Genomic DNA, 56,890 nt, shown 5'->3' on the forward strand with positions numbered 1-56,890 from the left:
GAGGGATTTTGGACTCAGTATCCAAAAGGAAAGAGCTAGGTCATGACGAAACTTCATGCACGTTCGGCGCTGCTTCACGATGGCTGGCGGGAAAATGTCCGCCTGACTCTGGAGGACGGCCGCATTGCCGGCATCGAGGCTGATGTTGCAGCAGAGGCCGGCGACGAGCGGCACGACATTCTGGTCCCTGCCATGCCCAATCTCCACAGCCATGCCTTTCAGCGCGCCATGGCCGGCCTTGCGGAAGTTCGTGGCCCGGCTAACGACAGCTTCTGGAGCTGGCGGACCGTCATGTACAAGTTCGCGCTCTCGATGACCCCCGATCATGTCGAGGCAGTGGCCGCGCAGCTCTATATGGAAATGCTGGAAGCGGGCTTCTCCCGTGTCGGCGAGTTCCACTATCTGCATCACGACAAGGACGGCAGCCCTTACGCCAATGTCGCCGAGTTGGCCGAGCGCATCGGCGCAGCAAGCGCCGAAACGGGCATTGGGTTGACACTGCTGCCGGTCTTCTACGCCCATTCCGGTTTTGGTGGCGCGGCTCCCATCGATGGCCAGCGGCGCTTCATCAATTCGCTCGATCGATTCGAAGCGCTGATGGCCGGCTGCCGGACGATCGTTGGCCGGTTGCCAGGCGCCGAACTCGGCCTCGCCCCGCACAGCCTGCGGGCGGTAACACCGGAAGAGCTGGAAAAACTCGTGCCGCTCGCCGGTAACGGGCCGATCCATATCCATGTCGCCGAACAGGTGAAGGAAGTGGAGGATTGCATCGCCTGGTCGGGTGCCCGCCCCGTGCAATGGCTGCTCGATCACGCCCCGGTCGACGGGCGCTGGTGCCTCATCCACGCAACCCATATGACCGATGACGAAACCCGGCGAATGGCGAAAAGCGGCGCGATCGCCGGCCTCTGCTCCGTGACGGAAGCCAATCTCGGCGACGGCACTTTTCCGGCGCCGCTCTTTCTGGAAGAAGGCGGCCGCTATGGCATCGGCTCGGATTCCAACATTCTGATCTCCGTTCCGGAAGAACTGCGGCAGCTCGAATATTCCCAGCGCCTGGCGCTGAGGGCCCGCAATGTCATCGCCTCGTCGGGCGGCTCGACGGCGCGCGCGCTGTTCGACCATGCCATTGCCGGTGGCGGCGCAGCCTTGAAGGCACAAGTCGGGCTCGCTGTCGGCCGTTACGCCGACGTTGTCTCGCTCGACGTCAACGCCGTTCCCTACCTCTCCGGCGATCAGATCCTCGATCAATGGATGTTCGCCGGCGGCGTTACAGTCGACAGCGTCTGGGCACAGGGCCGCAAGCAGGTCGAAGGTGGCCGACATAAGCAGCGGAAAACGATCGCTGCCCGATTCCGCGCCGCTATGACCGAACTAATCGGTTGAAAAAGCACTTTTCCTCGCGACAATGAAATCCTAAATGAACACAGTGGCGATCACCCAGGTCTCACGAGGAAACGGTCGGCGGCATGACCACAGCTAAAGAAGCGACCCTGCATCAGCGTATCCTGAGCGATATCGAGAGCCGGATCGTTTCCGGCGATTGGCCGCCCGGCCATCGGATACCCTTTGAGCTTGCTTTGGCGGAACAATATGACTGTTCGCGCATGACGGTGAACAAGGTGCTGACGCAGCTTGCCCGGGCAGGCTTGATCGAGCGGCGCAAGCGTTCGGGAAGCTTCGTCACGCAACCGCAGGCGCAATCGGCGGTGTTGGAAATCCACGACATCAAGTCCGAAATCCTGTCGCTGAACCTGCCCTACTCCCATAAGATCGTGAAGCGCGCCAAGCGCAAGGGCCGCCCCGACGATGCGCGGAGGCTGCAATTTGCCGGCGCAGTCTCGGTACTGGACATCACCTGCATTCACTATGCCGGCCGCAGGCCTTTCTGTCTGGAAGATCGGGTCATCAATCTCGATGCCGTCCCCGAGGCGGCTCAGGTCAATTTCGACGAATTGCCGCCGGGACCGTGGCTGATCAATCAGGTGCCTTGGAGCACGGCCGAACACCAGATCCGAGCCATCCCGGCCGAGGGCGAGGCTGCCGCAAGCCTGGATATCGCCAAGGGCACCGCCTGCCTCGTCATCGAACGACGCACCTGGAGCAACCTCGGACCGATCACGCACGTCCGCCTGACCTATCCCGGCGATCGTCATACATTGGTGGCGCGCTTCACGCCCTCGAGCTGAAACCGCGCGATCCTTTGTTTTTACGCATTCCGAACGGAAAACCGCTTCGCACTTTTCCTGGAATTGCTTAGCCGCTACTGGCGCTGCACGGGCTCGCTCTGCATCGGGATAAGCGTGTCGGATTGATGGATGGGCTTCACGGGATTGACCAACAAGATACTGAGCGCAATCAGCACGAGCGCCAGGATAAGGATAATGCCGATCAAAAATGGACGAATGGCGATCATTTCGGTTCTCCAATCTTCCGCGTTTGATGCCATAACGTGACAGGAAGGGGATTTTGAGGCAACCGGCTTTTTTGCGCTCAGACATTGCGTGAAACTATAAAGTTTCAACCCTATTCCCCTATTTGCTGAATTCTCGGCGACGAAACGGATAATCCGAGCGACTTGACAGGCACCCTACCAATAGGTAGGCAAAACGAATGAGCAATATTTCGACAAAAGCCGACGAGATCGTCCAATCCGCACGCGGCCTGATCATCGCCGGCGGCTACAACAGCTTCAGCTTTGCCGATATTTCGGCAGAGGTCGGCATTCGGAAAGCCAGCATCCATCACCATTTTCCGACCAAGGCCGATCTCGTCAGGATCGTCGTGGCGCGCTATCGGGAGGAGGCACGGCAAGGCCTCGCGAGGGCCGACGCCGATATTGCCGATCCCGTCGCGCGCCTTCGCGCCTATACGGGCTTCTGGGAAGCCTGCATCAAAGACGATACCGCCCCCTTCTGCCTCTGCGCCATGCTTGCCGCCGAACTGCCGGTGTTGCCGGCCGATGTTGCCGCCGAAGTGCGCGGACATTTCCGCGATCTCTCGGGGTGGCTTGCCACTGTCATGGAAAAAGGCGCGGCCGAAGGCCGTCTCGTTTTGCCCCGCCCGGCAGCCGAGGAGGCCCTGTCCTTCATGGCAAGCGTACATGGCGCCATACTCTCGGCGCGAGCCTTTGGCGACCCGGCGGTCTTTGCCACCATTGTCGAACCGCTGTTCGACCGACTGGCCTTTCCCCATTGAAATTATTCATCATTTCGTGATTTCGATGGGTAACGTGCCTCTCACGCTTGTTTGATTGGCGAAGCTACCGAGTGGTAGATAGGATCGCCCCCGTTGCAGATCGGGATGACGATCTTCCGATCCTCCCATGCAAAGAACTCTATTGGCCGATCCCGGCCGTCTGTCGAAAAACCTACCGATTAGTAGGTATATCAAGGAGACTAATCATGGATCGCAAGCTTCTGACCAAGGGCATGTTGGCCCTGGCCGCCGGCGCTGTCGTAACGCTGGCCGCACTGCAGGGGGCCAATGCCGCCGACCGTGTCCGTGTGCGCGGCACGATCGAAAGCCTCGATGGCGATACTCTCAAGGTCAAGTCCCGCGACGGCAAGGACATCAGCGTGATGCTGAAATCGGGCTGGGCCGTCACCGGCGTAACCAAGGCTTCGGCAACCGATATCAAGCCCGGCGATTTCGTTGGCATCGCTAATGAGCCGACGAACAGCGGTGTTGCAGGCGCCATCGAAGTCGTGATCTTCCCCGCCGCGATGAAGGGCACGGGCGAAGGCGACCGGCCCTGGGACTCGAAGCCAAACAGCTCCATGACCAACGCCACGGTGGCCAATGCCGTCAAGTCGGTCAACGGCCCGACGCTGACCCTGACCTACAAGGGCGGCGAGAAGAAGATCAACATTCCGGACGGCACTCCGGTCGTGACCCTCGTCTCGGCCACCAAGGACGATCTGAAGGCCGGCGCCGGTGTCTTCATCACCGGTGAAACCTCTGGCGACGGCATGGTTTCCAGCGATCGCGTCGCCGTCGGCGTCAACGGCACCATTCCACCCATGTGATCTTCCCGTCAAAAAGATCTTCCCGCCAAGGGAAGCTCGCAGGCCAATCGGCATCCGCCCGCCGTCGGCCTGCCACGCGGCGCTCCATGTTTAGCCCCTGGCGATGGAGCGCCGCCACATTCCCGGTCGATTTATGGTACTATGCGGCCGGGTTTCCAGAGGGTTCGTTAGATTTCGAGAGGAGCCTAGCCATGGCCGACATCGATGCGACCGGTGCGCCGCCTGCGCACCCCCGGACGATCTACATTCGCCGGCATTCGATCGTCACCCGCCTGACGCACTGGCTGAATGTGCTCTGTCTCTCCCTGCTGCTGATGAGCGGCATGCAGATTTTCAACGCCCATCCCGCCCTCTATTGGGGTCAGTACGGCGCCAATGCCGATCCGTCGTGGCTGCAGATATCGGCCACCGATGGCGACAACCAGCCCTACGGCACCTTCCGCATCGGCAACCTGACGATCCCGACGACCGGCATTCTCGGCGCTTCGAAAGAGGACGGTGAGTGGACCGAACGCGCCTTTCCCGCCTGGGCGACGATCCCAAGCTACCAGGATTTGGCCGACGGCCGACGCTGGCATTTCTTCTTCGCCTGGCTCTTTGTGTTCAACGGCCTGATTTATCTGCTCTACGGCTTCATTGCCGGCCATTTTCGACGTGATCTGGCGCCCTCGGGTGCCGAAGTTTCGCTGCATAATCTCTGGCACGAGATTGTCGAGCATGCCCGCCTTCGCTTTCCGAAAGGCGAGAAGGCCAAGCGCTACAATGCGCTGCAAAAGCTCACCTATCTCATCGTCATCTTCATTCTGCTGCCGCTGATGCTGGCGACCGGGCTTACCATGTCGCCCGGCATCGACGCCGGCTACCCATTCCTACTCGATATCTTCGGCGGGCGGCAGACGGCGCGCAGCATTCATTTCATCACCGCCTGGACGATCGTGCTCTTCGTCCTCGTACATGTGGCGATGGTCATCCTGTCCGGCCTCTGGAACAACATGCGCTCCATGGTGACCGGCCGCTACGCCATCCGCACGGAAGGAGAGGACGCATGAGCAAGATCGTCAGCCGCCGCCGCTTCCTCATCGGCTCCGCCGCCAGCCTCGGCGCCATCGGCCTTACCGGCTGCGACGACATCACCGAGAACCAGAACGTCCAGAAGGTTTTGGCATTGGCCGAAGGCCTGACCATGGGCACGCAACGCCTGCTCGTCTCGCCGCAGGCGCTTGCCCGTGAATATACCGACAAGGACATCTCGCCGACCTTCCGCCCGAACGGCACGGATAATCCCGGTAGCGAAGACTATGCCGCGATGGTGGAAAACGGCTTTTCCACCTGGAAGCTGAAAATCGACGGCATGGTCAACAAGCCGATGGAATTTTCGCTGGCCGATCTGAAGAAACTGCCGTCGCGCACGCAAATTACCCGCCATGACTGTGTCGAAGGCTGGAGCGCCATCGGCAAATGGACCGGCGTACCGCTCGGCCTCATCCTGCAGAGCGCGGGGCTGAAGCTGGGCGCGCGCTATGCAGTGTTCTACTGCGCCGACGAGTTGGAGCAGACGCTCGACGGCAGCGGCCGCTACTACGAGAGCATCGACCTGATCGATGCCTTCCACCCGCAGACGATCCTCGCCTATTCGATGAACGGCAAGGATCTCGAAGTCGCCCATGGCGCGCCGCTGCGTCTGCGGGTCGAGCGTCATCTCGGCTACAAGCATGCAAAATACGTGATGCGCATCGAAATCCGCGACAAATTCGACGATATCTGGGGCGGCAAAGGCGGCTTCTGGGAGGATCGCGGCTACGAATGGTATGCCGGAATCTGAAACAGCATCGCGTCGGCATGATCCAATTTGTCGCAGGCCGGCGCCGGAACACTCATGGCGGGTATGCGTTTGTTAAAAGGGCGATTATGCCCTTTCGGAGGAAATGCACATGCTGAGATCGATTTTGATCGCTGCCGTGCTTGCGGCTGCGGGCACTATGCCTGCCTATGCTGCATCTATGGCGAAATGTGACGATGCTTCCATTTCGGCCTTGCAGACCAAGGTGGATGCAATGACCGACCAGACGAAAAAGACAGCCGCCACCAAACAGGTGGCCATGGCGAAGGATGCCATGAAGGCCCACAAGATGAAAAATTGTGTGACCCACATGGAAAATGCCGAGAAGGGCATGAGCAAGATGTAATGGCTCGCCGCCACTTTGGTGGATCCGGAGGATGAGGCCCGGACTTCCGGGCCTTAAGTTTGTTAGGGCGCGAGAGGGCATATGTTTCGGTGGCAATAGGCTCTCCCTACAAACCGGCCCGTTTTGAAAATCGCAGCTATATCGCCCGGGGCATTCTGCCCAACTTCCTTATCGGCGCTCATGTGGCTATCGGCGGCTTCTCCGTGCTGAAGGGCGACAGGATGGATTTGCAATAGCGGCGCACCTAAACTTTCGCAAGAAAATGCTTGCGATAATGTTGTCATATATGACAACATGCGCCCCATGAGAGAGATTGCATGGGTTCGGGCAGCGCTGAGAGATTTTGAGGAGTTCCCTCAATCCGTTCAGGATAGAATGAAAGATGCCCTCGCTATCGCAAGCATGGGCCAAAAGGCTGATATCGCGAAGCCCATGAAAGGCTTGGGGTCGGGCGTGTTTGAAATCGCCCTGCCATACCGCACGGATGCTTACCGGGCTATCTATGCGGTTCAGTTGGGAGATGCCATTTGGGTGGTTCACGCCTTCCAAAAGAAATCCACCAAAGGGATAGCAACGCCTCAAAAAGAGATCGAGCTGATTCAAGCCCGTTTAAAACGAATAAAGGAGATGTTGTGATGAGCGACAATGACTTTGAAGTCGTCCGGGGCAGCGGCAACATTTACGCTGATCTAGGCGACCCCGACGCCGATGCAAAGCAAATGAAGACGCAGCTTGCGGCCGAGATCATTGCGGCGCTCGATCGGCGTAAGCTGACCGTGCGCGACGGAGAAAAGCTAACTGGCGTAACTGCCGCTGACCTTTCCCGCATTCGCAATGCAGACCTAAGCCGCTTCACCATTGATCGGCTTGTGCGAGTTCTTAATGCACTCGACCGCCATGTAACCGTCAAAGTCACGCGAATGCCTAAACGCTCCAAGGAACCGGCCGCCGCGTCAGCTTGATAAGCGAAAAGTAAGGCGGAGGAAAGCTTGTGGGGTTTCCCCCGCCTTTTCCGTTAGAGGTATTTCGACGCAAACCTACGCCACAGCGACGGCCACCTGGTCCGCGACCTGACTGCTTTATGCACCCAAACGCCGGCTAACGGCTACCCGCGGATATGCCGCGCCGCATCGGCAAACGAGATATCCGACTTGATCTCCCGCGTCGACATCGACGTCACCGTGTGCCGCACGCCGGGCAGCCGGTTCAGTTCCTGGCGCAGCAGCCGGTCGAGGGCGGCCATGTCGGCAGCCAGTATATGCAGGAGATAATCGGCCTCGCCCGTCGTCGCATGGCAGCGCCAGATCAGCGGATGGCGGCGCACAGCGGCTTCGAAGGCATCGAAGCGCTCGACGTCGATCGATACTTGCACGAAGGCTTCCAGACCGAAGCCGAGCTGCGCCGGATCGAGAATCGTCCGGTAGCCTCGGATCACACCGGCCTCTTCCAACGCCTTCACGCGCTTCCAGCACGGCGTCTTGCTGAGACCGACCCGTTCGGCAAGCGCGGCAAAGGAGATGCGGGCATCGGCTTCCAAAGCGGAGACGATTTTGTGGTCGAGCGCGTCCAAGTCCATCGTTCTCTCCATTGTCCCATTCAAAGCCATTCGTACTCTCAATTGCCAATTTTGAATGACAATCAGGAACAATGTTCAAGCGAAATTTTCGTATCCTTCCACAAGGGCAAAATGCCAGCGGCAATGGCCGGGATAAAGGGAACGAAGATGCAGAAGAAAGAATATTACGCGCGCATCGAGGCGCCAGACATGCGCGACTATGGTGTCTATCTGCAATGCGACAAGCTGCTCGCCTGCCAGAAACCATTAAACGAGATGGTCAATGGCGACGAGCTGCAGTTCCAGATCGTCCATCAGGTGGAAGAGCTCTGGATGAAGCTCATCGCCTATACGCTGGTCGATGTCATTGCCTTCATCGAGGAAAACAATACCCATCGCGTCGTGACGCTCCTGGGCCGCGTCCACCGGCTGATGCGGATGATGACGGCGCAGCTCGATCTGCTCGAAACCATGTCGCCGAAGGAATATCAGCAGATCCGCCTGCAACTCGGCAACGGCAGCGGCCAGGAATCGCCCGGCTTCAAGTTCCTGTTGCGCCTGCCGCCCGATCTCTGGCGGGCCTTCAAGGCCTATTATCTCGATGCGCCAGGATTGACGGTAGTGGACCTCTATGACGGCAAATACGATCACGGTGACGGCTATGTCGTGGCCGAGGCGCTGGCGGAATTCGACGAGCTCTTCCAGAAATTCCGCGCCAACCACATCTACCTGATCCAGCGCTCGATCGGTCTCGGCTCGAAATCCCTCAAGGGCCGGCCGGTGGAGTTGCTGCAGGCCGGCGCCCACCATCGCTTCTTCCCCGATCTCTGGGATATCCGCGCCGAGATGACCGATCGCTGGGGCAGCCAATACGGCGTGGTGCGCGATTCCATTTCCAAACACGACGCGGCGGAATAAAGAGCGAGCGCCCTGATCACCCCTCGCGCTGCATGGCGCGACGGAATGCTTTCAGCGTTTCGGCGCTGACGTGATGCTCCATGCCCTCGGCGTCGATCCGCGCCGTCTCGGCGCTAACGCCGAGCCACCGCAGGAATGCCTCGACGGTCTGATGGCGGGCGCGGATGTCCTGGGCGATCTTGCCGCCCGCCTCCGTCAGAAAAACGCCGCGATAGGGGCGCCGCGATACGAGCCCATCTTCGCAGAGCCGCGCGAGCATCTTGGCGACCGTCGGCTGCGACACGCCAAGCCTTGCCGCGATATCCACCTGCCGCGCCTCATTGCCGTCATCGATAAGATCGGCGATCAGCTCGACATAATCCTCCACCAGAGCGCCACGGTTGGCCTCCCGCGTATGGCGGAAACCCTCCGAATGCGTCTCGGCATCCGGCAGCGGCTCTTCCCGATGGATTGGCAGTTTTCTCTTCGGCAATGCGTTCGGCTCCCCCGAGATACGGATAAACTCGCTTTTATCTTTATAGCACCGGCTTCAATCTTGAAAGCGGATGATGATTTTTGCGGGTGGCAGCGTGATCGCGCCACTACAATGCCGATACTATAAAATATAGCCTATTGCATAATGTTGATATCCGGCATATTTGTTTAGTCATGTCATAGACGATCCCGGAGCCCCGCATGACGCAGATTCAGGAAGCAGCCGCACCGAGCGCGTGGAAATTTGCCCACCCCGATGAAGATGCGCGGCCGAGCCTTCCGGAAGTCAATGCCACAGTTCATGTTCCGCACACCGGCACTTGGGTTCGGCGGCTGATCGCCTTCCTCGGACCGGGCTACATGGTTTCCGTCGGTTATATGGACCCCGGCAACTGGGCGACGGATCTCGCCGGCGGCGCGCAATTCGGCTACACGCTGCTTGCCGTCATCATGCTGTCCAATCTGATGGCGATCCTGCTGCAAGCACTCGCAGCCCGGCTCGGCATCGTCACCGGCCGCGATCTGGCGCAGGCCTGCCGCGACCATTATTCCAGGCCGGTCAATCTGGCCCTGTGGTTTGCCTGCGAACTTGCCATCATCGCCTGTGATCTCGCCGAGGTCATCGGCACGGCGATCGCGCTGCAATTGCTCTTTGGCATCCCCTTGATCGGCGGCGCGCTGATCACCGCGCTGGACGCCTTCCTGCTGCTGCTCCTGATGAATAAGGGCTTCCGCTTCCTGGAGGCCTTCGTCATCGCGCTCCTCATTGTCATCGCCACCTGTTTCGCCATCCAGATTGCCGCCGCCGCTCCTCCGGTCGCCGCTATCCTCAACGGCTTCATCCCCTCGCCCGAGATCGTCACCAATCACGAGATGCTCTACATCGCCATGGGCATCATCGGCGCGACCGTCATGCCGCATAATCTCTACCTGCATTCCTCGATCGTGCAGACCCGCGCCTACAAGCGCACCGACGAGGGCCGCCGCGATGCGATCAAATGGGCGACGACCGACAGCACCATTGCCTTAATGCTGGCGCTTTTCGTCAATGCTTCGATCCTGATCGTCGCAGCCGTCGCTTTCCACAACAGCGGGCATTCGGATGTCGCCGAAATCGGCCAGGCCTTCGAGTTGCTGTCGCCGCTGCTCGGTCTTGGCATCGCCTCGACGCTTTTTGCCGTGGCGCTTCTTGCTTCTGGCCTCAATTCCACCGTCACGGCGACGCTCGCCGGCCAGATCGTCATGGAAGGCTTCCTGCGCCTGCGCATTCCGCACTGGGCAAGGCGGCTTTTGACGCGTGGCCTCGCAATTATTCCAGTTGTTTTTGTTACCGCATTTTATGGTGAAAAAGGTACTGCGGATTTGCTGGTTTTGAGCCAGGTCATCCTGTCCATGCAACTGCCTTTTGCCGTCATCCCGCTCGTCCAATTCGTCACAGATCGCGGAAAAATGGGCAGATTCACCGTTTCAAGGAGTGTTGCCGTCCTCTCCTGGCTGGTTGCCGGCGTCATTTTGGCGCTGAATTTCAAGCTGCTTTACGACACCATCTTCGGTTGACGAATCGCTCGCAACGCGCGAATCTGCACGCGCTGAAGATCACGGTAATTAACCCATCTGTAATATTTGCCCAGATTTTGACATGATTTGCCCTAGTTTGGGCCCACCGCCGTCTGCAGGGTTCCTCAATTCATGGCCGAAAGTCCATTGCGCGTCCAATTTCCTGCAGAGGCTGCGATTCAGGCGCGGCCACATCATGAATTTTATATTCCTTTTCTGCCCCACTCAGCCCATCTTCGCCATCTGATCGCCATCGGCCTTGCCGGCACCGCCTCCTTCGGCCTTCTCGCGACCGTTCTTTATCCGCTGCTCGCCCGCCACACGATCGAACAAGCCGTGCCGATCCACATAGCCCAGCTCGTCCGATCACAGCCGGCATTGCGCAAGAGCGACCGGCTTGCCACGAAACAGCGTTTCGACGGCTCCCGCTTTGCGCAGGTGGCGGAAAAGACGTCGAACGGCGAAACCCGCATCTTTACCTATCATCGCACGACGCTGGTCTTCAAAGCCGAGGATAGCGATCCTTCCGGCGGCGATGCCGCGGCCTTCAATGCGGCCTATGACGGCGATACCCAGTCCGAGCCTGCTCTCTTCTCAGCGCCGTCGCTCGCGGATATCCGCCCGGGTATCTATCCGCACGCCAATCGTTACGATGCAGTCCGGCGCTCACGCTTCCCGGTCCGTGGCGTACCGTTGAATGTCAGCGTGTCGAAGGCGACCACGGGCGAGGCAGGCCGCGAATTCAAGCGACTGGTTTCCATGCCGAAGGACCGGCAGGACCTGCAGGATATCCTCGCCTCCGCCGGTCTCGACGGAAATGCCGGCGACGAGCTGCAGCGAGCCTTGGAAACCGATACGGTTTCGCCCGGCGACAGCCTGGAACTGCTGCTCGAGAAAAAGACCGCTGATGCACAACCGAAGCTGATCATGGCCCGCCTTAGCGGCGGAAAAACGCCGGAGCGCATCGTCGCACGCGACGATGCCGACAGCTTCGTGCCGCTCACCGACGACCGGCTGTTTTCCACGCTCTATAGCGAGAGCCAGGCTGATGCGCCGTCCTCTTCGGAAGTGGCCGCCGTCGACCTCAAGAGCATCGACAGCGACGATCGGTCGACGATCCGCACCAAACTGGAGAAGGCGGGGCTTTCCGACGAATGCGCCGACCAGCTCATGAAGCTTGCCAAGGCAAATGGCGTTGCATTGACGGGTGACGATACGCCCGACAGCGTCGATCTGCTGTTCCGCAAGGCGGACAATGGCAAAAGCGAACTGATGTTCATCGAGTTCCACACCGATGGCGATACGCACCGCTTCTACCTGCACAAGGACGGCGGCATAGGCCCCTCGGAATTCTACGATGAGGGCGGTCATTCCGTCGCCAAAGTGCTGACCCACCGCCCCGTACCTAACGGCACGCTCGGTGACGGATTTGCCTGGCGCATTCATCCGATCCTCGGCGTCCGGAAATTCCACAACGGCGTCGATTTCCGCGCCCCGATGGGCAGCCCGATCATGGCCGCCGGCGACGGCACCGTCGAAAAGATTTCCTGGGAAACGGGCTACGGCAAATATGTCCGTATTCGCCACGATGGCGGCTACGAGACCACCTATGCCCATATTGCCTCGACACCGTCGGACCTGCATGTCGGCGAGCGCGTCACGCAGGGCCAGGTCATCGCTTATGTCGGCTCCACCGGCTATTCCACCGGTCCGCATCTCTACTACGAACTGCGCGTCAACGGGCGCTACGAAAACCCGCTGACTGCTCAATTGCCGGCCGGCACCAATCTCACCGGCAAATCGCTGGACAGCCTGCGCTCGCAGGTCAGCCACGTCGACAATATCATGACCTATCTCGACGTGCCGCCGCCAAACGAAGCCCGCCCCTTCTCGGCTTTCGACCAGGGACCGGAGCGAGGCCCGGGCCATTTCGGCAGGCCCTGATCGGCGCGATTACGGCAGAGCTGCCTCGCTGGGCACCACCAGCATTTTTTCCCTTAAGTGACGAAATTTTGATTCAAGGCTGGAAAAGCAGACCAGCCTTGGACGCCTACTGCACGATGTTCAATGGGATCGCGTTGCACCGCCGTAGGTTTGAAATATCAACGCGACCCGCTTCAGAAAACGGAGGGTTTTCCCATGGCTGATGCCCGATGCACTTGCGGCGCTCTTACACTGACGCTTTCACAACCGTCAAAATTGGTGGTCGCCTGTCATTGTCTCGACTGCCAACGCAGGACCGGTGCGCCATTTGGCGTCGGCGCCTTTTATCCGGCCGACGCCGTTGCCATTTCCGGCACGTCGAAAGAGTTCACCCGCGAGGCCGCAAGCGGCGGAAAGGTCCACACCTACTTTTGTCCCAACTGCGGATCATCGGTGTATTGGAAGGCCGAAAACCTGTCGTCCTTCGTCGGAGTTGCAGTCGGCGCGATGGCCGACCCCAAATTCCCGGCCCCCGCCAGATCGGTTTTTGAGCAGTCGAAACACGATTGGGTTCAAATCGAAGGCGCCGAACACTTCCAGCAAAGCAGCGCAGCAAAAAATTCGAACTGAGCGCCTAACGCAAACGATTAGCCGGCTCAGCAGGGCCGCTATTCACATAGATCGCATAGAGCGAAGTCGTGGCGGTAATGTAGAGCCGATTGCGCTTCGGGCCACCGAAGCAGAGGTTTGATACGACCTCGGGAATGAGAATGCGGCCGATCAACGTGCCATCCGGCGCGTAAACCCGAACGGAATCACCGCTGGAGGCAAAGATGTTGCCGTGGCGATCGACCCGGAAACCGTCGAACAGGCCGATTTCGCAAGTGGCGAAAACACGCCCCTCACTGAGGCTGCGCCCGTCCGGATTGACCGAATAGGCCGTGATCGTCGGCGGCAGGCCGGGCACATGCGTACCGCCGGTGTCGGAGACATAAAGTACGCTTTCATCCGGGGAAAAGGCAAGACCGTTCGGTTTGACGCGGTCCCTGGCAACCAGCGTCACCGCTCCATCGGCCGGATCGATGCGGTAGACGTTGGACGCGTTGATTTCGGACGGTGCGGCAAAGCCCTCATATTCACTGTCGATCCCGTAGGTGGGATCGGTGAACCAGATCGAGCCATCCGACCTTACGACGACATCGTTCGGCGAGTTCAACCGCTTGCCGTCGAAGTGCTCGGCAAGCGGCCGCCAGCGGCCGTCATGATCAAGCCGGCTGACACGCCGACGTCCATGCTCGCAAGCGATGATACGACCTTCGAAATCGAGCGTGTGGCCGTTGTGATAACCGACAGGGCTCTCGAAGACGCCGGCTGCGCCCGTTACCTCGTCATAGCGCAGGATTCGGTCGTTCGGGATATCGGACCACACGACATGGCGCGCGGCCGGCACATAGACGGGTCCCTCGGTCCAACGCCCGCCCGTCCACAACTGCTCCAATTGCGCAGACCCGTTGATCAGCGCCTTGAAGCGCTGATCGAGAATATCATACTGGCTCATGATGCTCCGCCCTGTTCCTCACAGCCAGCCAACCTCCGACCGGCCTCCCATAATCAGAAGCCAGTCTAGTGACAGCAATCATCGGCTGTCAAAAACAAGCTGAGGATATGACACGCTTTTGACCGGCGTCATTGCGTCACTGGAAGTGTAGCGTCGTCCCCTCTCCCCGCGAGCGGGGAGAGGGCTAGGGTGAGGGGCCGGGCACAAGACCACGTCAACAGCGGCCTCGCCCGACCATCCCCAAAATCCCTCAAAATTACAGCAGCTTCTCCAGCGTAATCGGCAGCTCGCGTATCCGCTTGCCCGTCGCGTGGAAAACCGCATTGGCAATTGCCGGCGCCACACCGACGATACCCAGTTCGCCGACCGCTTTACCGCCGAGCACGGAGGCGTGCGTATCGGGAATCCCGACCGAGATCACTTCGATGTCGGGAATATCGGCATTGGTCGGCACGAGATAGTCGCCGAGGTTATTATTGATGACACGGGCGAAGCGCTCATCGACGATGCCCTCTTCCAGCAGCGCCTGGCCGATGCCCATGATGATGCCGCCCTTCCACTGGCTTTCGGCAAGCTTGGGATTGTAGAGCCGGCCGGAATCGAGCGCCGAGACGACGCGCGAGACGCGCACGGTGCCGAAATCCTCATCGACGCGCACCTCGATGAAGTGCGCGCACCAGCTATGCATCGAATAGTCGCCGTCCGTGGGCGACAGCATGGTCGCGATGGTCGAGAAGTTGCGATAGTGATCCGCATTGCTCTGCTTGTCTTCTGGCAGTGTGTTACGCAGCACCTCGATCTTGTCACGGCCGATCTGCCGCAGAAGCTCGGCAATGGCGATGCCGTCGCCACCATCGCGCGGCGGCAGAATGCGGCCTTCCGAAACGGTCAGCGTATTGGCCTGCAGATCACGAAGCGGAGAATTGGGATCGTTGATCGCCAGTCCCACCAGCTCATCGCGGGCGGCGACCGCTGCCTTGTAAACGGCGCCGGTCATCAGGTTGGCAAGCTGCGATCCGCCGGCGACGGGCGCCCGCGGCAGGGCGGAATCGCCAAGTTTGACGCGGACCTGTTCGACCGGGATGCCGAGCGTTTCGGCCGCCGTCTGCGCCAGGATCGTATAGGTGCCCTGGCCCATGTCGATGCCGCTGCTCGCCACTTCCGCCGAGCCGTCGGCAAGAATGCGCACCAGCGCTTCACCCGGCGTGCGGCGCACCGGATAGGTGCCGGCGCCCACCCCCCAGCCGATCAGATGCTTGCCGTCGCGCATGGAGCGCGGCGCATGCGAGCGCTTCGCCCAGCCGAAAGCCTTGGCCCCAGCCTCGAAAGCCTCGCGCAATTGCCTTGTCGACCAGGGCTTGTCGGCTTCCTGATCCCGCTCGGCATAGTTCTTGAGCCGGATTTCCAGCGGGTCCATGCCGAGCGTGTAGGCGAGCTCATCCATAGCGCTCTCGATACCCCAGGCGCTCGGATTTTCGCCGGGGGCACGCAATGCGCCGGGCTTGACGGTGTTCACCGCCACAATGTTCTGCCGCGACGAGAGATTGGGCGTCGCATACATGAGCGAGGTTACGACACCCAATGGCTCAACTGCCACGTCGCCGATCGAAGTCTCGTTGGCGCTGGTATGGATGATGGAGGTGAGCCTGCCGTCCTTGGTCGCGCCAAGCGCAATCCTCTGGCGCGTGCAAGGCCGGCCACCGAAGGAGGTGAAGGTCTGTGGCCGGGTGATGACCAGCTTCACCGGACGGCCGAGCAGCTTCGCCGCCATGACACCAACAGCGCCATGCGGCAATGCCAGCGCCTTTGAGCCGAAGCCGCCACCGATATAGGGCGAGATCATCCGCACATTCTCGAAGGGAATGCCGAACCACTCCGCATAGGTGCGCGCCATGCCGTCGATCCACTGGCTTGGCTCCCAGAGGGTCAGCATGTCGCCATCCCATTTGGCGATCAGCCCATGCGGCTCGATCGGCACGTTGTATTCCCGCGGCGTCTTGTATTCGGCTTCGATCTTGACCGGTGCTGCGGCCAGGGCCGCTGCGGCATCCCCCCACTCCCTGGTCATCGGATCGATCGGGAAACCCTCGCCACCCTTCGGATCTTCAAGGCTGAAGATCGCCGGAGCTTCCTCATAGGTGACCTTGACCAGTGCCGCCGCGGCTGTCGCCTGCTCGAAGGTTTCGGCAACGACGATGGCGACATGCTGGCCGCTATAGGTAATCTCCCTGACAAGCGGCCGATACGGGCCTTCCGGGCCGGGGGTGTCGAGCCAGGTGGTCGGTGAATTCAGATCCGGCATCGTGTCCGGCGTCAGCACCAGCAGAACGCCCGGCGCTCCCTCCGCCGCCGCCGTATCGATGCCAGTCATGCGACCGGCGGCAATCGTGCTTTGCACCATCACCGCATGGGTCAGCCCCTCGAGATCGCGCTCGGCCGCATAGTCGGCCTCGCCTTTGATCTTCGCGGTTCCGTCCAGGCGGGACAGCCGCCCGCCGAGCGCGCCATCGGCAGCGCCATGTTTTCTGGTTTCCATGATGGTCATGCCATTTCTCCCATCGTCAGGATGGCGCGCTCGACGACACGCGGCGCAAGCGTAATCTTGTAGTGATTGCCGCCATGATAGACGGCGCCTTGGACAGCGAGCAGGCTGGCGCGCTTCACAGCAGCCGTATCGAGCACCTGGCCTTTCAATGCTTTTTCGACGGCGCGGGCACGCCAGGGCTTGGTGGCGACACCGCCAAGCGCCACCCTGATATCCCGGATCGTCCTGCCATCTGCCTCCAGTTCAAGCCCGACGGCGGCGCTGGCCGCCGCGAACTCGTAGGACTGCCGGTCGCGCACCTTGAGATAAGTCGAGCGGTGTGCAGCGTCGGAGGCCGGAATGGTGATCGCCGTAATCATCTCGCCCGGCTCGATCGCATGTTCCCGGTCGGGCGTCGTTCCCGGCAAAAGGAAGAAATCATCGATCGCGACCTGACGGCTGCCGAGATGCACGACCGCATCGAAGGCCACCAGAGCAACCGCCAGATCGCCGGGATTGGTGGCGATACAGGCCTCGCTCGTGCCGAGAACCGCATGATTGCGCGTGACGCCGCCGATTGCCGAGCAGCCGGAACCGGGCGCGCGTTTGTTGCAGGCGGCGAAGGTCGCCGGATCGCGGAAATAGGGACAGCGCGTGCGCTGCATCAGATTGCCGCCGATCGTCGCCATGTTGCGGATCTGCGCCGAGGCCGCAAGCGACAGCGCCTCCGAAACGGCCGGGAACTGCGCCTTGATATTGGCATCGTCGGCGACACGGCTCATCTTGGCGAGCGCACCGATCGTAACACCCTGATCGGTCAGGGAGATGGCATCGAGGCCAGCAAGATGGCTGATATCCACCACCGTCTCGGGCTCGGCAACGCCGCATTTGGCGAGATCGAGCAACGTCGTGCCGCCGGCAAGCAGCATGGTGGCGGAAGAGGCAGCGGCTTGCCGGACCTCATCGACCGAGCCGGCGCGGAGATAGGAAAAGGCCTTCATTGGGCGGCCTCCGCTGCTTCGCGCACGGCGGCAACGATGTGCGGATAGGCACCGCACCGACAGAGATTGCCGGCCATATATTCGCGGATTTCATCATCGGAACCGGCATGGCCTTCGCGGATGCAAGCGACCGCCGACATGATCTGTCCCGGCGTGCAATAACCGCATTGGAAGGCATCATGTTCCAGGAACGCGGCCTGGACCGGATGCAGATCGCCGTTTTCCGCCGCCAGCCCTTCGATCGTCGTGACCTTGCGGCCTTCGGCCTGAGCAGCCAGCGTCAAGCAGGAGAGCACACGTTCGCCGTCGACATGGACGGTGCAGGCACCGCATTGGCCCTGGTCGCAGCCCTTCTTGGTGCCGGTCAGACAGAGATGCTCGCGAAGAGCATCGAGAAGCGTGACACGCGGATCGAGCGAAAGCTCGTGCTCGTGTCCGTTGATATCGAGATAGACGGTAGTCATCAGCTCACTCCCTGTTCGGGTCATCATCTTTTGCAATCGTCAGGATCTGCCAGCCGTGACATCAGCTCTTGACGTCAGCCCGGCCGGCGCCAGGTAATCAGGCTACAGCGCTTTTGCCGGCGCGTGCGGCTTGTGGCGGGACGCCGGGGAGGGCCGCTCTTTCACCGTCTTCGATCCTCCGATCAGACGGCAATGGCATCCTGGCCCATTATGCGATAACAATCCTCTGGTACTCCAGATTAAACGGAGGCGCCTCCGTTTATTATCCTAGAGACTTGTCGGATATCGTCAAGTCGCAATCCGCATGGAGCGAAAATTGGCTTCGAGGCCATCGTCAGAGCTGAAGGACGACACGCCGCCAGGCGCAAAAACTCTACGCGCGGATGCACGCCGCAATCGCGACAAGCTCATCGAAGTCGCGGCGCAAGCCTTCGCCAACCACGGCACCGCCGCCTCGCTCGAAGACATTGCGCGCCGCGCAGGTGTCGGCGTCGGTACGCTCTACCGTCATTTTCCAACCCGCGAACATCTAGTCGAAGTCGTCTATCGCCATGAGGTCGAGGTGCTCTGCAATGCGGCCGAAGAGCTTTCGCGCGAACGCGCGCCGGATCAAGCGCTGGAAGAATGGATGCACCGCTTCGTCGGCTATATCGCCACCAAACGCGGCATGGCCGACAGCCTGCGCATCCTGCTCAACAGCAATTCCGAACTCTTCGCCGACAGCTACGGCATGGTACCAATCGCGCTCCGCGGCCTGATCGAACGGGCAGTGGCCGACGGCTCGATCCGCGCCGACGTCGACAGCACCGACGTGCTGCATGCCCTGTCCGGCACCTATTCCATGCCCAATTCGCCGGAGTGGCACGACCGCTCCCGCCGCCTCGTCCGCCTGCTGATGGACGGCCTGCGCTGGGGTGCACCGAAAGCGCTGAAGCCGCAGGGGGCCTGATAATCGGCAGGATGCTTCCTATATGCTTTTGAACTGAGATCGTCAGGCGAGTTTCTTGCTGTCGCCGCTTATGTGCCTGGGGGCCCTCACCCTAGCCCTCTCCCCGCCAGCGGGGAGAGGGGACGACAGCGCAAAATAGCGCGCTGCTTCATTGGGGCGGAAGCGCCTTAATCACCGTAGAGCCCCCTCTCCCCGCAATGCGGGGAGAGGGTTGGGGTGAGGGGCCAGGCACATAAGCACGGCAGAACCAATCTCACCTGACATTCAGCAAAGCTGAGGAGAGCAAGAATGTCCGAAAAGCTGGTCAAGATTCCCGGTCCCGATCATCCCATCACGATCGAGAACAAACGTGCCCATGTCACCGTTTCGGTTGCCGGCAAGGTCATTGCCGATACCCATGACGCGCTGTCCCTGAAGGAAGCCTCCTATCCGGCCGTCATCTACGTGCCGCGCAAGGATGTCGACATGTCGGCGCTCCAGAGAACCGACCATGCCACCTACTGTCCCTTCAAGGGCGATTGCTCCTATTACAGCATCCCCGTCGGCGGCGAGCGCTCGGTGAACGCTGTCTGGACCTACGAAAATCCCCACGCCTCGGTAAGCCAGATCAAGGATTACATGGCCTTCTACCCGGATCGGGTCGACGCCATTAACGTTGATGCCTAAAGCAATTCCAGGAAAAGTGCGCAGCGGTTTTCCGTCCGGAATTGCGTGAAAGCTCTAAAGAGCAAGCCCGCTTCCGCTGTCGAAAACGTAGACCTGATCGGCATTGACGGTGACCTTCAGTTGTTCGCCATAACGAACCGGAGCCTCACCGTCGACGACGGCCGTAACCTGCTCGCCAGCCAGATCGAACAGCACATGCGTCTGTGCGCCCGTCGGCTCGACCAGCAAGGTCTGGCCGGTGAGCGGCGAGCCATTGCCCGTTAAGCTCAGATGTTCCGGCCGAAGGCCGATCTTCACGCTTTGCCCGGACTTCACCTTGCGTTCGCCAGCGATGCGCACCGGCGTGCTATCCCTCAGCCGCACTGCAGGGGTGCCATCGACGCCTTCAACCACACCGTCGAGAAAATTCATCGCCGGCGAGCCGATGAAGCCGGCAACGAAGAGATTGGCCGGCTGGCGATAAAGTTGGATCGGCGTGCCCTGCTGCTCGATCTTCCCCTGGTTCAGCACAACGATGCGGTCGGCAAGCGTCATCGCCTCGATCTGATCGTGGGTGACGTAGATCGAAGTGGTCTGCACCTTCTGATGCAGCGCCTTGATCTCCGAGCGCATCTGCACGCGCAGCTTCGCATCGAGATTGGAGAGCGGCTCATCGAACAGGAAGACGGCAGGGTTGCGCACCACGGCGCGGCCCATGGCGACGCGCTGGCGCTGGCCGCCCGAAAGCTGCGCCGGCTTGCGGTCGAGCAACTTTGTCAGGTCCAGCATGCGCGCGGCCTCGTTGACCCGCTGCTCGATCACCGGCTTGGCCTCGCCTGAGAGCTTCAGGTTGAAGCCCATGTTCTCGGCGACCGTCATATGCGGATAAAGCGCGTAGGACTGGAAGACCATGGCGATGTTGCGCTCGCGCGGCGTCATGGCATTGACCACCTGCCCACCGATCGACACGTCGCCATCGGTGATTTCCTCAAGCCCGGCGATCATTCGCAGCAGCGTGGACTTGCCGCAGCCGGAGGGGCCGACGAGCGCGATGAACTCGCCGTCTTCGATCGCCAGCGAGATATCGTGAATGACGGTCAGCGCCCCATAGGCCTTGTGGATGTTGTGCAGTTCGACGGATGCCATTTGTTTGTGCTCCAATAAGGCTCAGGATTTCACGGCGCCGGCGGTAAGGCCGGCAATGATGTGCTTCTGCGCCAGGAAGAAGACGATGACGGTGGGCAGGATGGTCAGCGTGATGAAGGCAAGCACCAGCTCCCATTCCGTGCCGAATTCGCCGCTATAGACCATCATGCCGAGCGGCCAGGGATAGATCGAATCCGAATTCAGCATGATCAGCGGCAGGATGTAGCTGTTCCAACTGCCGACGAAGGAAATGATGCTGACGGTCGCGATGATCGGCCGCGAGAGCGGCAGCGAGATATGCCAGAAAAAGCGGATATAGCCGCAACCATCGACAAATGCTGCCTGGAACAATTCTTCCGGAAGGTTTCTAAAATAGTTCCGGAAGAGCAGGATGCTCATACCAAGGCCGAAAGCCACCTGCGGCAACACCACGCCCCAATAGGTATTGAGCAGGCCAAGATCGCGGATGCGGATGAAGAGCGGCAGGATGGCGGTGGCCGCCGGAAACATCAGCCCGATGAGGAAATAGTTCAGCAGGAAGTTCGAGCCGAAGAACTTCACATGCGCGAAGGCGAAGGCGGCCATCGCCGAGACCGACAGCGTCAGGAACACGGTCAGCACAGCGATGATCAGCGAATTCATCATCTGCCGCCAGTAGCGGTCGCCAAACAGGATGCCGGTATAATTCTCGAAATGCCACTCGGCCGGCAGGCCGAAAGGATTGGTGCGGAGATCGCCGAGCGTCTTGAAGCCGCCGAGCGCGGTCGTCAAAAGCGGGATCAAAACGATGGCGGCGATGATGGTCAGCGACACATAGAGATAGATCTTCGTGCCGGTGGTCATGCGAACGGATGAGGCCATATCAGTCATTGCGCATAAATATCCGTTTGTAGCCGAAGGCGAGGGTGACGCAGATCACGAACAGCACGACGCCGACAGCGCTGCCGAGGCCGACCTGCATGCGCGTGACGCCGAAATTGTAGAGGAAGGTCACCATCGTCTGCGTCGAGTTGAACGGGCCGCCGCCGGTGAGCGGCATGATCATGTCGAAAAGCTGCAGCGATCCCACCACCGCGAAGAAGACGGAAAGGCGCAGCGTCGAGCCGAGCAACGGCAGCGTCACGTAGCGGAACTTCTGCCAGCCGGTGGCGCCATCAATCTCGGCCGCCTCCAGCACGCTCTTGTCGAGCGACTGCATGCCGGCGATGAACAGCATCATGTGAAAGCCGAAATATTTCCACACGATCACGCCAAGCACGGCATACATCGCCAGATTCTTGTCGGCGAGCACGTAGGGCGTCGGGGTGCCGAGGAAATGCGCGATCGCGGCGAACAGGCCGTAGTCGCCGTCATAAACGAAGCGCCAGATCAGGCCGGCGGCCACTTCGGCCAGCACATAGGGAAGGAAGAAAATCAGTCGGAAGAGCACGACGCCGCGAATACGATGCGCCAGCATCGTCGCCAGCCAGATGGCGAGCGGCACCTGGATGGCGATCGAAACCAGAATGATCAGTGCATTGTTCTTCAGCGACGTCAGGAAGGCGTCGTTCTTGAAGAGAACCTGGAAATTGCGCAGGCCCACGAACTCGGTCGGTGGGCCATAGCCGTTCCAGCGATAAAGGCTGTACCAGGCCGCTTCCCCCATCGGCAGGATGACGAAGATGGTGAAGAGCAGCAGCGCCGGCGGCAGGAACAGTAGAATGACGGGCAGACGGCCGCGCGCGGCGGGCGATTTTCGCTTCGCTGTGGGCCTCGCTCTTGCGATGGAAGGCATGGCGGTCGTGGCGCTGACATCGGTCATGGGCGGTCTCGACGATTGTAATTCAAAGAAAAACCGGCGCCGGCGCAAGGGAGAGGCCGGCGCCGGATGGCGCTAGAGCTGGTCCTGTTCGAATGAGTCCTGAACCTGCTGCGCTCCATCCTTTGGCGAAATCTGGCCGGAGACGATACCAACAGCCACATCGTTGACGACGCGGCCGACCGAGGGGCCGAGATCCTGGTCAAAGAAGTTCTGGTGCCAGGTCGAATGCGCCAACTGGTCGGCGGCTTCGTGCATCAGCGGACCCTTGACACCATCTTCGGCGCCGACAGCGACCGGGACGATCATGCCGGCCTGCGCCAAGGTACGCTCGTTCTCGGCATTGGTCAGATAGGCAAGGAAATCGAGTGCTTCCGGTGGGGCCTTCTTGGTGACGGCCCAGCCGTTCAAGCCACCGAGCGTATCGGTCGGAAGGCCGGCGCCACCGGTCACGGCCGGGAAGGCGAAGCGGCCGATATTGTCATCCGCCAGGCCCTTAGCGTCGCCGGCATTGGTGCGCTGGTTGGCAACCGTATTTTCGAAGCCGAGGATCATCGCAGCCTTGCCGTCACCAAAGACGCCAAGCGCCTGCGGCCAGGTGATGCCGAGATAACCGGGCTGGAAGGGTTCGAGCTTTCCGAGTTCGGCAAGCTGCTCGCCCGCCTTGATGATCGCCGGATCGTTGAAACCGTTGCCCTTACCGTTCTTGGCATCGTTGAAGACCTGCTGACCGCCGTCGCGCATCACCAGATAGCTCCAGTAGAAGTGGATCGGCCACTTCTCACCGCCGCCGCCGGCGATCGGCGCAATGCCGGCAGCCTTGAGCTTCTTGACCGCGGCCAGATAATCGTCCCAGGTCTTGATGGCGCTAGCATCGACGCCGGCCTTGGCGAACAAGGCCTTATTGTAGAAGAAGGAAACCGTGCCGAGCTTATAGGGCACGGCGCTGATCTTGTTGTCGAACGTCAGGCCTTTCACCGCCGCGGGATTATAGCTCTTCACCCAGGCGCCATCCTTGGCATTCATCGCCGCAGTCAGGTCCATCAGCGTGCCCGTCGCCTGCTGCTGCTTCAGCACGCCACCGCCCCAGCTAAAGAAGAAATCGGGCGCGTCCTTCGATTGCAGCAGTGTCGGCAGCTTGGCCTTGAAGGCCTCATTGGCCAGGAACTGCATCTCGATCTTCGTACCGGGATGCTTGGCCTCATACTGATCCGCGATCTTGCGCCAAACGGCGACATAATTCGGATCGGTTTCCAGATGCAGCCATTTGACGACCGTGTCGGCGGCAGCGCTCGACACACCTGCGAGAATCGTCAGCCCGGTGGTTGCAGCAATAGCGGCGATGCGAAGGGCCTTGGCCCCACGTAGATGGATCATGATTTTCTCCTCCCAAGGGAACCAAGAGCCTCAAATATTTTTTCCCTTATGCGGAATAATTCAACGGAGCTTTGCTGAAATGTCAACCACCATCGTTAAATTTTGGCAGATTACCCGCAAAACGGCTTGACATTGGGCGATGACCATAGGTTATTTAATTCGCATTCCGTTAAAAATATCAGGCCGCAGCCGAGCGGGTCCATCATTCGGCACCATTCTCATGAAAACAGCAGATCCCGAGCTTATGCGGGCGATAAACCGCTTCAATGTGCTGGACACGATCCGGCGGGCGGGCTCCATCGCACGTATCGAAATCAGCGACCGCACCCAGCTTTCGACCACGACAGTCTCGGCGATCACCGCATCGTTGCTGGATGATGGGCTGATCCTGGCGCGCACCGAAGGCGACCTGCGCGAGGCCGCCGCCCGAGGCCGGCCCCGCGTCATGCTGGAGCTCAATCCGGACGCCGCGCGCGTCGTCGGCGCGAAAATCGCCGCCAACCGCATGGTCTTCGTCGTCACCGACTTTCGCGGCGAAGTTCTGTCAACGCTGACGCTGGCGCTCCGCGTCGACCGGCAGCCGATCGGCGTCATCGCCGATCTCATTGAGGATGGCGTGCGCCGCTGCGTCGTCGATGCCAACCTGGCTCTGGACGAGATCGATTCCGTCTGCCTCGGCCTGCCCGGCGTCGTCGAACACCGTACCGGCCATGTCCGCACCAGCCCGATCTTCCGCGAAACCGGCGTCGATTTCGCCAAGGAAATGTCCGAGCGGCTGGGCGTGACCACCATTGTCGAAAGCGATGCGCATGCCATCACGCTGGCGCATCACTGGTTCGGCAAGGCGAGAGACCTGGACGACATGGTGCTCGTGTCGTTGGAACAGACGCTGGGGCTTGGCGTTCTGCATGGCGGCCAGCTCTTTCGCGGCGCCGGCGGCCTCAGCCACAATCTCGGTGATCTCGTGCTCGGCATGGGGCCACAGGGCATTATCCGATTGGCAAGCCTTGCCGGCGAAAGTGCCATTCTCGGCGATCAGCCGAGCGGCCGTTTTGCCGAAGCTATCCGCCTCGGTCGCGGCATGGCCCATGCCAAGACACTGATCGACGCCGAAGACAACGCGCTGATCAATGCAGCAATCCGCGCCGGCGAAGCCTGCGGCATGGCGCTCGCCAATATCGTCACGCTGTTTGCTCCGCCGCGCGTCATTCTGGTCGGTTCGAGCCTGGCGCTCGGCCAGCCCTTTCTCGACAGCCTGCGGGAGGCCTATTCGCTGGCGATCCCGCCATCGATCAAAGGCGTGACCGAACTCGTTTTCGACCAGTCGACCGACGAGACCTGGGCGCAGGGCGCCGCGGTCGTGGCGCTGCGCGAACTCTACGAATCGCCCTGGGGAACGACGGGACCGGCACCGGCCCTCTGATCCCCAAAGCAATTCCAGGAAAAGTGCGCAAGCGGTTTTCCGTCCGGAATTGCATCGAAACAATAGGATGGAGCGGTTCAGCGAATCCGTGAAACGCTGAACCGCTCCAGGACAGCCAAAGACAATTCATCTGGAGGAAACCTATGAACAAGGTCGGCATCGGCATTATCGGCTGCGGAAACATTTCCGGCGCCTATCTCACCGCCATGAAATCCTTTCCCATTCTCGACATCAAAGGTGTGGCCGACCTCAATCGCGAGCTCGCCGAGGCAAAAGCTGCCGAATTCGGCCTGAAGGCAGTCGATATTGCGGTCTTGCTCGCCGATCCCTCGATCGAGATCATCGTCAACCTCACGATCCCGAAGGCGCACGTCGCCGTTGGTCTGCAGGCGCTGGACGCCGGCAAACATACCTATTCGGAAAAGCCACTCGGCATCAATTTCGCCGAAGGCAAAAAGCTTGCTGATGCAGCGGCCGCCAAGGGCCTGCGCATCGGCGCAGCCCCCGATACCTTCCTCGGCGGCGGCCACCAGACGGCGCGTGCCATCATCGACGAAGGTGCCATCGGCATCCCGGTCGGCGGCACCGCCACCTTCATGTGCCCTGGCCACGAACGCTGGCATCCGAATCCGGCTTTCTATTATGAAGTCGGCGGTGGCCCGATGCTCGATATGGGTCCCTATTACATCACGGATCTCGTCAACCTGCTTGGCCCCATCTCCCAGGTCGCCGGCTTTGCCGTCACGCCGCGCAAGGAGCGCATCATCACTAGCGAGCCGCGCAACGGCGAGCACATCCCCGTGCATGTGCCGACGCATGTCGCCGGCGTCATGGCGTTTGCCAATGGCGCGGTCGTCCAGATCGGCATGAGCTTCGATGTCGCCGGCCACAAGCATGTACCGCTCGAAGTCTACGGTACCGAAGGCACGCTGATCGTGCCCGATCCGAACCGTTTCGGCGGCCCGGTGGAGTTCCTGAAGAAGGGCGGCGAATTTGCCGAATGTGAGATCACAGCGCCCTATGCCGATGGCAACTACCGCTCGCTCGGCGTTGCCGACATGGCGCATGCCATCCGCTCGAACCGTCCGCATCGCGCCAATGGCAGCCTCGCGCTGCATGTGCTCGAAGTTATGGAAGCCTTCCAGACGGCCTCCGACAGCGGGCGCACGGTCACCATCACGACGCAAACGGAGCGTCCGGCCGCTCTGTCCGACTCCCTGGTGGATGGACAGATCGGCCGCTAATCGCACAATTTCAGGAGGATTATCATGCGGGAAGCACTTATCGTCTGGGGCGGCTGGAGCGGCCACGAACCGCAGGAATGCGCCCATATCATCCGCGACATGCTGGAAGAGGACGGCTTCAAGGTCTACCTCGAAAACAGCACCGAAGCCTTCGCCGATCCCTCGATCCACGATCTCAGCCTGATCGTGCCGATCGTCACCATGTCGAAGATCGAGAAGGAAGAGGTGAAGAACCTTGCCGATGCGATCGAAAGCGGCGTCGGCATTGCCGGCTATCATGGTGGCGCTGGCGACAGCTTCCGCGAAAGCGTCGAGTATCAGTTCATCATCGGCGGCCAATGGGTCGCCCATCCCGGCAACATCATCGATTACACGGTCAATATCACACGCCCGGACGACCCGGTCATGGAGGGGATCACCGATTTCCCCTACACGTCGGAGCAATATTACATGCATGTCGACCCGTCGAACGAGGTGCTGGCGACTACCACCTTCACCGGCGATCACGCCTACTGGATCGACGGCGTCGTCATGCCGGTTGCCTGGAAGCGCAAATACGGCAAGGGCCGCGTCTTCTATTCCGCGCTCGGCCACCAGGCCAAGGAATTCAACGTGCCGCAGATGAAAACCATCTTCCGCCGCGGCGCCAACTGGGCAGCGCGCTGAGGGCGCCTGCCCCTTCGGAGCAAGCATTGCCCCTAACCCTAGCCCTCTCCCCGTTTTGACGGGGAGAGGGGACGACCTCTGTATCCATCTCATCTTGCCACCCGGACCCGAACTGATAAAATGCTGCCAGCACGCCGCAAATACCTGTGCTGCTTGCGCTTTTTGCTGTCATGGGGGATGGATGGGTCAAGGCGAAGTATCGAAGACCTCGACAGTCAGTTACGGCACAGAACCGGGTTTGCGTTTCGCCTCCCAGCTCGACGGACATGGCGGCTGCAAGCAGCTCTGCATGGACGAGGTCAGCACCTGGAAACACGGAGAGGGCGTGACCTGGCTGCATCTCGAGCGCGACCACCCCGCCGCAGCCGACTGGGTTACACACAAAAGCGGCTTCGACCCCTTCGTCATCGAAGCCCTGCTCGAAGAAGATTCCCGCCCTCGCGTCGAACCGGTGGGCGACGGGCTGTTGATCATCCTGCGCGGCGTCTGCGCCACGTCGCCGGATGGCGCGACGCAGAAACCCGACGATATCGACCTTGTGCCCATACATCTCTGGGTCGATGGCGAGCGCATCGTTTCGCTCCGCGACAGCGGCCATTACATCACGGCGCTCCGCGATATCCGTCTGTCGCTGGAGAAGAAAAAGGGACCGCAGCGCACCGGCGACCTCCTCGCCCTCATCGGCGACAAGTTGGTGCGCGACCTCGAACCCGTGCTCGACGCCATGGACGAAGAGGTGGACGAACTCGACGAACTGATCTTCCACGGCGAAGCCGGCCAGGTGCGCGAACGTCTGAAGCTGCTACGCCGGCGGGCCGTACAGCTTCGCCGTTATCTCGCCCCGCAGCGCGACGCGCTGAACCGCATCGAGCACGACGATGCGCCCTGGCTTGCCGAGCGGGATAAGCTGCGCATGCGCGAAGTCATCGACAAGCTGATGCGCTATATCGAATATCTCGACGCCATCCGCGACCGTACCAGCATCCTGCACGACGACTTGTCGACCGTCATCAGCGAACGCATCGCCCGCAACTCCAACCGCCTCGCCGCCCTCGCCGCCCTGCTTTTACCGCCAAGCGTCGTGGCCGGTCTCTTCGGCATGAATGTCGGCGGCATTCCCGGCGTCAACGACACCTGGGCCTTCGTCATCATCGTCGTCTTCGTCACGGTAAGCTCGATTGCGACCCTCTGGGTGCTGAAGCGCATCAACTGGCTTTAGAGTACTCTGATACTGGTCAGCTTCAGGTTTCGGCCACGCTTCCCGCGAACTTTATGGCTTTCGAATACACGATTAGCGATCCGGACCATTGGCACGACACCATCGAAGGACTACCGGAGGTAATCGCCAAGAACGGCTTCATCGAAGTCATCGACCAGCCCGGTAAGGGCGTCGATCTCATTCCCGAAAAGGCCAGGCGCTATCTCGCCGAGGACAATCGCGACTTTTCCGCCTGATTTTTCGACCTATTTATAGAGTGAAAGCCGGGCATACGTCACAAAATCGCCGCCTCGGCTTTTCGCAATCGGGGCGGATTTCAGGGCCATTCTCGATGCCGAGCAAGCGAGTATATTGCAGTTAAAAGCATGTGCCCCGATACGGTTTCGGCCGGAAATTGCAGCTAACCCAATTTTCGTTTGACATTCCTTTATCTTCATTTATCGTCATTCTAGTTTCGGTTTTCGCGTGAGGGGTGGAAATCGAAACGAGGGGAGATACAATTGTCCAAAACTCAAATCGACGTCACGGATGTCATTGATTGCGGTGCGAGCCGCAGTCGCGTCGAGTGCGCTTGCCGCATCCTTCCAAGCGAGATGCAGGCGTCCGCTACACGCGTTCCGAACCGTATTCGCCATGATTTGCGCCATCGCGAATTCCTGGCATCCGGATTGACGCAATTCGTTTCCCCACGACCATCACGCCGCGCCCGAATCTGTCGAAAGGGCGCGGCTTTCGGTGTCGGTGCCCGAGTCAATTTGGCAACAGGCATCGCTCAGTGAAGACATAAGCGATCGGGGCGGGGTCATATCCTCCGGATCGTTACCCAATGGGCAATAAACAGGCCTTACGGCCAGCAATCCGTCGCAGCGTCGCCATACGACGCACGGAAGGAGCATATCGTGCTTGAACTTAGAAATGTGTCGAAGGCGGTCGGCGGCGAAATGCACATCGCCGAAACGAACCTGACGCTGCAGCGCGGCTCGTTGAATGTCCTCCTCGGACCGACACTTTCGGGCAAGACGTCGCTGATGCGTCTGATGGCCGGGCTGGACAAGCCGACTTCGGGCACGATCCACGTCGACGGCGCCGATGTTACGGGCGTGCCCGTGCAACGCCGCAACGTCGCGATGGTTTACCAGCAATTCATCAATTACCCCGCCATGACCGTTTACGACAATATCGCATCGCCGATGCGCCTGCGCGGCGTCAATGCGGCGACGATCGACCGCGAAGTGAAGAAAGCGGCCGATCTCCTGCGGCTCGGTCCCTTCCTTGACCGCCTGCCGCTCAGCCTCTCCGGCGGCCAGCAGCAGCGCACGGCTCTAGCCCGCGCCATCGTCAAGAATGCCGGCCTGGTGCTGCTCGACGAGCCGCTCGCCAATCTCGATTATAAGCTGCGCGAAGAGCTGCGCGCCGAATTGCCGAAAATCTTCGCCGAATCCGGCGCCATCTTCGTTTACGCCACGACCGAACCCTCGGAAGCTCTGCTTCTGGGCGGCAATACCGCCACCTTGTCGGAAGGCAGGATCACGCAGTTCGGACCGACGATCGATGTCTTCCGCAAGCCGAAAGACCTGATCACTGCCGTCACCTTCGCCGATCCGCCGCTGAACACGATCTCGCTCGACAAGCGCGGCAATCTGTTCGTGTTGAACGGTAATATGAGCCTGCCCGTACCGCAGGGCCTCGAAGCCCAGCCGGACGGCCCCTACACCATCGCCTTCCAGCCGCATCATCTGGCGCTGAAGCCGCAGACATCCGAGGCGGTCGCAGCACCTGCCAGGGTGATGGTGACCGAAATCACCGGTTCGGAAAGCTTCATCCACATCGATTTCGCCGATCGGCGCTGGGTCATGCTGACCCAGGGCGTCGAGGACATCGATGTCGACGACGCGATCGATGTCTACATCGACCCGCGCCACATCATGGTGTTCGACACCAACGGCGCCGCCGTCACACCCGCCCTGCAACGGGCCGCCTGAGGAGAGACACGGCCAATGGCACGCATCGACCTTGACCACATAAGACACGCCTATAACGACCATCCGAAATCCGATGCGGACTATGCGCTGAAGGAAGTTCATCATAGCTGGGAGGACGGCAGCGCCTATGCGCTGCTCGGGCCGTCCGGCTGCGGCAAGACCACTCTGCTCAACATCGTTTCCGGCCTCGTGCGCGCCTCGGAAGGCCGCATCCTCTTCGACGGCAAGGACGTGACCAAGCTGTCGACGCAGGAGCGCAACATTGCCCAGGTCTTCCAGTTTCCGGTCGTCTACGACACGATGACGGTCTATGAAAACCTCGCTTTTCCCTTGCGCAACCGGCACGTTCCGGAAGCCGAGGTGAAGCGCAAGGTCGACGAGATCATCGAGATGATCGGCCTTTCCGACAGCGCCCATCGCAAGGCGCGGGGATTGACGGCCGATGCCAAGCAGAAAATCTCGCTCGGCCGTGGCCTGGTGCGCTCCGATGTCAGCGCCATCCTGTTCGACGAACCGCTCACGGTCATCGACCCGCATATGAAATGGGTGCTGCGTTCGCAGTTGAAGCAGCTCCACCGCCGCTTCGGCTTCACCATGGTCTATGTCACCCACGATCAGACGGAGGCGCTGACCTTCGCCGACAAGGTGGTGGTGATGTACAACGGCGAGGTGGTGCAGATCGGCACGCCGAATGATCTGTTCGAGCGGCCGCGCCATACCTTCGTCGGCTATTTCATTGGTTCGCCGGGCATGAACGTCATGCCAGTAGAGATCGAGGGCCGCAACGCCCGTCTCGCCGGCAGCACTGTCGCATTGCCCGGCGCTCCCGTGAATGGCCAGGCGGGTAAGACCGAACTCGGCATCCGCCCGGAATTCGTCCGCCTCGGCCGTGAGGGCATGCCGGCGACCGTGACCAAGGTCGAGGACCTCGGCCGCCGCAAGGTGGTGCGCGCCAAACTACAAGGGCAGGAGATCACGGCGATCATCGGCGAAGATCAGACCGTGCCGGCCGAACCGCACATCGCTTTCGATCCTGCCGGCATCAATATCTACGCCAACTCCTGGCGCGTCGAGATGGGAGCCTGATCATGGACAAGACCTGGAACAACAAAGCCTGGTTCATGCTCATTCCCGTCCTGGTACTGGTCGGCTTCTCGGCCGTCATCCCGCTGATGACGGTGGTGAACTATTCGGTGCAGGACACCTTCGGCAACAACGTCTTCTTCTGGGCGGGCACACAGTGGTTTGAAGAGATTCTTCATTCCAGCCGCTTCTGGGATTCGATGTTCCGCAACCTGATCTTCTCCTTCGTCATTCTGGCGATCGAGGTGCCGCTCGGCATCTTCATCGCTCTCAATATGCCGAAGAAGGGTATCGGCGTGCCGGTCTGCCTCGTGTTGATGGCGCTGCCGCTGCTGATCCCGTGGAACGTCGTCGGGACGATCTGGCAGGTGTTCGGCCGCAGCGATATCGGCCTGATGGGTTATGTCCTCGTCAATCTCGGCATCGACTACAACTACGTATCCAATCCGGCCGATGCCTGGGCGACGATCATCATCATGGATGTCTGGCACTGGACCAGCCTCGTCGTGCTGCTCTGCTATGCCGGCCTCGCCTCCATTCCCGACGCCTTTTACCAGGCCGCCAAGATCGATGGCGCCTCGCGCTGGTCCGTCTTCCGCTACATTCAGCTCCCGAAAATGAACCGCGTGCTTTTGATCGCCGTGCTCCTGCGCTTCATGGACAGTTTCATGATCTATACCGAACCCTTCGTCGTCACCGGCGGCGGCCCCGGCAATTCGACCACCTTCCTGTCGATCGATCTCGTCAAGATGGCCCTCGGTCAGTTCGATCTCGGCCCGGCGGCGGCAATGTCGCTCATCTACTTCCTGATCGTGCTTCTGCTGTCCTGGGTCTTCTACACCGTCATGACCAATTACGATGCGGGAGCGACGCGATGAGCGGCAAACCTCTTATGACCTCCGCAGGCGATAGCGCCGTGAACAAGGTGGCAGCAGCTTCGACCCCGGTCGCCGGCGTCACCGCCACGACCGGCACGCAGCCGGTCAGCCGGCACCGCGAGGAAGGCCGCTGGTCCTGGGTGGTGCCGACGCTCTACATTATCTTCCTGCTTCTGCCGATCTACTGGCTCGTCAACATGAGCTTCAAGACCAATGAGGAGATCGTCAGCGGATTGACGCTCTATCCGCATCAGCCGACGCTGCGCAATTACACGATCATCTTCACCGATCCGTCCTGGTACAAGGGCTATATCAACTCCATCACCTATGTCGTCATGAACATGGTGATCTCGGTTGCCTGCGCCCTGCCCGCGGCCTACGCCTTCTCGCGTTACCGTTTCCTCGGCGACAAGCACGTCTTCTTCTGGCTGCTAACCAACCGCATGGCGCCGCCGGCGGTCTTCGCGCTGCCTTTCTTCCAGCTCTATTCGGCCTTCGGCCTCATCGACACCCACATTGCCGTGGCGCTGGCGCACTGCCTGTTCAACGTGCCCTTGGCGGTCTGGATCCTCGAAGGCTTCATGTCCGGCGTGCCGAAGGAAATCGACGAGACGGCCTATATCGACGGCTATTCGTTCCCGCGCTTCTTCCTGAAGATCTTCATTCCGTTGATCGCAAGCGGCATCGGCGTCGCGGCCTTCTTCTGCTTCATGTTCTCCTGGGTAGAACTGTTGATCGCCCGCACGCTGACGACAACGGACGCCAAGCCGATCGCAGCCATCATGACGCGCACGGTCTCCGCCGCCGGCATGGATTGGGGCCTGCTTGCCGCCGCCGGCGTGCTGACGCTCATCCCTGGTGCGCTCGTCATCTATTTCGTCCGCAATTACATCGCCAAGGGCTTCGCGCTCGGCCGCGTCTAAGAGGAAACCGCCATGAATACCGATTTCTCCTGGATGGCCTGGACGCTGCCGACGGTGCTGTTCTTCGTGACCATCCTGCTGCTTCTGCTCGGCATGGCCGTTTGGGAATATTTCTCGCCCGGCGGCAATCCGCGCGTCGGCATCCTGCATTTCGAAACGACGCGCGGCGACCGGCTGTTCGTCTCGCTGCTCGGCGCCGCCTTCATTCATGTCGCGTGGCTGGGCCTGGGAGGGCCTAACCTGTGGTGGGCGGTTGCCATTTCCGTGGTCTACGCCATTGGCGTTTTCCGCCTGGTCTAACGGTTTCAAAGAGTTACCGCGCCCCTTTGCCCATTTCCGGACAGGTGGCGCCGTAAGAAAAGTCGATACAGATGGCCGGGGGGTCTGGCCGTCTGACAATGCACTCGCAACCTGTAGGGAGGAATATATGCGAAGACATCTCTTGACGACGACGGCTGTCGCCCTGCTGGCCTTGGCCGGTACGGCCCACGCCGGCATGAACGAAGCCAAGGCGTTCCTGGACAAGGAGATCGGCGATCTTTCGACGCTCTCGCGCGCCGACCAGGAAAAGGAAATGCAATGGTTCGTCGATGCGGCCAAGCCTTTCCAGGGCATGGAAATCAAGGTCGTTTCGGAAACCCTGACGACGCACCAGTATGAATCGCAGGTTCTGGCGCCGGCCTTTACCGCCATCACCGGCATCAAGGTCACCCACGACGTCATCCAGGAAGGCGACGTCGTCGAAAAGATCCAGACGCAGATGCAGACCGGCCAGAACCTCTATGACGGCTGGGTCAACGATTCGGACCTGATCGGCACCCACTGGCGCTACAAGCAGGTGCGTAACCTGACCGACTGGATGGCAGGCGAAGGCAAGGACGTTACCAATCCCGGTCTCGACGTTTCAGACTTCATCGGCACCAGCTTCACCACCGCACCGGACAAGAAGCTTTATCAGCTCCCCGATCAGCAGTTCGCCAACCTCTATTGGTTCCGCTACGACTGGTTCAACGACCCGAAGAACAAGGCCGACTTCAAGGCCAAATACGGCTACGATCTCGGCGTGCCGGTCAACTGGTCGGCCTATGAAGATATCGCCCAGTTCTTCACCGGCCGCGACGTCGACGGCAAGAAGGTCTTCGGCCATATGGACTACGGCAAGAAGGACCCGTCGCTCGGCTGGCGCTTCACCGACGCCTGGCTGTCCATGGCCGGCAACGGCGACAAGGGCCTGCCGAACGGTCTGCCCGTCGACGAATGGGGCATCAAGGTCGACGCCAACTCCCGCCCGGTCGGCTCCTGCGTCGCGCGCGGTGGCGACACCAACGGCCCGGCCGCTGTCTACTCCATCCAGAAGTATCTCGATTGGCTGAAGGCTTATGCACCGGCTGAAGCCCAGGGCATGACCTTCTCGGAATCCGGTCCGGTTCCGTCACAGGGCAATATCGCCCAGCAGATCTTCTGGTACACGGCGTTTACCGCCGACATGGTCAAGCCGGGCCTGCCGGTCATGAACGCGGACGGCACGCCGAAATGGCGCATGGCTCCCTCGCCGCATGGCGTCTATTGGAAGGACGGCATGAAGCTCGGCTACCAGGACGTCGGTTCCTGGACGCTGATGAAGTCCACACCGGTCGATCGCGCCAAGGCTGCATGGCTCTACGCGCAGTTCGTGACGTCGAAGACCATAGACGTGAAGAAGAGCCAAATCGGCCTCACCTTCATTCGCGAATCCACCATCCGCGACAAGAGCTTCACCAAGCGCGCGCCTGAACTCGGCGGTCTGATCGAGTTCTACCGCTCGCCGGCCCGTGTTCAGTGGTCGCCGACCGGCACCAACGTTCCGGACTATCCGAAGCTGGCGCAGCTTTGGTGGCAGGCTATCGGTGATGCCGCATCCGGCGCCAAGGATGCGCAGGGCGCCATGGACGCACTTTGCTCGGATCAGGAAAAGGTGCTTCAGCGCCTGGAGCGCGCAGGCGTGCAGGGCGATATCGGTCCGAAGCTCGCCGAAGAGCATGATCTCAAGTACTGGAACGCCGATGCCGTCAAGAACGGCCATCTCGCTCCGCAGTTGAAGATCGCGAACGAGAAGGAAAAGCCGGTCACCGTCAACTATGACGAACTGGTCAAGAGCTGGGCTGACGCAACGAAATAAGCCCGATCTATAATACGGTGGGGATGCCGGGGCTCGAAAGGGCTCCGGCATTTTTGCTTTGAATGACCTGGAAAATCGCCTTCAGAGGCGTAACGATCTGATTTTCCGCGAAGCCGATCTCGGCCGAAAGCGCGCGGCGTGAGAGCCGAATAATTTTATTTTCAAGAAAAGATCGATCCAATGTCGGATTGCTGGGGTATCGTTCGTCCTAAGGTCGTCCAATTCGTCAATTCAGAAGGATCACAACCATGCCGAATACCATACGCCTGCACCGCGTCTTGGCAACCAGCCCGGAGAAGGTCTATCGCGCATTCATCGAGGCGGACGCGCTCGCCAAGTGGCTTCCGCCCAACGGCTTCGTCTGCACCGTGCATCATCTGGAAGGCACAGTCGGCGGCACGTTCAAAATGTCCTTCCGCAACTTCACGACGGGCAAAAGCCACGCCTTTGGCGGCGAATATATCGAACTCGTTCCCGGCGAGCTGGTGCGCTACACCGACAAGTTCGACGACCCCAACCTGCCGGGTGAAATGGAAGTGACCGTGACCTTGAAGAAGGTCCTGGTCGGGACCGAAGTGAATATAACGCAGTCAGGCGTGCCTGACGTCATTCCGCCGGAAGCCTGCTATCTCGGCTGGCAGGAATCGCTGCGAAACCTGGCAAAGCTCGTCGAGCCCGATATCAACGAATAAAGTATCAGGGTAGAACGGATTTATGGTATTTGCCAATCCGAACATCTCCCTCTATTTGAGGGAGATGTTCTCAAAAAACGGAGCGGTCAGTGGCGCGGCCTCTGAATGAACCTCACCCTCTCTTCAGCTTCGTTTTCCCTTCTTCCACCAGCTTTTGTGCGGCTTCCGCAACTGTGATCTTGCCGAAAGCGAGCTGATCGGCGACCGGCCGCATGACGTTCTGGTCGAATTCTTGGGAGCCAACCGGTGCCGGCACGGGATAGGTGCCAACCTGATCCTTCAACAGCTCGACATATTTCACCGTCTGCTGCTCGACCGGATTGAGCGTTGGCAGGATGGCGGCGCGAACGGCCGGTGACATCGGCACACCGCGCTCGACGCCGAGGATCTTGCCGGCTTCGAGATCGTTGACGAAGAAATTGATGAATTTCGCGGCCGCTTCCCCGTTCTTGCTAGAGGAGCCTACGCTCCAGATCAGGGCTGGACGATAGTAATGGCCGGAAGGGCCATCCTTCTTTTCGCGCGGCAGCATAGTCACAGCGAGCTTGCTCTTGACGACAAGCTGATAGCCGACAAGCTGGTTGGAATAAGCCATGCCGATGGCCGATTTGCCGAGCGCCAGGCAGTTGCTCTCGATGACATTCTGATCGAGCGTCTGAACATCGGGCGACACCGTGCCGCCGCGCTGACGCAGGTCTTCCCAATAGGAATACCATTCCTTGGCATCGTCGACGGTGAAGCCGAGACCGCCCTCGTCCGTATAAAGGCTTTTACCGCGCTGGCGCAGCCAGACATCGAGGACGTAATTATAGCGCGCGCCATAAGGCCCGCCCCAATAGCCGCGCTTGCCGGCTGCCTTCGTCATTTCGACGGTGAGGTCGGCATATTCCGCCCAGGTCGTGGTCGGACCGGGCGGCGTCAAGCCAGCCTTCTTGAAGGCGTCCTCATCATAAAACATCGCGAAGGAGTTAAGCCCGAGGCCGATACCGTAGAGCTTGCTGTCGACCGTCGTCAGCTTCAGCACGTCCTTGCCGAAACTGTCGACATTCAACGTTGAAGGCACGAACTGATCGAGCGGCATGCAGGCGCCACGCTTCGAATAATCCGAGATCGTGCTCGGCTCGAGCTGGAAGACATCCGCGATGCTCTGGCTCGCCATTCCCGTTGCGAGCTTGGCCCAATAGCCGTCACCGCTGATGCTCTCGCCGACGACGGAAATATCCGGGTTTTTGCTGTGGAATAGCTCGGCGACGGCGACCGTTCGCTTGCCGCGATCGGGCGAGCCCCACCACATCGCCCGCAATTGCGTCGAGTCGGCGAAAGCAGGCAACGATCCGCCAGCCCCGAAAGCGAGACCTGCGGCGGCTCCAGCAGTTCCAATCATGAATGAACGGCGATTCATCCGCATGAGATTCCTCCTTCTCTTGCGATGCCTATGGCGCGTTATCCGCGACGACCTCCCGACGCCTTGTGCGGACAAATTCAACGGGAGGATATGCAATTGCATTGCGTAATGCAATAAATAATCTTTTTCTTGCAAATTTGCATAACTTGCGGAACTATTGCTGCATGAATGAGGTTCGATCCAAACGTGTCAGGCAAGCCGATATTGCCATCAGGGCAGGCGTCTCCGTTTCCACAGTGTCGCGGGTGCTCACCAATGAGCCCGGAATCAGCGAAGCGATCCGCCAGCACATCTTCAAGGTGGCGAGTGACCTCGGCTACGCGGTGAAGCAGGCTGCGGAAACTGTGCCGGCTGCGCTCGCGCTGATCGCCAGCGACAGCGCGACGGGCGGCCTGAGCGTCTTCTATGAGGGCATTGTCGAGGGCCTGCGCGCCGGCGCAGCCGAACGCGGCATGCCTTTCGACATTCGTCTCATCCGCGAAGCGAGGACAGTGCCCGATCATATCAGGGAATATCTGCAGGCTGCCGGTGCCCAGGGGCTTTTCCTCGTCGGCATCGATCCTTCCGATGAGTTGCGCATCTGGCTGGAGGACAGCAGCACGCCGGTCGTGCTCGTCAACGGCACCGATTCAAGACTGCGCTTCGATGGCGTCTCGCCATCGAATTTTTTCGGCGCCTATGCGGCGACGCGGCGCCTGATCGACGCCGGCCATCGCCGCATCCTGCATCTGACCGGCTCGCATCGCCAGACGATTCTCGAGCGCATCCGCGGCTTCGAGGCGGCGATTGCTTCCGTCGAGGGCTGTGAAGGCCGCATCGTGCCGTTGACGTTCCGAGGCAGCGCCAGCGCGGAGGCCCACGCCGTCACGGTCGCCGCCCTTGCCGAGGATCGCAGCTTTACCGCCGCCTTCTGCATGAACGATTTCGTCGCGGTCGGCGTGCTGGAAGCGGTGATGGAAATGGGTCTGCGCGTGCCGGACGATTTCGCCATCGTCGGCTTCGACGATCTGCCTTGTGCACTGATGACCAATCCGCGCCTCGCCACCATGCGCGTCGACCGCGCTGCTATCGGACGCGAAGCCATCGGCCTGATGACCGCCCGCTTCCGCGACCGCGAGGCGCCTGCGCGCCAAGTTTGCCATGCCGTCGTTCCCGTTCCCGGCGGCACCCTCCCGCCCGAAACCTGAGCCCGTATCTTTAGCGGCAACGACCGAAAAAGAGCCAGACCGATGACCTACGACCCCGCCAGCACCAACCCGCTCGCCGGCAATCCGCTGGAAAACCGCGCTGACATGCGCCGAGCGCTGATCGACCTGTTCTATCCGCTGCTTCCTTACTTCTCCAAGGGCAATGCCCGGGTCCGTATCGATGCTGCCGGCGCACATTTCGACCGCGCCGCCGCTGATCTCGAAGGTTTCGCCCGCCCGCTCTGGGGTCTCGCGCCATTCGGCGCCGGCGGTGGCGATTTTGCCCATTGGGGCCGCTATGCCGAAGGGATTGCCAATGGCGTCGATCCCCGCCATCCGGAATATTGGGGCACCGTCAACGGCCGCGACCAGCGCATGGTCGAACTCGCCGCTCTGGGTTTTGCGCTTGCCTTGGTGCCGGAAAAGATCTGGGAACCGCTCGATAGCAGAGCCCGCGGCAATCTCATCGCCTATCTCAAGCATGCCCGCACCTTCGACTATGCCGACAACAACTGGAAATTCTTTCGAGTCCTCGTGGATATCGCCCTCGACCGGCTCGGCGCCGAGTTCGACCGCAGCCTGACGGAGGATTACCTCAGGGAATTGGATGGCTTTTATATCGCCGACGGCTGGTATCGCGACGGCAATGTCAGGCGCGTCGATCACTACATCCCCTTCGCCATGCATTTCTACGGGCTGATCTATTCCAAACTCGTCGATGACGACCGCGCCAGGCGCTATCGCGAGCGTGCTATCCTGTTCGCCAAGGATTTCCGCCATTGGTTCGCGCCCGACGGCGCCACCGTGCCCTTCGGCCGCAGCCTGACCTATCGCTTCGCCTGCGCCGGCTTCTGGTCGGCATTGGCCTTCGCCGATGTCGAGGCCCTGCCCTGGGGCGAGATCAAGGGCCTTTGCCTGCGCCACCTGCGCTGGTGGGCTGATAAGCCGATCGCCAATCGCGACGGAACGCTGCCGATCGGCTATGGCTATCCCAATCTTCTGATGTCGGAAAACTACAATTCCGCCGGCTCCCCCTATTGGGCCTTCAAGGCTTTCCTGCCGCTGGCACTCCCCGAGACGCATCCCTTTTGGACAGCCGAGGAAAAGCCGCATGTCGCCGAGCCGGCAATCGTGCCGCTCAAGCACCCCGGCATGGTGATGATGCATGGCAAAGCCGATGTCGTGGCACTGTCTTCCGGCCAGGAAAACCTGCAGATGCGCTTCGGGTCGGAAAAATACGCCAAATTCGCCTATTCCGCCCGCTACGGCTTCAGCGTCGAAAGCGACGAGCGCGCCTTTGCCGGCGGCGCCTTCGACAACATGCTCGCCTTCAGTGACGATGGTATTCACTACCGCGTCCGCGAGACCAATCAGGAAGCGAAGCTCGCCGGCAACACACTTTACGCCAGGTGGTCGCCCTGGTCCGATGTCACCGTCGAAACCTGGCTGATCCCCGCCGCACCCTGGCATATCCGCCTGCACAAGATCATCACGCCGCGGCCGCTGCAGACTGCCGAAGGTGGTTTTGCCATTGCCCGGCGGGATTTCGAGGCCGATACGCTTTCTTCGCAGAAAGGCGCTGCCTATGCCGTCGGTGAGGCGGATTTCAGCGGCATTGTCGATCTCGGCTCGACAGCCCCGCGCGACGGGCTGGCGCAGAAAGCGCCACCCAACACCAATCTGATCGTTGCCAAGACGCTGGTGCCGCAACTGCGCGGGACAATTCCATCGGGCGAGACCATTCTCTTGTCCGCCGTCCTGGCCGAGCACGATCCCGCCGCCGTCTCCGGCGCCTGGACGAAGCCGCCGGCAAGACCCGACCTCGATACCTTGCGCGCGCTGATCGCCGAAAAGGGCGTCACCATCAGCGCCATCGACGTGCCGGGACGGCTGGCATGACCCAATCGGCCCCGGACCGCCCCGCCATTGCCTTCGCCATGCAGCCCACGCGGACGCAGCATGTGCTGACGTCCGAACTGATCCAACGGCTCGACGTGATCGGCCGCGTACTGGACGTCGCGCCAATGGAGCGCTTCGATGACGGAAGAGCCCGAAAGCTGCTTAGCGAGACGGAGATCCTGATCACCTCTTGGGGCTCACCGCATATCGATGCCGCCGTCTTGGCGCAGGCGCCGCATCTAAAGCTGGTGGCGCATGCGGCCGGCACCGTGAAAGGCCTGATCGAGGACAGCCTGTTCGCCAGGGGCATAGCAGTGAGCCATGCGGCGCAGGCCAATGCCTTGCCGGTCGCCGAGTTCACCCTCGCCGCCATCATCTTTGCCGGCAAGCAGGTCTTCCGCTTCCGTGACGTCTATGTCGCCGACCGTCATCGCGGTCGCACGCAACCGATGCAGAGTGAAGCGATCGGCAACTATCGCCGAACGGTCGGCATCATCGGCGCATCGCGTATCGGCCGGAGAGTGATCGAATTGCTCGCGCCGTTCGACTATAAGATCCTGCTTTACGATCCGATGGTGGATGAGACGGAAGCACAGCACCTCCGCGTCGAGAAGACCGAGCTCGACGTTCTGATGGCGCATGCCGACATCGTCTCGCTGCATGCTCCGTCGCTGCCGGCGACACGGCACATGATCGACGCCCGCCGCCTGTCACTGATGAAGGACGGCGCGACCTTCATCAACACGGCACGCGGCGCGCTGGTCGATGAAGCCGCCCTGCTCGCAGCGCTGAAAACCGGCCGCATCGACGCCATCATCGACGTCACCGATCCGGAAATCCCGGAGGCAAGTTCCGCCTTCTACGACCTGCCGAATGTCTTCCTGACACCGCACATTGCCGGTGCCGTCGGGCTGGAACGCACCCGCCTCGGCGAGATGGCGGTCGACGAAGTCAGCCGCTTCATCGAGGGCAGGCCATTGCTCTATGAAATCCGCCGCGACGACCTGGCACGCATGGCGTAAAGCCTCGGAATCATCACCAAATCGCCCCATTTCGGCACAGACGGAAAACCCGTTTTTAATCATTCTGGGCTAGCAATCTCTTCAGTGAAGAGGTTGTCAGTTATGCGTACCCGTATCGTCTCTATCGCCGCGTTGTTGTTGTTTGGAATTTTGGCGGGCTGCGCCACGGCTCCGTCCCATACCCGCAATGTCTGCGCGATCTTCGATCAGCGCGACGGCTGGTTCAACAACTGGCAGCGCGCCGCCGAACGTACGGAGCGGGAGTACGGCGTGCCGGTGCCGATCCTGATGGCGACGATCTATGCCGAATCCGGCTTCCAGCCACATGCCCGGCCGCCGCGCCGGAAACTGCTCGGCTTCATTCCCTGGACGCGGCCTTCCAGCGCCTATGGCTATTCCCAGGCCCTCGACGGCGCCTGGGATCACTATCAGCGCGACACGGGCCGCTGGGGCGCAAGCCGCACCAACTTCGCCGACGCGATCGAATTCATCGGCTGGTATCACGCCCAGAGCCATGTGCGAAATGGCATCCCGCTGAACGATCCCTATAATCTTTACCTGGCTTACTATGTCGGCTGGAAGGGCTATCAGCAGGGAGCCTGGCGCGGCAATGGCGAACTGCAGCGCACGGCACAGAAGGTCGCCAGCATGTCGGCGCTCTATGCCTCGCAGTTGCGCAATTGCAATTGAGCCGCCGCCCGAGATATGCCGCTAAGGACGAGCCTCGAGCAGGTTAAGGCCATCATCCTGACCCCAGATATCGGTGATCGATACCTGCTGGCCGGTCCGGCTGCTTTCCAGTGCCGCAATGCCGCAGAGAACCGAGAGTGCGCCCGCGCGTGAGCCCGCGCGCTGTCTCAGCTCGTCGTTCGGCCCCGACCGCAACAGCATATTGCGCAGCCGGTCGTCGCCGCCATAGTGGCCGCCCGGGGAATAGGGCACCCAGATGCGCTCGACATCGCCGAAATTCTTCATGACGACGATCTCGTCGGCCGGCGGCGTCGTCCAATGCTGCTTTTCGTATTGCCGCAACTCGATACGCCCCTTGTGGCCGTTGAAGGCGATATGGTGACCCTCGATCGGCATGTAGGTGTTCAGCGAATAGGAGACGTTGACGCCGTTGCGATAGCGGATCGAGGCGACCATCGTGTCGGGAATGTCGATGTCCTCGCGGAAGACGCAGGCATCGCGGACATAGCCATCGACCGTCGAGGGCTCTTCATAGAGGCTTTCAAGCAGCGGCGTGGCGCTGATATCGAGATAATAATCGCATTCGTCCTTATACCGACAGGTGCGACAGCGCTCGCCGCGGAAAGGGCCTTTGCGGCCGTAATGCTTGAGATCGGCAAAGGCCGACACCGTTTCCGGATCGGAATCGAGATACCAGTTCAGAAGGTCGAAATGATGCGTCGCCTTGTGGACGAAAAGGCTGCCGGAATTTTCGACAAAGGCGTGCCAACGCCGGAAGTAGTCGGCGCCGTGACTGGTATCGAGATACCAATGAAAATCGACCGAAGTCACGTCGCCGATGACGCCGGAATTGATGAGCTCCTTGATCTTCGCCGCTGTCGGCGCGAAGCGATAGTTGAAGGAGACGTCGACCCGCTTGCCGGTGCGTGCCTCGGCATTGAGAATGCGCTTGATCTTGCCGACCGTCGTCGTCATCGGCTTTTCGCTGATGACATTGGCGCCGGATTCCAGCGCCTTGACGATCTGATCGTCATGGGTGGAATCGCGCGTGCAAACGATGACGAGGTCCGGCTTCTCGACCCGCAATAGCTCATCGAAATCGGTATAGACGGGCACGGAGGCGCCGATATAGTCCAGGGCGCGCCTGGCCCGCATCGCGTTGAGATCGCAGACAGCGACCAGCTCGACCTCATTGCTCCAGCGCTCGACCAGATCCCTGCCCCACATGGTGGCACCGCGATTGCCCGTGCCGACCAGGGCATAGCGTTTCTTCGATAACGACATGTTTCTCCTCCAGAGTCTGGTTTCTCCTTCTCCCCACTGGGGAGAAGGTCGCGCGGAACGCGCGGGTTGAGGGGGCGTTGCACCGTAAGACTGCCTTTTCGCGTGCGCTTCAGACGGTCGGCGCTTCGCACCGAGCCCCCTCATCCGCCCTATCGGGCACCTTCTCCCCAAGGGGAGAAGGAATTTACGTCTCCATCGCGCTCCAGTCCGGCTCGACGGACGAACCGAGGCCGACCGCGCTGACGACTGAACCGATGGCGATCTTCCCACCCTCGATCTTCAGCCGTGTCCGCCCGTCGCGAACGGCGTAGAGATCGGAATGAGCCCGCGCGAAGGCAGCCTGCTCTGCGTCCGGCGCGCCGGCCATGCCGTCGACATAGTGATGGCCGTTGCGCTCGATATGCGTCATGCCGATGAGCGAGGCCAGTGCCAGATCCTGTTGCACGGCGAGGCCGCCTTGTGTCGTCAAGTCCTCCGCCGACATGAAATAGGGCGTACCATCCTCGGCGCTCCATTTGGCGACGCGCGCCCGGTTCAGCAGTGAACGATAGAAGCCCTTGCAGGATTTAGAGGAGATGCCGGTATAGCCAAGCCGTCTGGCTGTGACGAAAGCGTTGATATCGGCGTCGGACTCATCGATCTCCACCGGCTTGAAGGCCGCGAGCGCTCCCACCGGCTTCTCGAAGGCATGTGCGCGGGCGATCGGCTGCTCGACAAACAGGATCGAAGCCGCAAAACGGGCCAGCCGCGGCTCGGCCTGGATGCGGGCCAGCAGATCGGCGACCGCCTCGGCGGAGTTGAACTGCTCGTTGCCGTCGAGCGTCACCGAATAGGCCGACATCTTGGCATCGATGACATCGGCAATTCGGCAGAGACGATCGATATCGGCATCCGGAACGCCCGATACCTTCACCTTGAAGAAGGTCAGGCCATAGGCGTCGATCGCCTCTTCGAAACTTTCGGGCAGGCCGTCGTTCAGGCGGTCGGCGGCCAGGATATCGCCCGCCCTGATAGCATCGACCAGGCCGACCGTGTGCCGCGCCGCAAGGCTTTCGGCCGGCGTCAGGCTCGACAGGAAATTAGGCAAATCGAAGCCTGCGAGATCGGGCGCCGTCGACGCATCGATGCCCGGCCGATTGGCCTGGATCGCCCGTGCGACCGTCAGACCTTCCATCCGGCAAAGCGCGTCGAGAACCGCCCGGTTGGCAAGCGCCAGGCCGAAAGACGCGACAAGGCCATTCAGCCTCTCGGCCGCGGCCCGCGCGTGATGCGCCGCTTCGACGGCGGCATGCAGCGAAAAAGCGGTTCCCAATCCCGCACCTTTTAGGGCGTCCAGCGCCAGTGCCAGCGAGCGGCGAAGCTGGTTTTCATTGTCGGCATTGGAAAGCTCGGGCGATTTGTCGAACCATTTCGGCACCATCAGCTCGGCGGCCATGCCGCTCGCCGAGCCACCCCGGGCGTCTTCGATGCGGACACGCAGAAAAATCTGCCGCGCCTCCCGCAGCGTCGCCGCACCGAAGCGGAAAGGAAGCCGCAATGTCACCGGCCGCTCAAAAGTCTCGGCCTCGACAACTCTGATTTTCAATGGGTCGGTCATGGTTTCAGTTGGCTCCGGTAATCGTCAGGCGGGTCTGCCCATGCTGCTTCTGCGTGCCTGACCCCTCACCCCAGCCCTCTCCCCGCTGGCGGGGAGAGGGAGCTCTATCCTGCCAAAAGCAATCTTCCACGAAAGATGCGGGCCGTTGCTTTGCGCGGTCGTTCCCTCTCCCCGCACAAGCGGGGAGAGGGCTAGGGTGAGGGGCCAGGCACAGGGATACGGCATCGAAGAACTGTCCTGACCATCCTAATGACCAAGCAACCACCATCCCTCAAATCTCCAGCGGCTCGACATCCAGCCAGCGGCGCTCGGCCCAGCTCTTCAGGCCGAGGGAAGCGAGCTGGACGCCCTTGGCACCCTCCGTCAGCGTGTAGCGCCAGGGCGCATCTTCGAGCACATGGCGCAGGAACATTTCCCACTGGATCTTGAAGCCGTTGTCGTAGACCTGATTGTCCGGCACCTCGTCCCAGGTGTCGTAAAAGTCGATCGTCTGCGGCTGGTCGGGATTCCAGACCGGTTTCGGCGTGTTGACCCGATGCTGCGTCCAGCAACGGGTGAGCCCCGCCACCGCCGAGCCATGCGTGCCGTCAACCTGGAAGGTGACGAGATCGTCGCGGCGGACACGCACGGCCCAGGAGGAATTGATATGGGCGACGATGCCGCCCTCCATCTCGAAGGTGGCATAAGCTGCGTCGTCGGCATCGGCGACATAGCGTCGGCCGGCTTCGTCCACGCGTTCGGGAATATGGGTGGCGCCGAGGCAACTGATCGCCTTTACCGGCCCGAAAAGATTGTCGAGCACATAGCGCCAGTGGCAGAGCATATCGAGGATGATGCCGCCACCATCTTTTTTGCGGTAATTCCAGGATGGCCGCTGCGCCGTCTGCCAGTCGCCTTCGAACACCCAATAGCCGAATTCGCCACGCACGGAGAGGATCTTGCCGAAGAAACCGCTGTCGCGCAGCATGGCGATCTTGCGAAGGCCCGGCAGAAACAGCTTGTCCTGCACGACGCCGTTCTTCAGGCCCGATGCCTTGGCCTTGCGGGCCAGCTCTATCGCCGTGTCGAGGTCGTCGGAGATCGGCTTTTCGCAATAGACATGCTTGCCTGCATCGAGCGCCTTCGAAATCAGCTCGGCGCGCATCTGCGTCGTCGCCGCGTCGAAGAAGATCGTATCGTTTGGGTCGGCGAGCGCACCATCGAGATCGGTGGTCCAGCGCTCGATGCGGTATTTGCGGGCGAGTTCTTCCAGCCGCGCCGCATTGCGGCCGACGAGGACCGGATCGGGCATGACACGTTCGCCATTCGACAGCAGCACGCCGCCTTCGGCGCGAAGCGCCACGATCGAGCGGATGAGATGCTGGTTCAGCCCCATGCGTCCGGTGACGCCGTGCATGATGATACCGACGCGCTTCATGATCCCTCCTTGATATTTTGACCCGACCCCCTCCAGAGTCAGGAATAGCAAAGGTTTGGCCGGCCAGCCAATGTAACTATATAGTTACACGATCGCGCGATATCTCCGGACTTGTCAATCGCCCTTTCGAAAATTTCTCGTGATCGCTGGAGCCACCGCATGCCCAAAGCGGAACGCATTAAGCCCTGATCGAGGCCAAGGTCACCGAAACGATGTGCTCGCCCCAGGCTTTCAGCGCTTCCGGTGCGGTCAGCTTGCGGGCAAAAATCGTCGATAGCGTATGGCGATTGGACAGGTAGAAGAAACCGAGCGCCGCAATGGTGAGGTAAACCGACACCGGGTCGATGGCCGGCCGGAAAATACCGGCTGCTTCACCTCGTCGCAGCACGTCGGCCAGCTCGCCGATGAAGTGCGAATGCATCGCCGAAATCTTGTCGGAACGCTTCAGATAACGCGCTTCATGCAGGTTTTCGGTGACGAGCAGGCTCAAAAATTCCGGATGTTCGAGGAAGTGATGCCAGGTGAAGAGCGCCAGTTCGCGCATCCCTTCCTCGGGATCACGGCGGGCGAGGTCGAGATTTTTCTCCGCATTGCGGATCGCCGCATAGGTCGCCTCCAGCACGGCGACATAGAGTCCCTCCTTGTCGCCGAAATAGTGATAGAGCATGCGCTTGTTGGTCTGCGCCCTCGCCGCGATCGCATCCACCCTGGCACCGCCGAAGCCGTGCGCGGCGAATTCCTCCGTCGCCGCTTCCAGGATCATGGCATGGGTGCGCTGCGGATTGCGCGGCACCTTCTTCGGCCTCGTTTCCGCCTTGCCGTAAACGCCCGCTTTCGCTGATTTTTCAGTTCCTTGGGTTGTCCTGGCCACCATGGACATTCCTCCTCCCCGATCTATCTCTTTCGCAACGGATGCCCCCAGCCCCAGCACGGGTCGCTTGATTGTGACACGATTGGCGCTTGACAGCGGTCGCGTTTCTATCCAACTTGTAACCAAATAGTTATATCATGCAAAGCAGTTCGTAAATCACCGGTTAACTGGGGAGGAGACCAGGATGACGTTGACGATCGATCGCCGGCAGTTGCTTGCTGGCATGGCAGCCACGCTAGCTTTCAGCAGTATCGGACTTTCGCGCGCCAATGCGGCAACCGCGATGCGCCTTCTTTGGTGGGGATCGAAGGAGCGAAGCGACCGTACGTTTGCAGCGGTAAAGGCCTATCAAGCCAAGAACCCGGATGTCACAATCGCCGGCGAATCCTTCGGCTGGGATAGCTACTGGACGCGTCTGGCCACGCAGACCGGCGGCGGCAACGCGCCGGACCTCATTCAGATGGATTATCGCTACATCTTCGAATATGCCCGTCGCGGCGCGCTGCTCGACATGACGCCCTATCTCGACAAGAGCCTGGCGATCGAGGATTTCGGGGCTCCCAATATCAATTCCGGCAAGGTCGATGGCAAGATTTACGGCGTCAATCTCGGGGTCAATTCCTCCATGGTCGTCGTCAATGTGGCAGCCTGGCAGGAAGCCGGCATTGAGCCGCCGCATGACGGCATGACCTGGGAGCAGCTCGGCGAGGCCTGCGCCAAGGTCACCGCCGCCAAGAAACGCCGCGGCTTCTACGGCACCGCAGATCAGAGCGGCGGCGAGCCTGACTTCGAGTGCTGGCTGCGCCAGCGCGGCAAGGCGCTCTATACGAGCGACGGCAAGCTCGGCTTCGAAGCCAAGGATGCCGCCGAATGGTTTTCCTTCTGGGGCCACCTGCGCGAAATCGGCGCCTGCGTGCCGGCCGATGTGCAGGCTCTCTACAAGCAGACCATCGAGACCGACATGCTGGTGACCAAGAAGGCGGCCGTCAGCTACGCCTTTTCCAACCAGTTCGTCGCCATTCAGGGCCTCGTCAAGGAAAAGATCGACCTGGTCTCGTATCCCAGCAACCCGGGTAGCAAGCCCGGCCAGTATCTGAAACCCTCGATGCTGATGTCGGTTTCGGCAACCTCGGCAAACAAGGACGCCGCCGTCGCCTTCGTCAATTATCTCGTGGAGGATCCGGAAGGCGCAAAGATACTCGGCGTAGAGCGCGGCGTTCCCGCCTCGCCGAAGATCCGCGATCTGCTGACGCCGGATCTCGATGCCACGAGCAAACAGGTCGTCGATTATATCGGCCGGTTGACGCCGAATGTCGGAGCTCTACCGCCGTCTCCACCGAACGGCGCCGGCGAGAATGCATTCATGCTGAAGACGATCGCCGAGGAAGTGGCTTTCGGCAAAACCAGCGCGCAGGACGCTGGCACGAAGTTCACCGAACAGGCAGCAGCAAACATTACGCGAGGCTGATACCGTGGGTACAAACAGCAAGAGCGTTGCCGGCGGCTTAGCCGTCGGCGAGCGCGCGCCGTTGCGCGTGGAAACCTCCTACAAGGCGCCGAGCGCATTCGCGCGCAACGCACCCGGCTATCTCTTCCTTCTGCCGTGGTTCATCGGCTTCTTCGGACTGACCCTCGGGCCAGCGATTGCCTCGCTCTATCTCTCCTTCACCGACTACAATCTGCTGCAGTCTCCGAACCTCGTCGGCATCAACAATTATGTGCGGATCGCGACGGCAGACGACAAATTCCTGTCATCGATGAAGGTGACGCTGTTCTACGTCGTCTGTTCCGTACCGCTGAAGCTGGCATTCGCACTTCTGGTGGCGCTGCTGCTGAACCGCGGTATCAAGGGCCTGCCGGTCTATCGCGCCATCTTCTATCTGCCGTCGCTGCTCGGCTCCAGCGTTGCGATTGCGGTGCTGTGGCGGCAGATCTTCGATGCCGACGGCATCGTCAACACCCTGCTCTGGTACTCCTTCGGTATCAACGGACCGAGCTGGATCTCCAATCCGGACTATTCGCTCTATACCCTCATCATCCTGGCGATTTGGCAGTTCGGTTCGCCGATGATCATCTTTCTCGCCGGCCTTCGGCAGATCCCGACCGATCTCTATGAGGCGGCCAGCTTGGACGGTGCATCGAAGGCGCGGATTTTCTTCAAGATCACCCTGCCGCTCTTAACGCCGGTGATCTTCTTCAACGCCGTGGTGCAGACCATCGATGCCTTCAAGGCCTTCACGCCGGCCTATGTCATCTCATCCGGCACCGGCGGCCCGATCGATTCCACGCTGTTCTACACGCTCTACCTCTACCAGGAGGCCTTCGGCTATTTCCGCATGGGCTATGCCGCGGCCCTCGCCTGGATCCTGGTGATCATCATCGCGATCTTCACCGCCTTCTCCTTCCTCTCAGCTCGTTATTGGGTCCACTACGATGACTGACGCGAAGCTCACCCATTTTGCCGAAGATCTGAACCCGCCGCGCGAACGCCCGTGGTTCCTGTCCGTCCTCATCCATGTCGCTTTGGTCGCCGCGTCGATCGTGATGCTCTACCCGCTGCTCTGGATGCTTTCCGGTTCGGTAAAGGATCAGAACGAGATCTTCGGCACCGCCTCGCTGATCCCGTCGCAGTTCGACTTCAGCTCCTATGCCCGCGGCTGGTTCGGCGGACAGGTCACCTTCGGCTCCTTCGTGTGGAATTCCGTCATCATCGCCGTCCTTTCCGTGATGGGCAATGTCATCTCCTGCTCGCTGGCGGCCTATGCCTTCGCCCGGCTGAATTTCTGGGGCAAGAATTTCTGGTTCGCGCTGATGCTCGGCACGCTGATGCTGCCCTATCATGTGACGCTGATCCCGCAATATATCCTGTTCCTGAAGCTCGGCTGGGTGAAGACCATGCTGCCGCTGGTCGTCCCGAAATTCCTGGCGGTCGATGCCTTCTTCATCTTCCTGATGGTGCAGTTCTTCCGTGGCATTCCGCGCGAACTGGACGAGGCCGCGATGATGGACGGCTGCAGCCCGTGGCGCATCTATTGGCGGATCATGCTGCCGCTGTCGCTGCCGGTGTTGGCGACCGCTGCCATCTTCTCCTTCATCTGGACCTGGGACGATTTCTTCGGCCCGCTGATCTATCTCTCCGACATCAACACCTACACGGTGCAGCTTGGCCTGCGCTCCTTCGTGGACTCGACCGGTAGCTCCGATTGGAGCAGCCTGTTTGCCATGTCGAGCATCTCGCTGATCCCCGTCTTCCTGATCTTCCTGTTCTTCCAGAGGCTGCTGATCGACGGCATCGCCACGGCCGGCCTCAAACGCTGATTATGAATCCTGCGGTCCCGAATACCCAAGGTTTGGGACCGTAACCAAAGAAACTCACTGAAAGGAAATGTCGCATGAGCGCGCTGCGCTTTGCCGCCATCGGCCTCAATCACGATCACATCTACGGCCAGGTCAACGTCATGCTGCGGGCTGGCGCCGAGCTCGTTGCCTTCCACGCCGTAGAAGACGACCTCGCCGCCGTCTTCGCCGGGCGTTTCCCGCAGGCAAAACGTGTCGCTGACAAACGCGAAATCCTGGAGGACCGCTCGATCGGCCTGATCGTCAGCGCCGCAATCTCCGACGAGCGGTCGAACCTCGCCATCGAGGCCATGCGGCATGGCAAGGACGTGATGCTGGATAAGCCCGGCATGGTGACGCTGGATCAACTCGCGGAAGTGCGCAGGGTACAGGCGGAAACCAAACGCATCGTCTCCATCCTCTATTCCGAACATTTTGAGACGGCATCGACCGTTAGAGCCGGGGAGCTGGTCAAAGCCGGCGCCATCGGTAAGGTCATCCACACGACGGGGCTCGGCCCACATCGGCTGCGCAAACCGACCCGGCCGGATTGGTTCTTCGACCGCAAGCGCTACGGCGGCATCATCACCGACATCGCCTCGCATCAATGCGAGCAGTTCCTGTTCTTCGCGGACTCGCTGGAAGCCGAGGTACTGTCAGCGACGGTTTCCAACCGCGCCAATCCGGAAACGCCCGGGTTACAGGATTACGGCGATTTTCACCTGCGCACGCCTGACGTCACCGGCTATGTCCGCGTCGACTGGTTCACGCCCGATGGCCTTTCCACCTGGGGCGACGGTCGCCTCTTCATCGTCGGCACCGAAGGCACGATCGAGCTGCGCAAATATATCGACGTTGCCGGCCGTCCCGGCACCGATCATCTCTTCCTCACGGACCGCAAGGGCATGCAGCATATCGATTGCACCGAAGTCGAGCTGCCTTACGGCCGGCAACTGGCCGCCGATATCCGGGACCGCACCGAAACCGCGATGGGACAGGACCATTGCTTCAAGGCCATGGAGCTGGCGCTGAAGGCGCAGGCTCTGGCCGAAGCGACATCGCTCAACAGCATTCAGAGGTAATCTCGACATGTCCGACGTAAAAAAAGTCGCGATCATAGGCCTCGGCATCGGCCGCTCCCATATCGTCGAAGGCTACCTGCCGCATCCGGATCGCTTCGAAGTCGCCGCTCTCTGCGATCTCAACGAGGAACGCCTGAACGCCGTGGGTGACGAATTCGGCATCGGCAGACGCCTCAAGGATTTCGTCGAGATCCTCAACATGCCCGATATCGACATCATCGATATCTGCACGCCGCCGGGCTCGCATTTCCAGCTCATCATACAGGCGCTTGCCGCCGGCAAGCATGTGGTCTGCGAAAAGCCCCTCGTCGGCTCGCTCGCCGATGTCGATGCCGTCATCGCCGCCGAGAAGACGGCCAAGGGCCGGCTGATGCCGATCTTCCAGTATCGCTATGGCGACGGCATCCAGAAGGCCAAGCGCATCATCGAGGCCGGCATCGCCGGCAAGCCCTATGTCGCCACATCGGAAACGCATTGGGTCCGTGGCGCCGACTATTATGCAGTCCCCTGGCGCGGCAAGTGGGATACGGAGCTCGGCGGCGTGCTGATGACGCACTCCATCCATCTGCACGACATGCTCACCTATCTCATGGGACCGATCGCCGGCCTCTTCGGCCGCGTCGCCACCCGCGTCAACGATATCGAAGTGGAAGATTGCGCCAGCGCCAGCCTGCTGATGGAAAACGGCGCACTTGCCACCATCAGCGCCACGCTTGGTTCACAGGAACAGATCAGCCGCCTGCGCCTCGCCTTCGAAAACGTCTTGATCGAAAGCAACCACGAGCCCTACAGCCCCGGCCAGGACCCTTGGAAGATCGTCCCCGCCAATGACGAGATCGGCGCAAAGATCGATGCGCTGCTCGCCGATTGGTCGCCAATTCCGAACCGCTTCAACACGCAGATGAAGCTGTTCCACGAAGCACTGGTATCGGGCGGACCGCTGCCGGTGACGACAACCGATGCCCGCCAGGCGCTGGAGCTGGTCACCGCATTCTATGAATCATCGGAAACGCGCACCGAAGTCCGCTTTCCAGTCGGCCCCGAAAGCACGAAATACAAGAGCTGGAGGCCCGCATGACGACAGCCGTGCGAGCCATCAGGACGAACAAGGAGGAAGCGCCCATGGCGACAAGCGTCTCGCTGCAGAAGGTTATCAAGCGCTATGGCGAGCTTGAGGTCGTCCACGGCATCGACCTGGAAATCGAACCCGGTGAATTCGCCGTCTTCGTCGGTCCATCCGGCTGCGGCAAGTCCACGCTGCTGCGCATGATCGCCGGCCTGGAACCGATTTCCGGCGGCGCGCTCTATCTCGACGGCAGCCGCATGAACGATGTCCCGGCCTCCAAGCGCGGCATCGCCATGGTGTTCCAGTCCTATGCGCTTTATCCGCACATGTCGGTCTACAAGAACCTCGCCTTCGGCCTGGAAACGGCGGGCATGAAGAAACAGGAGATCCAGCCGCGCGTCGAAAAAGCGGCCGAGATCCTGCAGATCAAGCAGCTCCTGCAGCGCAAGCCGAAGCAGCTCTCCGGCGGCCAGCGACAGCGCGTCGCCATCGGCCGCGCCATCGTGCGTGAACCGAAGATCTTCCTCTTCGACGAACCGCTCTCCAATCTCGACGCCGAACTGCGCGTGCAGATGCGCGTCGAGATCGCTCGCCTGCATCAGCGGCTCGGCAATACCATGATCTACGTCACCCACGACCAGACGGAGGCCATGACCATGGCCGACAAGATCGTGGTGCTGAATGGCGGCAATATCGAACAGGTCGGGGCGCCCCTCGATCTCTACAACAAGCCCCGGAACAAATTCGTCGCCGGCTTCATCGGCTCGCCCAAGATGAACTTCCTGGACGCAAAGATCGTCGCCTCCGACGACGGCTCCGCCGTCATCGACCTCGCCGGCCAGACGGTGCGCCTGCCGCGCCGGCTCGGCGGTCTCCAGCCCGGCCAACCCGTCACCCTCGGCGCCCGCCCGGAACATCTGAACGTCGGCGACCGCGGCCTGGCGCTGGGCAGCGCCCGCGTCGATCTGGTCGAACATCTCGGCGGCCAGACGATCCTCTACGTCACGCTGCATGGCGGCCAGGCACTGACGGTCGCGCTGGAAGATCAGCAGGCCATTCGCGCCGGAGAAACAGTCAGCATCCACATCGATCCCGAGCGCTGCCATCTGTTCGGGCCGGATGGGGTGACGTTGTAGGAGGAGCCAGCGCAGGACCTATCTCGCCCCTGGCGGGCGAGAAAGCAATTTCACTGGTTTAGGAATTGCGACACCGCAAGCTCCGCATATCCAAAAGTCACGCGCAATTTCTAAGCCATTGAAATTGCAAGAGAGGGGGCCACGTCTTGCACCGATAGTTTTCGAGATCGGTGCGTCCCTTCCTACCCCCGCTCTTGTAAAAACTAAGAATTAGACGAGGGACGAGCCCTCGCCTAATTCTAAGTTTTTACTTTCTCGCCCGCCAAGGGCGAGATAGGCCGCTGCGCTTGCCGCGCCTCAATCACACTTCGACTATCCCCCGGCCACCCAAAGTCCTGATCTGACCTGTGGGAACAGTCTCTACCGAAGTTCCAGCCCTCGTATAAAGCCTCAACCGCCGGGTCCCACCGGGAGCGAGGTGGAACCAGTCGTCCTCCGCCCGATAGGCTTCGAAATCGATCTGTACCGATTGTGCCAACCGGTCGCTGCGCAGATCAAGGAACCAGTGATCGTCCTGCTGCACGACGGAAGCTGTGATTTCGGCCTCGTGAAAGGCTTTTGTCCTGCCCAGGGGGAAGTAGAAGGCTTCAGTAATCAGCGCCCCTGTCTCGCGCGCTGTAAGCCGCGCCACCGTCACATCATGTGACGGCGGGCCGAAACGGAAGGCATAGGTCGTGTCGAAGAAGGCGCCGAAGAGATCGGTGCAGGCGATCTTGTGCTTGCCGCGGGCTTCGACCGACAATTCCCGCTTCCCGCTGACCACGGTCTGGCGGCCGTCGCGCAGGCAGACCGCGTCTAGATCGAGGTCGAGGGCAACATCGCCCTCGTTGATGACATGCACATCGAGGCCATTGGTGCCTTCGTCGGTGAGCAATACTTGCACCGGCCGAAAGGCGCGGCGGAGCGCATACCATATGGGCTTCGGCTCACCGGTGGAGTCAATCACGCCCCAGCCGGGGCCGGGCAACAGATCCTGTAGCGTCCAGACAAGGGCACCGTTGCAGCCGGAGCCCTGCCGCCGCCATTCGGCATAGGTTTCTTCCGCGACTTCGCCGGTAACGGCGCGAGACAGATCAAGATAGAGATCCGGATCTTCGCGCCGCAGGCGGCTTGGTTCGAAGCCGTAGAGTTCGCTGACATAATGATCGCGCACATCCTCGAAATCCCAGGAAGCACCGCGATCGCGCGGCACCCGCTCTTTCCATAGCGGGCTATGGACTGCCGGCACTGGCAAATGCCGCGCCAAGGTCCGGGCCTGCGGCACATGCGCGAAAGCCAGACTTTCCGCCGCGAAGCGAACGTCGGCGCGGCGCGCATCGCCAAGCGGCCGCATATAGGCGCCGACGCCATAGTAATGCGTCACCCCCGCATTCGAGGAAAACGGCATGGCGCCGCCCGAGGGGGAATTGACGACATAGGGAACATCGGGCCGCAGCGACTTTACGATGGCCGGAATGATTTCCTCCACGATCGGGCTCGCCCAGAAGCGTTCCGGCAAGCCCATCATTGCCGCCTGCTGGTGGATCTCGCTACCGCCGCAAAGCACAGCGAGCGAGGGCGACAGGCGCGTACTCGAAAGAAGCTGCGCCGCCTCCGCCTCGACATGGGCATTGAAGGCCTTGTCGTTCTTCAGATAGTCGAAATTGGCGAACATGAAATCCTGCCAAACCAGCAAGCCGAGTTCGTCGCAGAGCCGGAAGAATTCCGGGGTCTCATAGGCCATGGTGCCGCCGATGCGGACCATGTTCATGCCCGCCTCCGCCGCCAGCCGCAGCCAGGGCTCGTAATCTTCACGGCCGCCAGGCAAGCGGGCAATATCCGCCGTCGTCCAGACGGCGCCACGGCAGAAGATGCGCTCGCCATTGACAACAAGCGCGAAATCCTGACCGTCCGCGCTGCGATCGACCGCAAGCCGGCGGAAGCCAGTACGCCCGAGCGGGTGCTCGACACCATCGACGATCAGCGCGACGTCATGGAGATAGGGCGTTCCGTGGGTGTGCGGCCACCACGGCGTCACACCAGGGATTTTCAGGATCGCCGTGTAGCGACCGCCATTGTCCTTCTCAAAGGCCTGTTCGACGCCACCACAGCGAAGCACGATCTCACCGACCTGTCCCTCAACAATGAGCGAGGCATAAAGCCGGCCCTCGTCATCCTCCAGCAGATCCGGACGTAGCGAAAGATCGCGAATGATCGGGCTATGCGGGCGAAACAGTGAAATCGGCCGCCAGGGGCCAACCGCATGGATTTCCGGGCACCAGCCGGGCATGTGGCCGAGCAGTGTCGTCCGTACCAGGCGCAGCCCCTGCGGCGTGATCATCTGCGGCCGCCACCGGGCTCTGGGGCCGGGTTCGGCAAGCCGTGGCTCCAGGGCACGAAAACACAGTGCCAGTTCGTCGCCGCCCAGCAGATGGACGGCGAGTTCGTGCGACTCGAACATGCTCTCGGAAACGAGGATTTTTGTGCCGTTCAGAAAGACGTCGCAGAGCATCGCCAATCCTCCGAGCCGCAGAACCGCATTGCCGGG

The 56,890-nt window shown here is 60.8% G+C and carries 54 protein-coding genes (1 of these 54 cut by a window edge); 37 read left to right on the forward strand and 17 right to left on the reverse strand.

The window, feature by feature from the left end:
* Positions 1–42: 42 nt before the first annotated feature.
* Together C9E91_RS18585 and hutC are read left to right on the forward strand one after the other, a co-directional pair.
* Positions 43–1,386, forward strand: a complete 1,344-nt coding sequence (locus C9E91_RS18585) for a formimidoylglutamate deiminase (protein ID WP_107109738.1) — start codon at positions 43–45, stop codon at positions 1,384–1,386.
* Between the two features lie 83 nt (positions 1,387–1,469).
* Complete coding sequence (gene hutC, locus C9E91_RS18590) at positions 1,470–2,189, forward strand: histidine utilization transcriptional repressor HutC (RefSeq protein ID WP_107109739.1); 720 nt, start codon at positions 1,470–1,472, stop codon at positions 2,187–2,189.
* A 74-nt stretch (positions 2,190–2,263) separates the two neighbouring features.
* Here the strand turns inward: hutC and C9E91_RS19860 are convergent, their stop codons facing one another.
* Positions 2,264–2,416, reverse strand: a complete 153-nt coding sequence (locus tag C9E91_RS19860) for a hypothetical protein (RefSeq protein ID WP_181316122.1) — start codon at positions 2,414–2,416, stop codon at positions 2,264–2,266.
* Between the two features lie 197 nt (positions 2,417–2,613).
* Here C9E91_RS19860 and C9E91_RS18595 point away from each other — a divergent pair, with 197 nt between their 5' ends.
* The 7 genes from C9E91_RS18595 (at position 2,614) to C9E91_RS18625 (ending at position 7,176) form a co-directional block, all read left to right on the forward strand.
* Positions 2,614–3,198 (forward strand): TetR/AcrR family transcriptional regulator, encoded by a 585-nt coding sequence (locus tag C9E91_RS18595; protein WP_107109740.1) that lies wholly within the window; start codon positions 2,614–2,616, stop codon positions 3,196–3,198.
* 206 nt (positions 3,199–3,404) lie between these two features.
* Positions 3,405–4,028, forward strand: coding sequence for a single stranded DNA-binding domain-containing protein (locus C9E91_RS18600; RefSeq protein WP_107109741.1), 624 nt, complete (start codon positions 3,405–3,407; stop codon positions 4,026–4,028).
* Between the two features lie 191 nt (positions 4,029–4,219).
* The gene (locus tag C9E91_RS18605; RefSeq protein ID WP_107109742.1) at positions 4,220–5,077 is read left to right on the forward strand and encodes a cytochrome b/b6 domain-containing protein; all 858 of its coding nucleotides are present in this window, start codon (positions 4,220–4,222) and stop codon (positions 5,075–5,077) included.
* Complete coding sequence (locus C9E91_RS18610) at positions 5,074–5,850, forward strand: molybdopterin-dependent oxidoreductase (protein WP_107109743.1); 777 nt, start codon at positions 5,074–5,076, stop codon at positions 5,848–5,850. Before C9E91_RS18605 ends, C9E91_RS18610 begins: the two co-directional genes overlap by 4 nt.
* 109 nt (positions 5,851–5,959) lie before the next feature.
* Positions 5,960–6,214, forward strand: coding sequence for a hypothetical protein (locus C9E91_RS18615; RefSeq protein WP_107109744.1), 255 nt, complete (start codon positions 5,960–5,962; stop codon positions 6,212–6,214).
* 303 nt (positions 6,215–6,517) lie between these two features.
* A complete protein-coding gene (locus C9E91_RS18620; protein ID WP_245407526.1) occupies positions 6,518–6,850 on the forward strand; it encodes a type II toxin-antitoxin system RelE/ParE family toxin in 333 nt (110 codons plus the stop codon).
* Positions 6,850–7,176 (forward strand): helix-turn-helix domain-containing protein, encoded by a 327-nt coding sequence (locus C9E91_RS18625; protein WP_107109746.1) that lies wholly within the window; start codon positions 6,850–6,852, stop codon positions 7,174–7,176. The genes C9E91_RS18620 and C9E91_RS18625 overlap by 1 nt, the downstream gene beginning before the upstream one ends.
* Positions 7,177–7,319: 143 nt before the next feature.
* On the opposite strand, the gene C9E91_RS18630 is transcribed toward C9E91_RS18625, so the two are convergent.
* Entirely contained in the window at positions 7,320–7,790 is a 471-nt protein-coding gene (locus C9E91_RS18630) for an Lrp/AsnC family transcriptional regulator (protein WP_107109747.1), read from the reverse strand.
* A 147-nt stretch (positions 7,791–7,937) separates the two neighbouring features.
* Here C9E91_RS18630 and C9E91_RS18635 point away from each other — a divergent pair, with 147 nt between their 5' ends.
* Positions 7,938–8,687: a tryptophan 2,3-dioxygenase family protein gene (locus C9E91_RS18635; protein WP_107109748.1), complete on the forward strand. Its 750-nt coding sequence runs from the start codon at positions 7,938–7,940 to the stop codon at positions 8,685–8,687.
* A gap of 16 nt (positions 8,688–8,703) precedes the next feature.
* Here the strand turns inward: C9E91_RS18635 and mntR are convergent, their stop codons facing one another.
* The gene (mntR, locus tag C9E91_RS18640) at positions 8,704–9,159 is read right to left on the reverse strand and encodes a manganese-binding transcriptional regulator MntR (RefSeq protein WP_107109749.1); all 456 of its coding nucleotides are present in this window, start codon (positions 9,157–9,159) and stop codon (positions 8,704–8,706) included.
* A gap of 203 nt (positions 9,160–9,362) precedes the next feature.
* Between mntR and C9E91_RS18645 the strand changes: the two genes are divergently transcribed.
* The 3 genes from C9E91_RS18645 (at position 9,363) to C9E91_RS18655 (ending at position 13,271) form a co-directional block, all read left to right on the forward strand.
* Entirely contained in the window at positions 9,363–10,718 is a 1,356-nt protein-coding gene (locus C9E91_RS18645; protein WP_107109750.1) for an Nramp family divalent metal transporter, read from the forward strand.
* 132 nt (positions 10,719–10,850) lie between these two features.
* Positions 10,851–12,662 (forward strand): M23 family metallopeptidase, encoded by a 1,812-nt coding sequence (locus C9E91_RS18650; protein WP_107109751.1) that lies wholly within the window; start codon positions 10,851–10,853, stop codon positions 12,660–12,662.
* 195 nt (positions 12,663–12,857) lie between these two features.
* On the forward strand, positions 12,858–13,271 hold the full coding sequence (locus C9E91_RS18655; protein ID WP_107109752.1) for a GFA family protein: 414 nt from the start codon (positions 12,858–12,860) through the stop codon (positions 13,269–13,271).
* Positions 13,272–13,275: 4 nt separating this feature from the next.
* On the opposite strand, the gene C9E91_RS18660 is transcribed toward C9E91_RS18655, so the two are convergent.
* The 4 genes from C9E91_RS18660 to C9E91_RS18675 all read right to left on the reverse strand — a co-directional run bounded on the left by C9E91_RS18660 (position 13,276) and on the right by C9E91_RS18675 (position 18,188).
* The gene (locus tag C9E91_RS18660; RefSeq protein WP_107109753.1) at positions 13,276–14,199 is read right to left on the reverse strand and encodes an SMP-30/gluconolactonase/LRE family protein; all 924 of its coding nucleotides are present in this window, start codon (positions 14,197–14,199) and stop codon (positions 13,276–13,278) included.
* Between the two features lie 256 nt (positions 14,200–14,455).
* Positions 14,456–16,744 carry a xanthine dehydrogenase family protein molybdopterin-binding subunit gene (locus tag C9E91_RS18665; protein WP_107109754.1) on the reverse strand — a complete coding sequence of 763 codons (2,289 nt, stop codon included), beginning with the start codon at positions 16,742–16,744 and terminating at the stop codon, positions 14,456–14,458.
* A complete protein-coding gene (locus C9E91_RS18670) occupies positions 16,741–17,724 on the reverse strand; it encodes an FAD binding domain-containing protein (protein ID WP_107109755.1) in 984 nt (327 codons plus the stop codon). Before C9E91_RS18670 ends, C9E91_RS18665 begins: the two co-directional genes overlap by 4 nt.
* Positions 17,721–18,188, reverse strand: coding sequence for a (2Fe-2S)-binding protein (locus C9E91_RS18675; RefSeq protein WP_107109756.1), 468 nt, complete (start codon positions 18,186–18,188; stop codon positions 17,721–17,723). Before C9E91_RS18675 ends, C9E91_RS18670 begins: the two co-directional genes overlap by 4 nt.
* 304 nt (positions 18,189–18,492) lie before the next feature.
* Here C9E91_RS18675 and C9E91_RS18680 point away from each other — a divergent pair, with 304 nt between their 5' ends.
* On the forward strand, positions 18,493–19,137 hold the full coding sequence (locus C9E91_RS18680) for a TetR/AcrR family transcriptional regulator (RefSeq protein ID WP_107109757.1): 645 nt from the start codon (positions 18,493–18,495) through the stop codon (positions 19,135–19,137).
* Between the two features lie 288 nt (positions 19,138–19,425).
* Positions 19,426–19,803, forward strand: coding sequence for a DUF427 domain-containing protein (locus tag C9E91_RS18685; protein ID WP_107109758.1), 378 nt, complete (start codon positions 19,426–19,428; stop codon positions 19,801–19,803).
* A 54-nt stretch (positions 19,804–19,857) separates the two neighbouring features.
* Here C9E91_RS18685 and C9E91_RS18690 read toward each other — a convergent pair whose 3' ends face one another.
* The 4 genes from C9E91_RS18690 to C9E91_RS18705 form a co-directional block, all read right to left on the reverse strand.
* Positions 19,858–20,928 carry an ABC transporter ATP-binding protein gene (locus C9E91_RS18690; protein WP_107109759.1) on the reverse strand — a complete coding sequence of 357 codons (1,071 nt, stop codon included), beginning with the start codon at positions 20,926–20,928 and terminating at the stop codon, positions 19,858–19,860.
* 21 nt (positions 20,929–20,949) lie between these two features.
* Positions 20,950–21,798, reverse strand: a complete 849-nt coding sequence (locus tag C9E91_RS18695; RefSeq protein ID WP_107109760.1) for a carbohydrate ABC transporter permease — start codon at positions 21,796–21,798, stop codon at positions 20,950–20,952.
* On the reverse strand, positions 21,791–22,729 hold the full coding sequence (locus tag C9E91_RS18700; RefSeq protein WP_107109761.1) for a carbohydrate ABC transporter permease: 939 nt from the start codon (positions 22,727–22,729) through the stop codon (positions 21,791–21,793). The genes C9E91_RS18695 and C9E91_RS18700 overlap by 8 nt, the downstream gene beginning before the upstream one ends.
* Before the next feature lie 72 nt (positions 22,730–22,801).
* Entirely contained in the window at positions 22,802–24,103 is a 1,302-nt protein-coding gene (locus C9E91_RS18705) for an ABC transporter substrate-binding protein (protein WP_107109762.1), read from the reverse strand.
* Between the two features lie 220 nt (positions 24,104–24,323).
* Between C9E91_RS18705 and C9E91_RS18710 the strand changes: the two genes are divergently transcribed.
* From C9E91_RS18710 to C9E91_RS18770, 12 genes are all read left to right on the forward strand, one after another.
* Positions 24,324–25,526 (forward strand): ROK family transcriptional regulator, encoded by a 1,203-nt coding sequence (locus tag C9E91_RS18710; protein WP_107109763.1) that lies wholly within the window; start codon positions 24,324–24,326, stop codon positions 25,524–25,526.
* Positions 25,527–25,669: 143 nt separating this feature from the next.
* Positions 25,670–26,770: a Gfo/Idh/MocA family protein gene (locus tag C9E91_RS18715; protein WP_107109764.1), complete on the forward strand. Its 1,101-nt coding sequence runs from the start codon at positions 25,670–25,672 to the stop codon at positions 26,768–26,770.
* Between the two features lie 24 nt (positions 26,771–26,794).
* The gene (locus C9E91_RS18720) at positions 26,795–27,436 is read left to right on the forward strand and encodes a ThuA domain-containing protein (RefSeq protein WP_107109765.1); all 642 of its coding nucleotides are present in this window, start codon (positions 26,795–26,797) and stop codon (positions 27,434–27,436) included.
* 181 nt (positions 27,437–27,617) lie between these two features.
* Entirely contained in the window at positions 27,618–28,655 is a 1,038-nt protein-coding gene (locus C9E91_RS18725) for a CorA family divalent cation transporter (RefSeq protein WP_107109766.1), read from the forward strand.
* A 53-nt stretch (positions 28,656–28,708) separates the two neighbouring features.
* Positions 28,709–28,891, forward strand: coding sequence for a hypothetical protein (locus C9E91_RS18730; protein WP_107109767.1), 183 nt, complete (start codon positions 28,709–28,711; stop codon positions 28,889–28,891).
* Positions 28,892–29,554: 663 nt separating this feature from the next.
* Positions 29,555–30,637, forward strand: a complete 1,083-nt coding sequence (locus C9E91_RS18740) for an ABC transporter ATP-binding protein (RefSeq protein ID WP_107109769.1) — start codon at positions 29,555–29,557, stop codon at positions 30,635–30,637.
* A gap of 15 nt (positions 30,638–30,652) precedes the next feature.
* Entirely contained in the window at positions 30,653–31,723 is a 1,071-nt protein-coding gene (locus C9E91_RS18745; RefSeq protein ID WP_107109770.1) for an ABC transporter ATP-binding protein, read from the forward strand.
* A gap of 2 nt (positions 31,724–31,725) precedes the next feature.
* On the forward strand, positions 31,726–32,598 hold the full coding sequence (locus C9E91_RS18750; protein WP_107109771.1) for a carbohydrate ABC transporter permease: 873 nt from the start codon (positions 31,726–31,728) through the stop codon (positions 32,596–32,598).
* Positions 32,595–33,521 carry a carbohydrate ABC transporter permease gene (locus C9E91_RS18755; RefSeq protein ID WP_181316110.1) on the forward strand — a complete coding sequence of 309 codons (927 nt, stop codon included), beginning with the start codon at positions 32,595–32,597 and terminating at the stop codon, positions 33,519–33,521. The genes C9E91_RS18750 and C9E91_RS18755 overlap by 4 nt, the downstream gene beginning before the upstream one ends.
* A 12-nt stretch (positions 33,522–33,533) precedes the next feature.
* A complete protein-coding gene (locus C9E91_RS18760; protein ID WP_107109772.1) occupies positions 33,534–33,821 on the forward strand; it encodes a DUF2160 domain-containing protein in 288 nt (95 codons plus the stop codon).
* A 127-nt stretch (positions 33,822–33,948) separates the two neighbouring features.
* On the forward strand, positions 33,949–35,679 hold the full coding sequence (locus C9E91_RS18765) for an ABC transporter substrate-binding protein (protein ID WP_107109773.1): 1,731 nt from the start codon (positions 33,949–33,951) through the stop codon (positions 35,677–35,679).
* Positions 35,680–35,927: 248 nt separating this feature from the next.
* On the forward strand, positions 35,928–36,371 hold the full coding sequence (locus C9E91_RS18770) for an SRPBCC family protein (RefSeq protein WP_107109774.1): 444 nt from the start codon (positions 35,928–35,930) through the stop codon (positions 36,369–36,371).
* A 112-nt stretch (positions 36,372–36,483) separates the two neighbouring features.
* On the opposite strand, the gene C9E91_RS18775 is transcribed toward C9E91_RS18770, so the two are convergent.
* Positions 36,484–37,779: an ABC transporter substrate-binding protein gene (locus tag C9E91_RS18775; RefSeq protein ID WP_107109775.1), complete on the reverse strand. Its 1,296-nt coding sequence runs from the start codon at positions 37,777–37,779 to the stop codon at positions 36,484–36,486.
* A gap of 161 nt (positions 37,780–37,940) precedes the next feature.
* On the opposite strand from C9E91_RS18775, the gene C9E91_RS18780 reads away from it, so the two are divergent.
* From C9E91_RS18780 to C9E91_RS18795, 4 genes are all read left to right on the forward strand, one after another.
* The gene (locus C9E91_RS18780; RefSeq protein ID WP_107109776.1) at positions 37,941–38,963 is read left to right on the forward strand and encodes a LacI family DNA-binding transcriptional regulator; all 1,023 of its coding nucleotides are present in this window, start codon (positions 37,941–37,943) and stop codon (positions 38,961–38,963) included.
* Between the two features lie 42 nt (positions 38,964–39,005).
* Positions 39,006–40,862 carry a DUF2264 domain-containing protein gene (locus C9E91_RS18785; RefSeq protein WP_107109777.1) on the forward strand — a complete coding sequence of 619 codons (1,857 nt, stop codon included), beginning with the start codon at positions 39,006–39,008 and terminating at the stop codon, positions 40,860–40,862.
* Positions 40,859–41,884: a hydroxyacid dehydrogenase gene (locus tag C9E91_RS18790; RefSeq protein ID WP_107109778.1), complete on the forward strand. Its 1,026-nt coding sequence runs from the start codon at positions 40,859–40,861 to the stop codon at positions 41,882–41,884. Before C9E91_RS18785 ends, C9E91_RS18790 begins: the two co-directional genes overlap by 4 nt.
* A gap of 102 nt (positions 41,885–41,986) precedes the next feature.
* Complete coding sequence (locus tag C9E91_RS18795; RefSeq protein ID WP_107109779.1) at positions 41,987–42,574, forward strand: transglycosylase SLT domain-containing protein; 588 nt, start codon at positions 41,987–41,989, stop codon at positions 42,572–42,574.
* Positions 42,575–42,595: 21 nt separating this feature from the next.
* Here C9E91_RS18795 and C9E91_RS18800 read toward each other — a convergent pair whose 3' ends face one another.
* The 4 genes from C9E91_RS18800 to C9E91_RS18815 form a co-directional block, all read right to left on the reverse strand.
* A complete protein-coding gene (locus C9E91_RS18800) occupies positions 42,596–43,858 on the reverse strand; it encodes a Gfo/Idh/MocA family protein (RefSeq protein ID WP_107109780.1) in 1,263 nt (420 codons plus the stop codon).
* Between the two features lie 184 nt (positions 43,859–44,042).
* Positions 44,043–45,455 (reverse strand): enolase-like domain-containing protein, encoded by a 1,413-nt coding sequence (locus tag C9E91_RS18805; RefSeq protein ID WP_107109781.1) that lies wholly within the window; start codon positions 45,453–45,455, stop codon positions 44,043–44,045.
* Between the two features lie 271 nt (positions 45,456–45,726).
* Positions 45,727–46,872, reverse strand: a complete 1,146-nt coding sequence (locus C9E91_RS18810) for a Gfo/Idh/MocA family protein (RefSeq protein WP_107109782.1) — start codon at positions 46,870–46,872, stop codon at positions 45,727–45,729.
* 178 nt (positions 46,873–47,050) lie between these two features.
* Positions 47,051–47,746 carry a TetR/AcrR family transcriptional regulator gene (locus tag C9E91_RS18815; protein WP_107109783.1) on the reverse strand — a complete coding sequence of 232 codons (696 nt, stop codon included), beginning with the start codon at positions 47,744–47,746 and terminating at the stop codon, positions 47,051–47,053.
* 181 nt (positions 47,747–47,927) lie between these two features.
* On the opposite strand from C9E91_RS18815, the gene C9E91_RS18820 reads away from it, so the two are divergent.
* The 6 genes from C9E91_RS18820 (at position 47,928) to C9E91_RS18845 (ending at position 54,363) form a co-directional block, all read left to right on the forward strand.
* Positions 47,928–49,211 carry an ABC transporter substrate-binding protein gene (locus C9E91_RS18820; RefSeq protein WP_107109784.1) on the forward strand — a complete coding sequence of 428 codons (1,284 nt, stop codon included), beginning with the start codon at positions 47,928–47,930 and terminating at the stop codon, positions 49,209–49,211.
* 61 nt (positions 49,212–49,272) lie between these two features.
* The gene (locus C9E91_RS18825; protein WP_210318832.1) at positions 49,273–50,184 is read left to right on the forward strand and encodes a carbohydrate ABC transporter permease; all 912 of its coding nucleotides are present in this window, start codon (positions 49,273–49,275) and stop codon (positions 50,182–50,184) included.
* On the forward strand, positions 50,177–51,061 hold the full coding sequence (locus tag C9E91_RS18830; protein WP_107109786.1) for a carbohydrate ABC transporter permease: 885 nt from the start codon (positions 50,177–50,179) through the stop codon (positions 51,059–51,061). Before C9E91_RS18825 ends, C9E91_RS18830 begins: the two co-directional genes overlap by 8 nt.
* Before the next feature lie 74 nt (positions 51,062–51,135).
* The gene (locus C9E91_RS18835; RefSeq protein ID WP_107109787.1) at positions 51,136–52,161 is read left to right on the forward strand and encodes a Gfo/Idh/MocA family protein; all 1,026 of its coding nucleotides are present in this window, start codon (positions 51,136–51,138) and stop codon (positions 52,159–52,161) included.
* Between the two features lie 7 nt (positions 52,162–52,168).
* Positions 52,169–53,239, forward strand: coding sequence for a Gfo/Idh/MocA family protein (locus C9E91_RS18840; RefSeq protein WP_107109788.1), 1,071 nt, complete (start codon positions 52,169–52,171; stop codon positions 53,237–53,239).
* A 44-nt stretch (positions 53,240–53,283) separates the two neighbouring features.
* Positions 53,284–54,363 carry an ABC transporter ATP-binding protein gene (locus C9E91_RS18845; RefSeq protein ID WP_107109948.1) on the forward strand — a complete coding sequence of 360 codons (1,080 nt, stop codon included), beginning with the start codon at positions 53,284–53,286 and terminating at the stop codon, positions 54,361–54,363.
* Positions 54,364–54,664: 301 nt separating this feature from the next.
* Here the strand turns inward: C9E91_RS18845 and C9E91_RS18850 are convergent, their stop codons facing one another.
* Positions 54,665–56,890, reverse strand: the 3' portion of a protein-coding gene (locus C9E91_RS18850) for a glycoside hydrolase family 2 protein (RefSeq protein WP_107109789.1). It continues 246 nt past the right edge of the window; only the last 2,226 of its 2,472 coding nucleotides appear in the window; its start codon lies beyond the right edge, outside the window; it ends in the stop codon at positions 54,665–54,667.

The sequence above is a fragment of the Rhizobium sp. SEMIA4064 genome (assembly GCF_003025035.1).
In the GTDB taxonomy this organism is placed as follows: Bacteria; Pseudomonadota; Alphaproteobacteria; order Rhizobiales; family Rhizobiaceae; genus Rhizobium; species Rhizobium paranaense.

Bases quoted from the DNA above. Each gene is read 5' to 3' on its own strand.
- C9E91_RS18585 (WP_107109738.1), top strand. From the start codon at position 43: ATGACGAAACTTCATGCACGTTCGGCGCTGCTTCACGATGGCTGGCGG.
- hutC (WP_107109739.1), top strand. From the start codon at position 1,470: ATGACCACAGCTAAAGAAGCGACCCTGCATCAGCGTATCCTGAGCGAT.
- C9E91_RS19860 (WP_181316122.1), bottom strand. From the start codon at position 2,416: ATGATCGCCATTCGTCCATTTTTGATCGGCATTATCCTTATCCTGGCG.
- C9E91_RS18595 (WP_107109740.1), top strand. From the start codon at position 2,614: ATGAGCAATATTTCGACAAAAGCCGACGAGATCGTCCAATCCGCACGC.
- C9E91_RS18600 (WP_107109741.1), top strand. From the start codon at position 3,405: ATGGATCGCAAGCTTCTGACCAAGGGCATGTTGGCCCTGGCCGCCGGC.
- C9E91_RS18605 (WP_107109742.1), top strand. From the start codon at position 4,220: ATGGCCGACATCGATGCGACCGGTGCGCCGCCTGCGCACCCCCGGACG.
- C9E91_RS18610 (WP_107109743.1), top strand. From the start codon at position 5,074: ATGAGCAAGATCGTCAGCCGCCGCCGCTTCCTCATCGGCTCCGCCGCC.
- C9E91_RS18615 (WP_107109744.1), top strand. From the start codon at position 5,960: ATGCTGAGATCGATTTTGATCGCTGCCGTGCTTGCGGCTGCGGGCACT.
- C9E91_RS18620 (WP_245407526.1), top strand. From the start codon at position 6,518: ATGAGAGAGATTGCATGGGTTCGGGCAGCGCTGAGAGATTTTGAGGAG.
- C9E91_RS18625 (WP_107109746.1), top strand. From the start codon at position 6,850: ATGAGCGACAATGACTTTGAAGTCGTCCGGGGCAGCGGCAACATTTAC.
- C9E91_RS18630 (WP_107109747.1), bottom strand. From the start codon at position 7,790: ATGGACTTGGACGCGCTCGACCACAAAATCGTCTCCGCTTTGGAAGCC.
- C9E91_RS18635 (WP_107109748.1), top strand. From the start codon at position 7,938: ATGCAGAAGAAAGAATATTACGCGCGCATCGAGGCGCCAGACATGCGC.
- C9E91_RS18645 (WP_107109750.1), top strand. From the start codon at position 9,363: ATGACGCAGATTCAGGAAGCAGCCGCACCGAGCGCGTGGAAATTTGCC.
- C9E91_RS18650 (WP_107109751.1), top strand. From the start codon at position 10,851: ATGGCCGAAAGTCCATTGCGCGTCCAATTTCCTGCAGAGGCTGCGATT.
- C9E91_RS18655 (WP_107109752.1), top strand. From the start codon at position 12,858: ATGGCTGATGCCCGATGCACTTGCGGCGCTCTTACACTGACGCTTTCA.
- C9E91_RS18660 (WP_107109753.1), bottom strand. From the start codon at position 14,199: ATGAGCCAGTATGATATTCTCGATCAGCGCTTCAAGGCGCTGATCAAC.
- C9E91_RS18665 (WP_107109754.1), bottom strand. From the start codon at position 16,744: ATGACCATCATGGAAACCAGAAAACATGGCGCTGCCGATGGCGCGCTC.
- C9E91_RS18670 (WP_107109755.1), bottom strand. From the start codon at position 17,724: ATGAAGGCCTTTTCCTATCTCCGCGCCGGCTCGGTCGATGAGGTCCGG.
- C9E91_RS18675 (WP_107109756.1), bottom strand. From the start codon at position 18,188: ATGACTACCGTCTATCTCGATATCAACGGACACGAGCACGAGCTTTCG.
- C9E91_RS18680 (WP_107109757.1), top strand. From the start codon at position 18,493: ATGGAGCGAAAATTGGCTTCGAGGCCATCGTCAGAGCTGAAGGACGAC.
- C9E91_RS18685 (WP_107109758.1), top strand. From the start codon at position 19,426: ATGTCCGAAAAGCTGGTCAAGATTCCCGGTCCCGATCATCCCATCACG.
- C9E91_RS18690 (WP_107109759.1), bottom strand. From the start codon at position 20,928: ATGGCATCCGTCGAACTGCACAACATCCACAAGGCCTATGGGGCGCTG.
- C9E91_RS18695 (WP_107109760.1), bottom strand. From the start codon at position 21,798: ATGACTGATATGGCCTCATCCGTTCGCATGACCACCGGCACGAAGATC.
- C9E91_RS18700 (WP_107109761.1), bottom strand. From the start codon at position 22,729: ATGACCGATGTCAGCGCCACGACCGCCATGCCTTCCATCGCAAGAGCG.
- C9E91_RS18705 (WP_107109762.1), bottom strand. From the start codon at position 24,103: ATGATCCATCTACGTGGGGCCAAGGCCCTTCGCATCGCCGCTATTGCT.
- C9E91_RS18710 (WP_107109763.1), top strand. From the start codon at position 24,324: ATGAAAACAGCAGATCCCGAGCTTATGCGGGCGATAAACCGCTTCAAT.
- C9E91_RS18715 (WP_107109764.1), top strand. From the start codon at position 25,670: ATGAACAAGGTCGGCATCGGCATTATCGGCTGCGGAAACATTTCCGGC.
- C9E91_RS18720 (WP_107109765.1), top strand. From the start codon at position 26,795: ATGCGGGAAGCACTTATCGTCTGGGGCGGCTGGAGCGGCCACGAACCG.
- C9E91_RS18725 (WP_107109766.1), top strand. From the start codon at position 27,618: ATGGGTCAAGGCGAAGTATCGAAGACCTCGACAGTCAGTTACGGCACA.
- C9E91_RS18730 (WP_107109767.1), top strand. From the start codon at position 28,709: ATGGCTTTCGAATACACGATTAGCGATCCGGACCATTGGCACGACACC.
- C9E91_RS18745 (WP_107109770.1), top strand. From the start codon at position 30,653: ATGGCACGCATCGACCTTGACCACATAAGACACGCCTATAACGACCAT.
- C9E91_RS18750 (WP_107109771.1), top strand. From the start codon at position 31,726: ATGGACAAGACCTGGAACAACAAAGCCTGGTTCATGCTCATTCCCGTC.
- C9E91_RS18755 (WP_181316110.1), top strand. From the start codon at position 32,595: ATGAGCGGCAAACCTCTTATGACCTCCGCAGGCGATAGCGCCGTGAAC.
- C9E91_RS18760 (WP_107109772.1), top strand. From the start codon at position 33,534: ATGAATACCGATTTCTCCTGGATGGCCTGGACGCTGCCGACGGTGCTG.
- C9E91_RS18765 (WP_107109773.1), top strand. From the start codon at position 33,949: ATGCGAAGACATCTCTTGACGACGACGGCTGTCGCCCTGCTGGCCTTG.
- C9E91_RS18770 (WP_107109774.1), top strand. From the start codon at position 35,928: ATGCCGAATACCATACGCCTGCACCGCGTCTTGGCAACCAGCCCGGAG.
- C9E91_RS18775 (WP_107109775.1), bottom strand. From the start codon at position 37,779: ATGCGGATGAATCGCCGTTCATTCATGATTGGAACTGCTGGAGCCGCC.
- C9E91_RS18780 (WP_107109776.1), top strand. From the start codon at position 37,941: ATGAATGAGGTTCGATCCAAACGTGTCAGGCAAGCCGATATTGCCATC.
- C9E91_RS18785 (WP_107109777.1), top strand. From the start codon at position 39,006: ATGACCTACGACCCCGCCAGCACCAACCCGCTCGCCGGCAATCCGCTG.
- C9E91_RS18790 (WP_107109778.1), top strand. From the start codon at position 40,859: ATGACCCAATCGGCCCCGGACCGCCCCGCCATTGCCTTCGCCATGCAG.
- C9E91_RS18795 (WP_107109779.1), top strand. From the start codon at position 41,987: ATGCGTACCCGTATCGTCTCTATCGCCGCGTTGTTGTTGTTTGGAATT.
- C9E91_RS18800 (WP_107109780.1), bottom strand. From the start codon at position 43,858: ATGTCGTTATCGAAGAAACGCTATGCCCTGGTCGGCACGGGCAATCGC.
- C9E91_RS18805 (WP_107109781.1), bottom strand. From the start codon at position 45,455: ATGACCGACCCATTGAAAATCAGAGTTGTCGAGGCCGAGACTTTTGAG.
- C9E91_RS18810 (WP_107109782.1), bottom strand. From the start codon at position 46,872: ATGAAGCGCGTCGGTATCATCATGCACGGCGTCACCGGACGCATGGGG.
- C9E91_RS18815 (WP_107109783.1), bottom strand. From the start codon at position 47,746: ATGGTGGCCAGGACAACCCAAGGAACTGAAAAATCAGCGAAAGCGGGC.
- C9E91_RS18820 (WP_107109784.1), top strand. From the start codon at position 47,928: ATGACGTTGACGATCGATCGCCGGCAGTTGCTTGCTGGCATGGCAGCC.
- C9E91_RS18830 (WP_107109786.1), top strand. From the start codon at position 50,177: ATGACTGACGCGAAGCTCACCCATTTTGCCGAAGATCTGAACCCGCCG.
- C9E91_RS18835 (WP_107109787.1), top strand. From the start codon at position 51,136: ATGAGCGCGCTGCGCTTTGCCGCCATCGGCCTCAATCACGATCACATC.
- C9E91_RS18840 (WP_107109788.1), top strand. From the start codon at position 52,169: ATGTCCGACGTAAAAAAAGTCGCGATCATAGGCCTCGGCATCGGCCGC.
- C9E91_RS18845 (WP_107109948.1), top strand. From the start codon at position 53,284: ATGGCGACAAGCGTCTCGCTGCAGAAGGTTATCAAGCGCTATGGCGAG.